The 55,107-nt window shown below is 58.3% G+C and carries 57 protein-coding genes and 4 tRNA genes; 24 read left to right on the top strand and 37 right to left on the bottom strand.

Annotated features, from left to right (window positions below):
• Window positions 1–15: 15 nt before the first annotated feature.
• Together GOX45_RS06960 and GOX45_RS06955 are read right to left on the bottom strand one after the other, a co-directional pair.
• Window positions 16–90 (bottom strand) — tRNA-Asn (locus GOX45_RS06960).
• Between the two features lie 74 nt (window positions 91–164).
• Window positions 165–1,079, bottom strand: a complete 915-nt coding sequence (locus tag GOX45_RS06955) for an MBL fold metallo-hydrolase (RefSeq protein ID WP_171099381.1) — start codon at window positions 1,077–1,079, stop codon at window positions 165–167.
• Window positions 1,080–1,124: 45 nt separating this feature from the next.
• Between GOX45_RS06955 and GOX45_RS06950 the strand changes: the two genes are divergently transcribed.
• Entirely contained in the window at window positions 1,125–2,444 is a 1,320-nt protein-coding gene (locus GOX45_RS06950) for an ATP-binding protein (RefSeq protein WP_171099380.1), read from the top strand.
• 22 nt (window positions 2,445–2,466) lie between these two features.
• Here GOX45_RS06950 and GOX45_RS06945 read toward each other — a convergent pair whose 3' ends face one another.
• Both GOX45_RS06945 and GOX45_RS06940 read right to left on the bottom strand, forming a co-directional pair.
• Window positions 2,467–3,117: a sulfotransferase family 2 domain-containing protein gene (locus GOX45_RS06945; RefSeq protein ID WP_171099379.1), complete on the bottom strand. Its 651-nt coding sequence runs from the start codon at window positions 3,115–3,117 to the stop codon at window positions 2,467–2,469.
• 159 nt (window positions 3,118–3,276) lie between these two features.
• Window positions 3,277–3,353 (bottom strand) — tRNA-Ile (locus tag GOX45_RS06940).
• A gap of 107 nt (window positions 3,354–3,460) precedes the next feature.
• Here GOX45_RS06940 and purM point away from each other — a divergent pair.
• The 3 genes from purM to rnd all read left to right on the top strand — a co-directional run bounded on the left by purM (window position 3,461) and on the right by rnd (window position 6,371).
• Window positions 3,461–4,507: a phosphoribosylformylglycinamidine cyclo-ligase gene (purM, locus tag GOX45_RS06935; RefSeq protein WP_171099377.1), complete on the top strand. Its 1,047-nt coding sequence runs from the start codon at window positions 3,461–3,463 to the stop codon at window positions 4,505–4,507.
• Window positions 4,504–5,100 carry a phosphoribosylglycinamide formyltransferase gene (gene purN / locus GOX45_RS06930; RefSeq protein WP_171099375.1) on the top strand — a complete coding sequence of 199 codons (597 nt, stop codon included), beginning with the start codon at window positions 4,504–4,506 and terminating at the stop codon, window positions 5,098–5,100. The genes purM and purN overlap by 4 nt, the downstream gene beginning before the upstream one ends.
• A 113-nt stretch (window positions 5,101–5,213) precedes the next feature.
• On the top strand, window positions 5,214–6,371 hold the full coding sequence (gene rnd / locus GOX45_RS06925) for a ribonuclease D (protein ID WP_171099373.1): 1,158 nt from the start codon (window positions 5,214–5,216) through the stop codon (window positions 6,369–6,371).
• A gap of 7 nt (window positions 6,372–6,378) precedes the next feature.
• Here the strand turns inward: rnd and GOX45_RS06920 are convergent, their stop codons facing one another.
• Entirely contained in the window at window positions 6,379–6,903 is a 525-nt protein-coding gene (locus GOX45_RS06920) for a hypothetical protein (protein WP_171099371.1), read from the bottom strand.
• 142 nt (window positions 6,904–7,045) lie between these two features.
• Between GOX45_RS06920 and GOX45_RS06915 the strand changes: the two genes are divergently transcribed.
• Complete coding sequence (locus GOX45_RS06915) at window positions 7,046–7,456, top strand: SufE family protein (protein WP_171099369.1); 411 nt, start codon at window positions 7,046–7,048, stop codon at window positions 7,454–7,456.
• Here GOX45_RS06915 and GOX45_RS06910 read toward each other — a convergent pair whose 3' ends face one another.
• The 3 genes from GOX45_RS06910 to GOX45_RS06900 all read right to left on the bottom strand — a co-directional run bounded on the left by GOX45_RS06910 (window position 7,457) and on the right by GOX45_RS06900 (window position 10,086).
• Window positions 7,457–8,128, bottom strand: a complete 672-nt coding sequence (locus GOX45_RS06910; RefSeq protein WP_171099368.1) for a DUF1638 domain-containing protein — start codon at window positions 8,126–8,128, stop codon at window positions 7,457–7,459.
• A gap of 79 nt (window positions 8,129–8,207) precedes the next feature.
• Complete coding sequence (locus GOX45_RS06905) at window positions 8,208–9,245, bottom strand: Hint domain-containing protein (protein ID WP_171099366.1); 1,038 nt, start codon at window positions 9,243–9,245, stop codon at window positions 8,208–8,210.
• Between the two features lie 142 nt (window positions 9,246–9,387).
• The gene (locus tag GOX45_RS06900) at window positions 9,388–10,086 is read right to left on the bottom strand and encodes a B12-binding domain-containing protein (protein WP_171099365.1); all 699 of its coding nucleotides are present in this window, start codon (window positions 10,084–10,086) and stop codon (window positions 9,388–9,390) included.
• Between the two features lie 277 nt (window positions 10,087–10,363).
• Between GOX45_RS06900 and GOX45_RS06895 the strand changes: the two genes are divergently transcribed.
• Entirely contained in the window at window positions 10,364–11,449 is a 1,086-nt protein-coding gene (locus GOX45_RS06895; RefSeq protein WP_171099363.1) for a PA0069 family radical SAM protein, read from the top strand.
• 3 nt (window positions 11,450–11,452) lie between these two features.
• Here GOX45_RS06895 and GOX45_RS06890 read toward each other — a convergent pair whose 3' ends face one another.
• The 3 genes from GOX45_RS06890 to gltX all read right to left on the bottom strand — a co-directional run bounded on the left by GOX45_RS06890 (window position 11,453) and on the right by gltX (window position 15,391).
• Window positions 11,453–12,394 (bottom strand): autotransporter domain-containing protein, encoded by a 942-nt coding sequence (locus GOX45_RS06890; protein WP_171099362.1) that lies wholly within the window; start codon window positions 12,392–12,394, stop codon window positions 11,453–11,455.
• Window positions 12,395–12,574: 180 nt separating this feature from the next.
• Window positions 12,575–13,870: a citrate synthase gene (gltA, locus tag GOX45_RS06885; protein WP_171099360.1), complete on the bottom strand. Its 1,296-nt coding sequence runs from the start codon at window positions 13,868–13,870 to the stop codon at window positions 12,575–12,577.
• 120 nt (window positions 13,871–13,990) lie between these two features.
• A complete protein-coding gene (gene gltX, locus GOX45_RS06880) occupies window positions 13,991–15,391 on the bottom strand; it encodes a glutamate--tRNA ligase (protein ID WP_171099358.1) in 1,401 nt (466 codons plus the stop codon).
• 78 nt (window positions 15,392–15,469) lie between these two features.
• On the opposite strand from gltX, the gene GOX45_RS06875 reads away from it, so the two are divergent.
• Entirely contained in the window at window positions 15,470–17,503 is a 2,034-nt protein-coding gene (locus GOX45_RS06875; protein ID WP_171099356.1) for a ComEC/Rec2 family competence protein, read from the top strand.
• Here GOX45_RS06875 and lexA read toward each other — a convergent pair.
• The 6 genes from lexA to GOX45_RS06845 all read right to left on the bottom strand — a co-directional run bounded on the left by lexA (window position 17,497) and on the right by GOX45_RS06845 (window position 22,325).
• Complete coding sequence (gene lexA, locus GOX45_RS06870; protein WP_171099354.1) at window positions 17,497–18,195, bottom strand: transcriptional repressor LexA; 699 nt, start codon at window positions 18,193–18,195, stop codon at window positions 17,497–17,499. The two genes, GOX45_RS06875 and lexA, sit on opposite strands and share 7 nt — an antisense overlap.
• Before the next feature lie 81 nt (window positions 18,196–18,276).
• Window positions 18,277–19,449, bottom strand: a complete 1,173-nt coding sequence (gene glp, locus GOX45_RS06865) for a gephyrin-like molybdotransferase Glp (protein ID WP_171099353.1) — start codon at window positions 19,447–19,449, stop codon at window positions 18,277–18,279.
• Complete coding sequence (gene moaC, locus GOX45_RS06860; RefSeq protein ID WP_171099352.1) at window positions 19,446–19,919, bottom strand: cyclic pyranopterin monophosphate synthase MoaC; 474 nt, start codon at window positions 19,917–19,919, stop codon at window positions 19,446–19,448. Before moaC ends, glp begins: the two co-directional genes overlap by 4 nt.
• Window positions 19,919–20,731: an indole-3-glycerol phosphate synthase TrpC gene (trpC, locus tag GOX45_RS06855; protein ID WP_171099350.1), complete on the bottom strand. Its 813-nt coding sequence runs from the start codon at window positions 20,729–20,731 to the stop codon at window positions 19,919–19,921. The genes moaC and trpC overlap by 1 nt, the downstream gene beginning before the upstream one ends.
• Window positions 20,728–21,747 (bottom strand): anthranilate phosphoribosyltransferase, encoded by a 1,020-nt coding sequence (gene trpD / locus GOX45_RS06850; protein ID WP_171099348.1) that lies wholly within the window; start codon window positions 21,745–21,747, stop codon window positions 20,728–20,730. The genes trpC and trpD overlap by 4 nt, the downstream gene beginning before the upstream one ends.
• Complete coding sequence (locus tag GOX45_RS06845) at window positions 21,744–22,325, bottom strand: aminodeoxychorismate/anthranilate synthase component II (RefSeq protein ID WP_171099347.1); 582 nt, start codon at window positions 22,323–22,325, stop codon at window positions 21,744–21,746. The genes trpD and GOX45_RS06845 overlap by 4 nt, the downstream gene beginning before the upstream one ends.
• Window positions 22,326–22,523: 198 nt before the next feature.
• On the opposite strand from GOX45_RS06845, the gene GOX45_RS06840 reads away from it, so the two are divergent.
• Window positions 22,524–24,140: a divergent polysaccharide deacetylase family protein gene (locus GOX45_RS06840; protein ID WP_171099346.1), complete on the top strand. Its 1,617-nt coding sequence runs from the start codon at window positions 22,524–22,526 to the stop codon at window positions 24,138–24,140.
• A gap of 62 nt (window positions 24,141–24,202) precedes the next feature.
• On the opposite strand, the gene trpE is transcribed toward GOX45_RS06840, so the two are convergent.
• The 5 genes from trpE to fabI all read right to left on the bottom strand — a co-directional run bounded on the left by trpE (window position 24,203) and on the right by fabI (window position 30,213).
• Window positions 24,203–25,714, bottom strand: a complete 1,512-nt coding sequence (trpE, locus tag GOX45_RS06835; RefSeq protein ID WP_171099344.1) for an anthranilate synthase component I — start codon at window positions 25,712–25,714, stop codon at window positions 24,203–24,205.
• Window positions 25,715–25,726: 12 nt separating this feature from the next.
• Window positions 25,727–27,568: a peptidyl-prolyl cis-trans isomerase gene (locus GOX45_RS06830; protein WP_171099342.1), complete on the bottom strand. Its 1,842-nt coding sequence runs from the start codon at window positions 27,566–27,568 to the stop codon at window positions 25,727–25,729.
• Between the two features lie 82 nt (window positions 27,569–27,650).
• Complete coding sequence (locus GOX45_RS06825; protein ID WP_171099340.1) at window positions 27,651–28,826, bottom strand: aminotransferase; 1,176 nt, start codon at window positions 28,824–28,826, stop codon at window positions 27,651–27,653.
• 65 nt (window positions 28,827–28,891) lie between these two features.
• On the bottom strand, window positions 28,892–29,401 hold the full coding sequence (gene gpt, locus GOX45_RS06820) for a xanthine phosphoribosyltransferase (protein ID WP_171099338.1): 510 nt from the start codon (window positions 29,399–29,401) through the stop codon (window positions 28,892–28,894).
• Between the two features lie 5 nt (window positions 29,402–29,406).
• Window positions 29,407–30,213 (bottom strand): enoyl-ACP reductase FabI, encoded by an 807-nt coding sequence (gene fabI, locus GOX45_RS06815; RefSeq protein ID WP_171099336.1) that lies wholly within the window; start codon window positions 30,211–30,213, stop codon window positions 29,407–29,409.
• 135 nt (window positions 30,214–30,348) lie between these two features.
• On the opposite strand from fabI, the gene pdxH reads away from it, so the two are divergent.
• The 4 genes from pdxH to GOX45_RS06795 all read left to right on the top strand — a co-directional run bounded on the left by pdxH (window position 30,349) and on the right by GOX45_RS06795 (window position 32,197).
• Complete coding sequence (pdxH, locus tag GOX45_RS06810; protein ID WP_171099334.1) at window positions 30,349–30,954, top strand: pyridoxamine 5'-phosphate oxidase; 606 nt, start codon at window positions 30,349–30,351, stop codon at window positions 30,952–30,954.
• Between the two features lie 120 nt (window positions 30,955–31,074).
• The gene (locus GOX45_RS06805; protein WP_171099332.1) at window positions 31,075–31,602 is read left to right on the top strand and encodes a cold shock domain-containing protein; all 528 of its coding nucleotides are present in this window, start codon (window positions 31,075–31,077) and stop codon (window positions 31,600–31,602) included.
• Window positions 31,603–31,609: 7 nt separating this feature from the next.
• On the top strand, window positions 31,610–32,077 hold the full coding sequence (locus GOX45_RS06800) for a DUF192 domain-containing protein (RefSeq protein ID WP_171099330.1): 468 nt from the start codon (window positions 31,610–31,612) through the stop codon (window positions 32,075–32,077).
• A gap of 43 nt (window positions 32,078–32,120) precedes the next feature.
• Window positions 32,121–32,197, top strand: a tRNA-Pro gene (locus GOX45_RS06795).
• 121 nt (window positions 32,198–32,318) lie between these two features.
• On the opposite strand, the gene GOX45_RS22295 is transcribed toward GOX45_RS06795, so the two are convergent.
• Both GOX45_RS22295 and GOX45_RS06785 read right to left on the bottom strand, forming a co-directional pair.
• Complete coding sequence (locus GOX45_RS22295) at window positions 32,319–32,456, bottom strand: CPCC family cysteine-rich protein (protein ID WP_171099328.1); 138 nt, start codon at window positions 32,454–32,456, stop codon at window positions 32,319–32,321.
• Window positions 32,457–32,699: 243 nt separating this feature from the next.
• Complete coding sequence (locus GOX45_RS06785; RefSeq protein WP_171099326.1) at window positions 32,700–33,137, bottom strand: hypothetical protein; 438 nt, start codon at window positions 33,135–33,137, stop codon at window positions 32,700–32,702.
• 539 nt (window positions 33,138–33,676) lie between these two features.
• Here GOX45_RS06785 and GOX45_RS06780 point away from each other — a divergent pair.
• Entirely contained in the window at window positions 33,677–37,294 is a 3,618-nt protein-coding gene (locus GOX45_RS06780; protein WP_171099324.1) for a vitamin B12-dependent ribonucleotide reductase, read from the top strand.
• Between the two features lie 548 nt (window positions 37,295–37,842).
• The gene (locus GOX45_RS06775) at window positions 37,843–38,088 is read left to right on the top strand and encodes a hypothetical protein (protein ID WP_171099321.1); all 246 of its coding nucleotides are present in this window, start codon (window positions 37,843–37,845) and stop codon (window positions 38,086–38,088) included.
• Window positions 38,089–38,142: 54 nt separating this feature from the next.
• On the opposite strand, the gene GOX45_RS06770 is transcribed toward GOX45_RS06775, so the two are convergent.
• The gene (locus tag GOX45_RS06770) at window positions 38,143–39,687 is read right to left on the bottom strand and encodes a trimethylamine methyltransferase family protein (protein WP_171099319.1); all 1,545 of its coding nucleotides are present in this window, start codon (window positions 39,685–39,687) and stop codon (window positions 38,143–38,145) included.
• Window positions 39,688–40,109: 422 nt separating this feature from the next.
• Between GOX45_RS06770 and GOX45_RS06765 the strand changes: the two genes are divergently transcribed.
• Entirely contained in the window at window positions 40,110–40,628 is a 519-nt protein-coding gene (locus GOX45_RS06765) for an outer membrane protein (protein ID WP_171099317.1), read from the top strand.
• Between the two features lie 4 nt (window positions 40,629–40,632).
• On the opposite strand, the gene GOX45_RS06760 is transcribed toward GOX45_RS06765, so the two are convergent.
• The 4 genes from GOX45_RS06760 to GOX45_RS22215 are packed head-to-tail and all read right to left on the bottom strand — an operon-like array spanning window position 40,633 to window position 42,866.
• Window positions 40,633–41,817, bottom strand: coding sequence for a pyridoxal phosphate-dependent aminotransferase (locus GOX45_RS06760; protein WP_171099315.1), 1,185 nt, complete (start codon window positions 41,815–41,817; stop codon window positions 40,633–40,635).
• 55 nt (window positions 41,818–41,872) lie between these two features.
• A complete protein-coding gene (locus GOX45_RS06755) occupies window positions 41,873–42,220 on the bottom strand; it encodes an MmcQ/YjbR family DNA-binding protein (RefSeq protein WP_171099313.1) in 348 nt (115 codons plus the stop codon).
• A gap of 1 nt (window position 42,221) precedes the next feature.
• A complete protein-coding gene (locus GOX45_RS06750) occupies window positions 42,222–42,704 on the bottom strand; it encodes a hypothetical protein (RefSeq protein ID WP_171099311.1) in 483 nt (160 codons plus the stop codon).
• Between the two features lie 33 nt (window positions 42,705–42,737).
• Window positions 42,738–42,866 (bottom strand): hypothetical protein, encoded by a 129-nt coding sequence (locus GOX45_RS22215; protein ID WP_256367842.1) that lies wholly within the window; start codon window positions 42,864–42,866, stop codon window positions 42,738–42,740.
• Between the two features lie 55 nt (window positions 42,867–42,921).
• Between GOX45_RS22215 and cysS the strand changes: the two genes are divergently transcribed.
• From cysS to GOX45_RS06735, 3 genes are read left to right on the top strand one after another with little or no spacing between them, the layout of a single operon-like run.
• Window positions 42,922–44,424, top strand: a complete 1,503-nt coding sequence (gene cysS, locus GOX45_RS06745) for a cysteine--tRNA ligase (protein WP_171099309.1) — start codon at window positions 42,922–42,924, stop codon at window positions 44,422–44,424.
• On the top strand, window positions 44,421–46,055 hold the full coding sequence (gene cimA, locus GOX45_RS06740; RefSeq protein ID WP_171099307.1) for a citramalate synthase: 1,635 nt from the start codon (window positions 44,421–44,423) through the stop codon (window positions 46,053–46,055). The genes cysS and cimA overlap by 4 nt, the downstream gene beginning before the upstream one ends.
• Window positions 46,052–46,834 (top strand): squalene/phytoene synthase family protein, encoded by a 783-nt coding sequence (locus GOX45_RS06735; RefSeq protein ID WP_171099305.1) that lies wholly within the window; start codon window positions 46,052–46,054, stop codon window positions 46,832–46,834. The genes cimA and GOX45_RS06735 overlap by 4 nt, the downstream gene beginning before the upstream one ends.
• 5 nt (window positions 46,835–46,839) lie before the next feature.
• Here the strand turns inward: GOX45_RS06735 and GOX45_RS06730 are convergent, their stop codons facing one another.
• Window positions 46,840–48,066, bottom strand: coding sequence for an MFS transporter (locus tag GOX45_RS06730; protein WP_171099303.1), 1,227 nt, complete (start codon window positions 48,064–48,066; stop codon window positions 46,840–46,842).
• A 99-nt stretch (window positions 48,067–48,165) separates the two neighbouring features.
• On the opposite strand from GOX45_RS06730, the gene GOX45_RS06725 reads away from it, so the two are divergent.
• Genes GOX45_RS06725 through GOX45_RS06710 form a run of 4 tightly spaced genes read left to right on the top strand, consistent with a single transcriptional unit; the run spans window position 48,166 to window position 50,263 of the window.
• Window positions 48,166–48,798 (top strand): DNA-3-methyladenine glycosylase, encoded by a 633-nt coding sequence (locus tag GOX45_RS06725; RefSeq protein ID WP_171099301.1) that lies wholly within the window; start codon window positions 48,166–48,168, stop codon window positions 48,796–48,798.
• Window positions 48,795–49,460, top strand: coding sequence for an alpha/beta hydrolase (locus tag GOX45_RS06720; protein WP_171099299.1), 666 nt, complete (start codon window positions 48,795–48,797; stop codon window positions 49,458–49,460). Before GOX45_RS06725 ends, GOX45_RS06720 begins: the two co-directional genes overlap by 4 nt.
• A 3-nt stretch (window positions 49,461–49,463) precedes the next feature.
• Window positions 49,464–49,967: a GNAT family N-acetyltransferase gene (locus GOX45_RS06715; protein WP_171099297.1), complete on the top strand. Its 504-nt coding sequence runs from the start codon at window positions 49,464–49,466 to the stop codon at window positions 49,965–49,967.
• A complete protein-coding gene (locus GOX45_RS06710; RefSeq protein ID WP_171099295.1) occupies window positions 49,961–50,263 on the top strand; it encodes a putative quinol monooxygenase in 303 nt (100 codons plus the stop codon). Before GOX45_RS06715 ends, GOX45_RS06710 begins: the two co-directional genes overlap by 7 nt.
• 5 nt (window positions 50,264–50,268) lie before the next feature.
• On the opposite strand, the gene GOX45_RS06705 is transcribed toward GOX45_RS06710, so the two are convergent.
• The gene (locus tag GOX45_RS06705; RefSeq protein WP_171099293.1) at window positions 50,269–50,694 is read right to left on the bottom strand and encodes a VOC family protein; all 426 of its coding nucleotides are present in this window, start codon (window positions 50,692–50,694) and stop codon (window positions 50,269–50,271) included.
• Between the two features lie 32 nt (window positions 50,695–50,726).
• Window positions 50,727–51,332 carry an rRNA large subunit pseudouridine synthase E gene (locus tag GOX45_RS06700; protein ID WP_171100130.1) on the bottom strand — a complete coding sequence of 202 codons (606 nt, stop codon included), beginning with the start codon at window positions 51,330–51,332 and terminating at the stop codon, window positions 50,727–50,729.
• Between the two features lie 213 nt (window positions 51,333–51,545).
• On the opposite strand from GOX45_RS06700, the gene GOX45_RS06695 reads away from it, so the two are divergent.
• The gene (locus tag GOX45_RS06695) at window positions 51,546–52,133 is read left to right on the top strand and encodes an HNH endonuclease (RefSeq protein ID WP_171099292.1); all 588 of its coding nucleotides are present in this window, start codon (window positions 51,546–51,548) and stop codon (window positions 52,131–52,133) included.
• A 3-nt stretch (window positions 52,134–52,136) separates the two neighbouring features.
• On the opposite strand, the gene GOX45_RS06690 is transcribed toward GOX45_RS06695, so the two are convergent.
• Together GOX45_RS06690 and GOX45_RS06685 are read right to left on the bottom strand one after the other, a co-directional pair.
• Entirely contained in the window at window positions 52,137–52,601 is a 465-nt protein-coding gene (locus tag GOX45_RS06690; protein WP_171099290.1) for a disulfide bond formation protein B, read from the bottom strand.
• Window positions 52,598–53,176 (bottom strand): YqaA family protein, encoded by a 579-nt coding sequence (locus GOX45_RS06685; protein ID WP_171099288.1) that lies wholly within the window; start codon window positions 53,174–53,176, stop codon window positions 52,598–52,600. The genes GOX45_RS06690 and GOX45_RS06685 overlap by 4 nt, the downstream gene beginning before the upstream one ends.
• Window positions 53,177–53,318: 142 nt before the next feature.
• On the opposite strand from GOX45_RS06685, the gene GOX45_RS06680 reads away from it, so the two are divergent.
• A tRNA-Leu gene (locus tag GOX45_RS06680) sits at window positions 53,319–53,404 on the top strand.
• 113 nt (window positions 53,405–53,517) lie between these two features.
• Here GOX45_RS06680 and GOX45_RS06675 read toward each other — a convergent pair.
• The 3 genes from GOX45_RS06675 to GOX45_RS22250 form a co-directional block, all read right to left on the bottom strand.
• Window positions 53,518–54,246: a tyrosine-type recombinase/integrase gene (locus GOX45_RS06675; RefSeq protein WP_171099285.1), complete on the bottom strand. Its 729-nt coding sequence runs from the start codon at window positions 54,244–54,246 to the stop codon at window positions 53,518–53,520.
• A 314-nt stretch (window positions 54,247–54,560) separates the two neighbouring features.
• Window positions 54,561–54,764 (bottom strand): hypothetical protein, encoded by a 204-nt coding sequence (locus tag GOX45_RS06670; protein ID WP_171099283.1) that lies wholly within the window; start codon window positions 54,762–54,764, stop codon window positions 54,561–54,563.
• Window positions 54,765–54,860: 96 nt separating this feature from the next.
• A partial coding sequence (locus GOX45_RS22250; protein WP_305851944.1) for a hypothetical protein occupies window positions 54,861–55,107 on the bottom strand: 247 nt, incomplete at its 5' end.

The following is a 55,107-nucleotide window of genomic DNA, read 5'->3' as shown; positions in this document are numbered from 1 at the left end:
GATGATGTTGGAAATTGGCTCCGGCGGTAGGGATCGAACCTACGACCAATTGATTAACAGTCAACTGCTCTACCGCTGAGCTACGCCGGAACTTTCAGCGCGTATAGCAACAGGGATTTTCGGCGTCCAGAGCATAAAACGCGATGGCGCTCAAAAACTTTGCATCAGCTCAGGCGCTTGAACCGCGCGTGCGCAGACAGAATGCCAACCGGCTCCACGGTGGATTTTCCAGTCAGATCAACAAGATGGGCCAGGACATTACGCTCGGCGGCTGGCAGAAGCGCCGAAGGCGTGTCGTTGTAGATGCGCCGCGCCAATTGGCCAACATCTGCTGGGCCATCCTCCAGTGCTGTCAGGATCTGGCGTTCCCGTTCCAGGCGATGGGCAATCAGCCAGTCCAAGCGGCCTGCAGGGTCAGTGATCGGTGCTCCGTGACCTGCATGAAACACCGCCCAGTCACGGGCGCGCAGCCGGTGGCAGGCTGCCATGAAGTCGGTCAGATCTCCGTCTGGTGGCGAGACCAGAGAACTGGCCCAGCCCATCACATGATCTGCGGTAAAACAGATATTGCCCCAGGCCAGTGCAATATGATTGCCCAGATGCCCGGGCGTGTGAATCACCTCAAGCGTGATCCCGTCGCCTTGGATTTTTGCACCATCGTCCAGTTCGATATCGGGGCGAAACGCATGGTCGATGCCCTCACCGCCACCGACCAAGCCGTTTTGAGCCAGTTCCGTCATCACCGCGCTGCGCCCGGATCCCGCTGCGCCAAAGGCCAGAATCGGAGCACCGGTCTCGGCCGCAAGCGGGGCGGCCAGAGGAGAATGATCCAGGTGGGTATGGGTGACAATGATTTGGCTGATGCGCTGATGCGGCTGTAACGCATCCAGAATGGCTTGCAAATGCGGCGCGCTCTGTGGGCCGGGATCGATGACAATCACGTCGCCGGTACCCAGCAAATACGTGTTGGTGCCCCGATAGGTCATGGGCGAGGGGTTGGGCGCCAGGATCCTTTGCAGCCCCGGCGACAGCGTCTCGGGCTGGCCCGGGACAGGGTTGAAATCATCGGGGGCCTGCATCGTCACCTCTTCCTCTTGTCCGGGTGGCTCGCTAGGGTTTAGCTCATGTGGACGCAATGGCTCAAACGTTATATGCCGCGCAGCCTTTACGCGCGTGCCGCCTTGATTTTGGTTCTGCCGGTGGTGGTTGTGCTGCTGGTGGTTTCGATCGCCTTTGTGCAGAAACATCTTGAGGATGTGACCGGGCAGATGACTGATAGCACCTCGCGTGAGATTGACCTTGTTCTCGATGCGATGGCCGATGTCGAAACCCAGCAGCAAGCGCTCGCTGCAGCGCGGGCTGATCTGGCCGCGTTGCAGATGAGCGCCCGTTTCCTGGGCCTGAATGAGGTGCCCGATCAGGGGCGGAGGCGTTGGTACGACTTTATCGCCCCGCAGGTCGATGCGGATTTGACGGCACGATACCCGCAGCTTGTTGCGCTGGCTTTGCCAAATGGCCGTGAGGCACATCTGTATTTCGAAACCTCATTGGGGATATTGGAACTCAGCTTTGACCGACGTCGCTTGTCCCCTGTGGCTCCACATCAGTTGATCGTGACGGTGGTTGCCTTTGGGATTCTAATGACCTCGATCTCGTTTCTCTACATGCGCAACCAACTGCGCCCAATTACCCGTTTGGCGGATGCGGCGCAGGCTTTTGGACGCGGCAGAACCGTTCCTTATGCGCCCAGTGGCGCGCTGGAGGTGCGCGCAGCGGGCAACGCTTTTCTGGACATGCGCGCGAGGATCGAACGGCAAATCGAACAGCGCACATTGATTCTGTCCGGCGTCAGCCATGATTTACGCACACCGTTGACGCGGTTGAAACTGGGGCTGTCGCTCTTGCCGGAAGACGAGGCCAAGCCGATGCTGAAAGACGTTGACGAGATGCAGTCGCTTCTGGATGCGTTTCTGGAGTTTTCGCGCGGGGCCTCGGAGGTCGCACCGCAAGAGGTTGATCCGGTCGAATGGTTGGGACAGATCATCGATGACGCCCAGCGGGCGGGTCACAAGGCAGAGCTTGTCTCGGTCGAAGGGCAGGGCAACGTGATGCTGCGCCCCACAGCGATGCGACGGGCGGTTGAGAACCTGATCGGCAATGCGGTTCGGTACGGAGATCGGGCCGAGATCAGCCTGACGGTGACCAACAAGTCCATGCGTATACGGGTCGAAGATGACGGGCCGGGCATTCCGTTGGAACAGCGCACCGAAGCGGTGAAACCATTCACCCGTCTAGACGCGTCACGCAACCAGAACCAAGGCAGCGGTGTTGGTTTGGGGTTGGCCATCGTGGCCGACATCGCCCGCGCGCATGGCGGCACCTTGCGCTTGGGGGCAAGCCAGAAACTGGGCGGGCTGTGTGCGGATATTGTGATTGCTCGGTAAAGTGCCGTAACGGTGCGCGAATCTAGAATTCCCAGCCGAAGGCTTTGATCTCACTGGCGTAAACCGTCGCAACCATATCGCGAAGCTCATCATCGTAGTAGTCACGATAGTGCAGCTTTTCCTTGTCGCGGAATTGGCCTTTCAGGCGGGGTAATTCTTCGGTTTGCAAGTCGAGTTTCTCGCAAAGTTGATTGAAATCATCCGTCAGTCTTTCATGGCGCAGGTACACGTCGGCGACCGGCGCGCCATCGATAAAATAGATGTGGGTATCGCGACCATTGCGATTCGAATTGCGCATGAAGTCTCGGAATTTGGCGATGATCTCGGCTTTCGGCAGGGACGAAACAGAGCGGTTGTTGAAGTGAAAGAAGGATACGGTTTTGTCCCAAGGGTTCCGAATATTGCAGATCTTGGTGTAGCCATCCCAGATCTCTGGAGAAACAAGTGTCTTGATTTCGGATGCTGTCATATGCGCAAACCAGGTATTGCGCGTTTCGGGATTGGGACCGCGACCGCCAACGACACCGGCGTCGGTGACAATCTGGTCAAAAGGATCGGGCGGAAAGCTGAAACCCTGCGGCACACAGTATTTTTGCAGCAACACCTCGACAGATGTACCGGCAGTCTTGGTCGTCTTGATGAAAATGAACTTCTTTGTGTGGGAAATCAGCATCCTAATGCTCGTTTCATTGGCGAAAAAACCTTTGGTTTGGGCGCCTTATAAGCCAAGTCGGCACCAGCTGCAGCCGAAATTTCGATCAGAACCACTGATGACGTATCAAAGCCATGCAGAGCATAGTCATCCCAATCTCAGTCACCGGCGGTGAGATCGTGGTAGGCCCGGAGGGACTCGAACCCCCAACCAAAGCGTTATGAGCGCTCTGCTCTAACCAATTGAGCTACAGGCCCGCCTGAGCGCCTTGGGTATCACGATCAGGCCCCGCGTCAAGCCTGACCGTTGCATGACGGCGCACAATCGACTAACCCGCGCGCAACACAGTCACAAGGGGTCGGCCATGACAGCGGGCAAGAACGGAATCACCTATGCGGATGCGGGTGTGGATATTGATGCGGGCAACGCTCTGGTCGACCGGATCAAGCCTGCGGCCAAACGCACCAACCGTCCGGGGGTGATGAGCGGCCTGGGAGGCTTTGGTGCGCTGTTTGACCTGAAAGCGGCCGGATATGACGACCCGATTCTTGTGGGCGCTACGGATGGTGTCGGCACCAAGCTGCGGATCGCAATCGATACCGGCGTGGTCGACGGTGTCGGCATCGATCTGGTGGCCATGTGCGTCAACGACCTGATCTGCCAAGGGGCCGAGCCGCTGTTTTTCCTCGACTATTTTGCCACCGGCAAACTGGATACGGACACAGCGGCACGCATCATCGAAGGTATCGCTGAAGGCTGTGCGCAATCCGGCTGCGCTTTGATCGGTGGAGAGACCGCCGAGATGCCGGGCATGTATCCCGATGGTGATTTCGATCTGGCCGGTTTCTCGGTCGGCGCGATGGAGCGTGGGGCCGCATTGCCCGACGGCGTGAAATCGGGTGACGTTCTGCTGGGGCTGGCCTCGAACGGAGTGCATTCGAACGGGTATTCTCTGGTGCGCAAATTGGTCGAGCTTTCGGGGTTGGGCTGGGGTGCCGCATCTCCGTTTGGCGAAGGCTCTCTGGGTGCCGCGCTGCTGACGCCTACGCGGCTTTATGTAAAACCGGCCTTGGCGGCGATCCGGGCCGGGGGTGTACACGCGCTGGCCCATATCACCGGTGGTGGGCTGACCGAGAACCTGCCGCGGGTCTTGCCTGAGGTGCTGGGCGCAAAGATCGATCTGGACAGCTGGGATCTGCCTGCCGTCTTTGGCTGGATGGCGCAGGTGGGCGGGATTGCCGAAGTCGAGATGCTCAAGACTTTCAATTGCGGGATCGGGATGATCGTCGTCTGTGAAGCGGACCAGGCAGACGCCCTGACCACCTTGCTGACCGAGGCCGGCGAGACCGTCGCCCGGATTGGTGCGGTGACGGATGTGCCCGGCGTGACCTATGCGGGTAAGCTCTTGTGAGCCAAAAACGCGTCGCCATTCTGCTCTCGGGCAGTGGGTCGAACATGGTGTCGCTGGTCGACAGCATGGTTGGAGATCATCCGGCGCGGCCGTGTCTGGTGCTGTCGAATGATGCCAATGCCGGAGGCCTGAAGAAAGCCGCAGACAGGGGCATCCCCACGGCAGCGGTGGATCACCGACCTTATAAGGGTGATCGTCCCGCCTTTGAGGCGGAGTTGATCAAGCCGCTGCTGGCCGCCCGACCCGATATCATCTGTCTGGCTGGGTTCATGCGGGTGCTGACCGGCGATTTCGTCTCACAGTTTCAGGGGCGGATGCTGAACACTCACCCCTCACTGCTGCCGAAATACAAGGGACTGCACACCCATGCCCGGGCGATCGAGGCAGGCGATGCTGAGCATGGCTGTACCGTCCATGAGGTCACAGCGGCGCTGGACGACGGCCCCATCCTGGGACAGGCGCGGGTTGAGATTGCACCAGACGATACGCCAGAAAGCTTGGCGGCCCGTGTTTTGACCTGGGAACACAAGCTCTATCCGGCGGTGCTGCGCCGCTTTGCCGTTGCGGACAGGACACCCGTTCTTCTGCCTTGATCCTTGGGTGATTTACACCCGCCCGATATTCGGCTTATGGTCGCCCTCAGCGCTCGGGATGAGGATGGACAATCGGGCAGTTATCTAAAGCAAAACCAAGACTAGCACGGCGTATGAAAACCCTGACAACCACGCAAGAGCTGGCCGATTTCTGTGAAACGGCGGCACAATACCCTTACGTTACCGTAGACACCGAGTTCCTGCGTGAACGGACTTATTATTCCAAGCTGTGTTTGGTGCAATTGGCCTATCCCTCGGACGACCCAGACAGTGCGGTTCTTGTTGACCCGCTGGCCGACGGCATCTCACTCGACCCGCTGTACCAGCTGTTTCAGAACGACACGGTGGTCAAAGTGTTCCACGCAGCCCGCCAGGACCTTGAGATATTCTGGGTTGAGGCCGGTATCTTTCCCACACCGATGTTTGACACACAGGTCGCGGCCATGGTCTGTGGGTTTGGTGAGCAGGTTGGCTATGAAACGCTTGTGCGCAAGATCTGCAAGGAAGGTGTCGACAAGACCTCGCGCTTTACCGACTGGTCACGCAGGCCGCTGACTGACGCGCAGAAAACCTATGCACTGGCCGACGTGACGCATCTGCGCAAGATCTATGAACATCTGGCAACACAGTTGGACAAGTCACGGCGCAGCCATTGGGTGGCGGAAGAGTTGCGGATCCTGACCAACCCGGCGACCTACGATATTCGTCCCGAGGATGCTTGGCGCCGTGTCAAGACACGCACGAACTCAGCAAAGTTTCTGGCAGTGGTGCGCGAGTTGGCCCATTTCCGAGAGGCCCACGCGCAGCAAAACAACGTTCCACGCAGCCGCGTCTTCAAGGACGACGCTTTGATCGAGATGGCATCGACCAAACCGAAATCCATGGGTGATTTGGGACGGTCGCGCCTGTTGCTTCGCGAGGCCCGTAAAGGGGTGATCGCCGATGGTATTCTGGCCGCAGTCAAACGGGGTATGGATTGCCCACCGGATCAAATGCCTAAACCTGACAACAGCCGCGAAAACCTGAAAGTGAACCCGGCGCTGGCGGATTTGCTGCGCGTCTTGCTGAAATCCAAAACCGAAAGCGCTGGCGTTGCGGCCAAGCTGATTGCCTCAAGTGCTGAATTGGATCAGATCGCGGCAGGAGAGCGCGACGTGCCCGCGATGACCGGATGGCGGTTCGAAGTGTTTGGCGAAGACGCTTTGAAGCTGTGCGAAGGTAAGATCGCCCTCGCGGCCAAAGGCTCGGCCGTCGAGGTTGTCAGCTTATAGATTGCGGCTAGCGCCTGCGTGATTCCAGCGCGTTTTGTTGCCCGACCACTCGGATCAGCCGAATACCCTGCAAGTCCTGCGTGCTGAGATTTGCCGCATCCGACACCGTGCGGGATTGTACGCTGCCTTGGCGGGTTGCGAAGTCGGGATAGTTCACGCGGAAAGAATACTCGATGATACCGTTTGCGGTGTTCTCTTCCGAGACGACGCGCCGCAACTCGGCGTCAAATGCACCTTGGCGGATCGCGGTTCCCGACGCATAGATGATTGCGCCATGTGGGGTCGGGTCGATCCGAAGCTCATCAATGATCGCAATCGGAACGGTGGTGTCTTCCGCCTCAGGCCGTGAAAACAATCCGAGACTGTCCGAGTCTTGCGGGATCAGGGCGTTGGCATCGTCAGGCGAGACCTTGACCGGGGCAGGGTCGCTGCGTCCGAACCAATTCGAGGGGTTCGCCCGAGAGTTGCCCCAATTTCCACAGGCTGAAAGCAAAACCGTGGCAACGAGCAGAGCGGACAGATTTTTGTACATGGGCCCCAACATTTAGCACTAATTCACCCGCACCGGATTAGCCTAATTCCGCAGCTTTGAAAACCCGCGCAAGGGGTGGACAGTCGGCAAAGGCGGGCCTAGGTCTCAGTTGTGAACACGAACCGCTAGAAAGAGCCGCACCATGGCAACGCCCGCCTTTGAAGAGATCGTTGAAGATTTTGAGTTTCTGGACGATTGGGAAGATCGTTATCGCCATGTGATCGATCAGGGCAAAGCGATGCAGCCATTGGATGACGCGCTTAAGGTTCCGGCAACAAAGGTTGATGGCTGCGCGAGCCAGGTCTGGCTTCATCCCGTTGTTGAAGGGGGCGTTTTCCGGTTTGATGGCGATAGTGATGCTTTGATTGTGCGCGGGCTTATCGCGGTTCTGCGTTGTCTTTATAACGGGTTGCCGGTTGCCGAGGTGCCTGGTGTCGATGCTGCCGCCGAGCTGGCGCGGCTTGGCCTGAACGATCACCTGTCGGCGCAGCGTTCGAACGGGCTGCGCGCGATGATCGAACGCATTCGCGAGGTTGCACAGGCAACCGCCTGATCACTCACTCTGGGACAACGGCCTGGCGGCCCAGTCGGACAAGGTGGTTTCCAGATCACCATAGCCAGTCCGGCGACGCTCGAACGCCAGTCCAATGCGCTGTGCGCAGTCCTGCGCGCGCCGTGTCAGTTCCGGGTCGTCTGTCTGAGCCTGATAGACAAGCTTGGTGTAATTGCCGAAATACATGTCGCGCAGTTCGGGATGCCGATCCAGGCCCAACGGTTTCCAGACAAAGGCGTCAAACTGACGGGCCAGAAAATCTGTCAGGTAGAATGCCGTGGTCTCATCCTCACCATGGGCCGCGAAGGTGTCATTGCCTTCGAAGAAGGAATAACAATGTGGCCCCTGGATCATCTCGACATTCAGCTTTTCGCAAGCCTTCTGCAACATCCCGCCGGTGCCACAATCTGCATAGACCACGTAGACCTGTTCATAGCTGTCGCGGTGTTTGGCAATGGCGTCCTCAACCGCTTGCGTGATCTTTTCGGGATGCACGTGCAAAATCGCGGGCAGGCAGGTCAGCGCGATGTGATCCCAGCCGTTGCGGTTTTTCAGATCAAGGATCTCGCGCGCAAGTGCTCCGCAAGCGATCAGCAGGATCCGACCACCGGTGTTGGTGGAAAACGTGTTGTTGGTCAGTTGGGTCGGGTCGGGCAGGGTGTCGTTGGGCATTTTGGGGGGCTTTCAGCTGCGCTTGGGCCACAGAACGACGATTGGGGCACCAAGGCAAGCCTTGCACCGACATCTTTTTCTAGCCCACCGACGCCTGTGTTTCGCTGCGGGCCAGCAAAGGCCGTGCTGTGGGGCCATAGGCGGCAAGCCCTTCCGTCTGCAACTCGGGGAACAAGCTTAGGATTTCAGAGCGCGCCTTTCGATCCAGACTGTTCCAGCCCTGAGCACCGGGATGAAAGCTTTCGGTCAAACATCCCTCGGACCAGATCAATTCATGCTGGTCGAACATCAGGTGGACATAGGTGACCATTCCGCCATCTATCAGCATAATATCATCGCCATTCACCAGATGTTTGGCCGGAGCCAGCGCTTCGGCATATCCGCTGCAAAGCTCGACCCTGAAGTCGTTCAGCAAAACCCGATGTTGCTGCGATACCCGTAAATCGCGTGTATTTCCCAAGGCGTGAGCCTTGAACAGAACCGGAGCAAAAGCGCCTTCGGCTGGTACTGTGCGCTGCCCAATCCATCGAACGGGTTGAAACCCATGATCCAAAGTCCGAACCCCGTCGCCCACGCGGATGGTTTCGATCGCCCTGATACCCGTTTCGGTTTCGATCCGTGTGCCCGTGGTAAAGCAGGTCACCAGATCCCAGTCTTCACGCACAGAACCCAGCCCGCTGAACCGGTTGCCAGCAAGCCCGTCAAGCGAAATGGATTGGATCGGCTTCGCCTCAAGCGCGGCTTGATCCGCATTGTCCGAGAGTTCGGGTGCGAGATAGGTGTTTCCGGTAGTGTCCTGAACGATAACGGCCGAAAACGTATCTGTTGAGCCATCGGAATAGGTCAGAGTTGCCTGATAGACCGCTGTGCCATCAACGGTCTGCGGCGGGCCGCCATCGATTGAGAACTGATCATTCGAAATGGCGTTGTTCATGTTGTAAACGCCCCTCGGATTGCCAACCGGTGACCAGGTCACCGCGTTGTTGAACAAGGCGTTCCCCGGGCCGCCAAAGCTTTGCCCCACCAGCGCGGCGGCGTTTTCGGCGGTTGTGTTTCCTTCAAACGTGTCAATGTCTGACAGGTTACCCAACGAAATTACGGTGAATGTGGTTGGCACGGGACCCTCAAAGCTGCCTCCGCTCTTGTGTAACGGCAGGCCGGTTTAAAAGATGTTAAGCGCGAGGCGACGCAAGGCATCTCGTGGCCAAAAAAAAAGCCGTCCGAAACCGGACGGCCCATTGCAGAAATTGTGAGGGGTTTTAGCCAGCCAATTGATTGTGGCGGCGAGATACGAATTCCTTGGCCGTCTCAACCGCCACGGCGGCGTCGCGGCAATAGGCATCGGCCCCAATAGCCTTGCCGAACTCTTCGTTCAGGGGCGCACCACCCACCAGAACGATGTAATCATCGCGCAGGCCTTGTTCGACCATCGTGTCGATCACGACCTTCATGTAAGGCATTGTGGTTGTTAGCAGTGCGGACATTCCCAGAATATCAGGCTTCTCGGTCTCAAGCGCTTCCAGATAGTTTTCGACCGGATTGTTGATGCCCAGATCGACCACTTCAAAGCCTGCGCCTTCCATCATCATCGACACCAGGTTCTTGCCGATGTCGTGGATGTCGCCCTTGACGGTACCAATCACCATCTTGCCCACACGAGGGGCCCCGGTTTCGGCCAGAAGCGGCTTGAGGATGGCCATGCCGCCCTTCATCGCATTGGCGGCCAACAGAACTTCGGGCACAAACAGAATACCGTCCCGGAAATCATGGCCCACGATGGTCATCCCGCCGACCAGAGCCTTGGTCAGGATGTCATAAGGCATCCACCCGCGCTCGAGCAGGATGTTGGTGCCTTCTTCGATCTCTTCCTTCAGACCGTCATAGAGGTCGTCGAACATCTGTTCGACAAGCTCTTCGTCGTTCAGTTCGGACAGGACGATATCTTCTTCGTCGGACATGGAGCGTATTCCCGAGCTTTGGGGCCAAGCGGCCCACAGTGGCTATATTTTCCGTTTTTGGCCATTTCGTCGCAGAAACACTGTGTCGATTGCGACCATGGCCGTTCTCAGACCGACCTTTATGACAGTTAAGCTGATGTTGCAGTAGAATAGTTTACAAGATGATCTAGCGGAAATTTCATCTTAGGTCGGGGCTTTGCCGGGTTTTCACCGCGCGGGGAGGGCACGCGGTCAAGGCTTGTCAGGCCTTTTGGTGTCGCGTAGAACAGAAGTTGAAATGAGAACAAAAAGCGAACATATTGGGTCGGCGATACCGATCGGGCGGGGCGCTGGGTCGAACACCACAGGTCGGTTCGAACCCCTGTCGGTCACGCCAGTCTCAGATGATTGGGACCTGCCGGAAGACCTGCCGCCTTTGCGCACCGAGGTCAGCGACGAGGTTGCGCGCAGCTTGATAAGCTATAACCGATCTCCGGATCTGCCCTTTGACCGGTCGATCAACCCTTACCGCGGATGCGAACATGGCTGTGTCTATTGTTTCGCACGGCCCAGCCATGCCTATCTGGGGTTGTCGCCCGGGTTGGATTTCGAGACGCGCTTAATTGCCCGACCGAATGCCGCCAAGGTCTTGCGGCGCGAGCTGTCGGCGAAATCTTACAAGGTGGCGACGCTGGCGCTTGGAACCAATACAGACCCGTATCAGCCCATCGAGAAAAAGCGCGAGATAACAAGGGAATGCCTGCAGGTTTTAAGCGCGTTCAAGCACCCGCTGGGGATCGTGACCAAAGGGTCGCTGATCGAACGAGATATCGACATTCTGGCCCCTATGGCCGCACAAGGTCTGGTGCGTGTCGGCATCTCTCTGACCACGCTTGATGCCGGTCTCAGCCGCCGGATGGAGCCTCGGGCGCCCTCGCCAAAGCGCCGGTTACGGATGATCGAACGGCTGAGCCAGGCGGGTATTCCGGTGCGGGTGATGACGTCTCCGGTGGTTCCCGGACTAACCGATCATGAGTTGGAAAGCCTTTTGGAGGCCGGTCAACAGGCAGGCGCGGACGCGGCCAGTTGGATCATGCTGCGTCTTCCGCGTGAGGTGTCACAGCTCTGGCAGGAGTGGCTGGCCGAACATGAGCCGGGCCGGGCCGAAAAGGTCATGGCGCGCCTGCGTGAGATGCATGGAGGGCGGGATTACGACCCGCGTTGGGGTCATCGGATGCGCGGAGAAGGGATCTATGCCCAGATGATTGCCCAACGGTTCAAGGCGGCAGTCAAACGCCTGGGGTTAAGAACAAAATCACCCCCATTGCGCTGTGATCTGTTCGCAAGACCGGCACAGGCGGGGGACCAGTTGTCGCTGTTCTAATGCTTAAAAACTGATGCCGATTCCGGCACTGAACCCGTTGACCGTATCGCTTCCGTAATAGCGGACCATAATCCGTGTGGTGCTCACCCACGGCACCCATGTGTCCGAAAGATCCACCTCGATGCCGCCACCAATCCGGGCCAACCAATCGGTGCCCAGCACAAGCGACTGATCTCCGACCAGGTATGACAGTGACAGATCACCGACCCAGCGTATCGGGCGCCCGAACATCCGCTTGCCTGTTGGAAAGCGGTATCTGCTCCACAACACCGCATTTGCCGCCGTGGACCGGATCAGCAGATCTTCGTCATCGCCAATGGGCCGGTATTCAATATGGGTATAGCGCAGGCTGGCTTCGAACTCGCGATCGTTGGACAAGGGGCGTTCGTAGGCAACCGTCATCGATCCGCCCGCGCCACCAGCCCAGAGCCCGCCGCTTTCAAGATAATCGCGATCCAGGCCGAGGCGGTCCGCGATTACCTGCGCGCCGATCGAAGCGTCAGATTGCGTCCGCCCGATCGAGATATGAGCCATTGGCGTGACCGTCCACGCCTCGCCGATATCGAACTGATAGCCGATCCCGCCGGTCACGGCAGCACTGGTCCATTTCAAGGGTACGCTGTTGGTCGCGCCGGTCCCACTGAAAAACAGAACCGGGTCGTATCGGGCATATCCGATGTAACCTTCCAGATAGAGCGGAAACCTTTCGGCAACGCGAAAGCCACCGCCCAATTGGGCGGACCGAAAGTCGTAATCGCGATCACCGGTATTGGATTCCAAAAATATCGTACTGGCAGAGTTATCTGGAATGCCGGCCAGACCCAGGATCGCCAAAGAACCGGCTGCGTTTTCCCGTTGCAGATTCTCGAAAGCTCTTTCCAGAAGTGTTTGGCCCGTGGCCGGGGTGGCGATCAGAAAAGACAGAAAAACTGCGATACGTCGCATGATCTTGGCACTTACCCACACTCAGACAGCAGGCAGCCTAATTCTACCTTTATTGTAGGGAAAGTTCTGACAGTCCAATGGTATGGCTTCGCAGTACAAGGTTTCATTTTGGTAACACATGACCCCAGCAAAAAACCCCGCGGCGACGCGGGGTTTTGTCTTGGCGTTCGAAACCACAGATCAGCGGTTTTCGATATCCACGTAGTTGCGTTCGGTCTCGCCCAGGTACAGCTGACGCGGACGCCCGATCTTGTTCTGAGGATCGGCGATCATCTCTTTCCACTGGCTGACCCAGCCAACCGTACGCGACAGGGCAAAGATCGGCGTGAACATCGAAGTCGGGAAACCCATCGCTTCGAGGATGATACCGGAATAGAAGTCCACATTCGGGAACAGCTTCTTCTCGGCGAAATACGGATCTTCCAGAGCCTCGCGTTCCAGCTCTTTGGCGACCTGCAGTTTCGGGTTGTCTTCGACGCCAAGCAGATCCAGCACTTCATCAGCCGATTGCTTCATCACTTTGGCGCGCGGGTCGAAATTCTTATAGACCCGGTGGCCAAAGCCCATCAGGCGGAACGGGTCGTTCTTGTCTTTGGCGCGAGCGATATATTCGGGGATACGATCCACCGACCCGATCTCTTCCAGCATCTCAAGGCAGGCTTGGTTCGCACCACCATGTGCAGGCCCCCAAAGGCAGGCGATACCGGCAGCGATACAGGCAAACGGGTTCGCGCCCGAAGATGACGCCAGACGCACGGTCGAGGTCGAGGCGTTCTGCTCGTGATCGGCATGCAGGGTAAAGATGCGGTCCATTGCGCGGCTGAGGATCGGGTTGACCTCATACTCTTCGGCCGGAACGCTGAAACACATGCGCAGGAAGTTCGACGCATAGTCCAGATCGTTGCGCGGATACACGAAGGGCTGACCTGTGTGGTATTTATAGGCCCAGGCCGCGATGGTCGGCATCTTGGCGATCAGGCGGTGCGAGGCGACCTCACGCTGATGCGGGTCCGAGATATCGGTCGAATCGTGATAGAAGGCTGACATTGCGCCCACCACGCCGACCATGATGGCCATCGGGTGCGCATCGCGACGGAAGCCGCGATAGAAATACTGCATTTGCTCGTGCAGCATCGTATGGCGTGTGATCGTTGTTTCGAACTTTTCCAACACCGGAGCCGTCGGCAGCTCTCCGTAGAGCAGCAGATAGCAAACTTCGAGGAAGTGCGATTTGCTGGCCAGCTGATCAATCGGGTACCCGCGGTGCAACAGTTCACCCTTTTCCCCGTCGATATAGGTGATGGTGCTGTCACAGCTGGCAGTCGATGTGAAACCCGGATCATAGGTGAATACACCGGCCTGTCCGTACAGCTTGCGAATGTCGATTACATCGGGTCCTGCCGTGGGCGAGTGAACCGGCAACTCGTAGGTTTCGCCATGAACTGTAAGGGTGGCTGATTTGTTGCTGTCGGTCATATTTTCCCTTCCTCATTCTTCGCATATCGGCGCCGAAACCGGGCCTGCGGGCAACGGCTGCGCAAGGACGCGCAGTCCGGGTGTTAGCGCAGCTGCGTTACCCGAATGTGAAGGTCGGGATTAAGTCACTGCATCTGAAAGCCGCGCCAGGGTTTCTTCACGTCCCAGCACCAGCATCATGTCGAAGACCGAAGGTGTTACAGCGCGTCCGGCCAGAACCGCGCGTAACGGACCCGCCAGTTTGCCGAACTTGACCCCTTTGGCTTCCACGTAGGAATTCAGGGTCTCCTCCAGTTCGTTCCGCGTCCAGCTAACACTTTGCAACTGCGGCGTCAATTCATCCAGTATACCATCGGATACAGAAGCCAGCGCTTTTGCTGCTTTTTCATCGGGTTGGATTGGGCGTGACGTCAGGGCAAAGTGCGCTTTTTCAAGGAGTTCTGGGAAAGTTCGGGCGCGTTCTTTCAGGCAATACATGGCGCGTTCCAGATCACCAGATTGTGTCTCGCTCAGCGCCGGAAGACCGGCCGCGACCAGGTAATCCTCGGCTTCTTGCCGCAGCGCGGCATCGTCCGAGACCGCGATATGCTGACCGCATAGGTTTTCCAGTTTCTTCAGATCAAACCGCGCCGGGCTTTTGCCAATGCCATCCAGATCGAACCATTCTCGGGCTTGCTCATCGGTAAAGAATTCATCGTCACCATGGCTCCAACCCAGACGCGCCAGGTAGTTGCGCATGCCGGCAGCGGGATATCCCATCGCCTGGTATTCCTGCGCCCCCAAAGCGCCATGGCGTTTCGACAGTTTCTTGCCATCGGGCCCATGAATCAGCGGGATATGCGCCCAGACAGGGACGTCCCAGCCCATCGCTTCATAGATCATCATCTGACGCGCAGCATTGTTGAGGTGATCATCGCCCCGGATCACATGGGTCACACCCATATCGTGGTCGTCGACAACCACAGCCAGCATATAGACCGGAGTGCCGTCCGAGCGCAGAAGGATCATGTCGTCCAACTGATCATTGCGGATGGTGACATCGCCTTGCACCTGATCGCGGATCACGGTCACGCCATCCTGTGGTGCCTTGATGCGGATCGCAAAAGGCGCGTCCGGGTGGGTTGACGGATCAGCGTCGCGCCACGGACTGCGGAACAAGGTCGATCTTCCCTCGGCCCGGGCCTGTTCACGGAACGCGGTGATCTCGTCCTGTGTCGAAAAGCACTTATACGCTTTGCCTTCTGCCAAAAGCTGATGCGCAACCTCTGCATGGCGGGCAGCACCCTCGAACTGGCTGATCACATCGCCATCGTGGTCCAGCCCCAGCCAGGACATCCCTTGCAGAATCGCGGCTGTCGCCTCGGGGGTTGAACGTTCGCGATCCGTGTCCTCGATCCGCAGCAGAAACTTGCCGCTACGTCCGCGCGCAAAAAGCCAGTTGAACAGCGCAGTGCGCGCACCACCGATATGCAGAAAGCCAGTGGGCGAGGGGGCGAAACGGGTGACGACCTGTTCGGACATGGTGGGGATTAACCTTTTGGTAACCGGAGCGGGCTTAGTTTGGCGACTGTCTAACGAGCCCGAAGGACGGGGGCAACCATGCGTGTTCTGACGGGGATCGAGACGGCTCTGCTGAACCAGAGGGGTTATTGGTTTCCGTGGTCGCCAGTATGCCTGGCGATTGGTATTGGGATCTATTTTGGGCTGCGGTTTGAACCCGGCCCTCAGAATTACGGTTGGGTTCTCCTCCTGACCGGCGGTACCTGGGTATGGGGACGCAGCCTCTCTGCGGCCTGGGCACCGCTCTTGTTTGGCCTGACCCTTGTTGGCTGCGGTTTTCTGCTGGCCGGGGCGCGGGCCCATATGGTTGCAGAGCCGGTTCTGGATTGGCGTTTCTACGGCCCGGTCGAGGGGCGGGTCGTGGCGCTGGACCGCTCTGCGTCGGACGCGCTGCGGGTGACATTGGATCGGGTGCGACTTGGGGATGTAAGCGCCGATCAACGCCCAACGCGCGTCCGGCTTTCCATTCATGGCGACACGGTTGATCTGTCCCCCGGACAACGGATCATGACCACAGCGCTTCTGTCGCCACCGCAGGGCCCTATCGAATCCGGAGGGTTCGATTTTCGCCGCCATGCCTGGTTCCAAGGACTGGGTGCGGTTGGTTATACCCGGTCGCCGGTGTTGACGATTGCCGGGCCGCAGGACGGGTTGGACGGCGTCAGGATCACGGCCTGGCGCATCGCGATTTCTCATCATGTTCGCAAGATCTTACCCGGTGAAGTGGGCGGTTTTGCAGCCGCCGTCACCACCGGCGATCGCAGCGGCATAAGCCAACAGAGTCTTGAGGCATTACGGGCCTCTAACCTGGCGCATCTGTTGGCGATTTCCGGTCTGCATATGGGATTGCTGACGGGGTTTGTCTTTCTCTCCTGCCGCATTGGGTTTTCGGCTATCCCGACGCTGGCCTTGCGTTGGCCGGTGCGCAAGCTGGCCGCGATCTGTGCGCTTGTTGCCGCGGTCATCTACCTGTTGTTATCCGGTGGCAACGTCGCGACCGAGCGCGCCTTTGTGATGGTCACTGTGCTTTTGGGGGCAGTACTGATCGACCGCCGCGCCATATCCTTGCGCGCAGTTGCTGTGGCCGCGCTGATTGTCTTGATACTGCGACCCGAGTCGCTGTTTAGCCCCGGATTTCAGATGTCCTTTGCGGCCACCACCGCCTTGGTCGCCATCTTTGGCGTATGGCGGCAAAACCAACTGCCGGGGCCCAAATGGTTGCGACCCGTTCTAGGGGTCTTGATGTCTTCGGGCATTGCGGGCCTGGCGACAGCGCCCATCGGCGCCGCGCATTTCAACACCATGTCGCATTACGGCCTTGTGGCCAATCTCTTGTCGGTTCCGGTCATGGGTACTGTTGTGGTCCCGGCAGCGGTGGTCGCCGCCTTGCTGGCGCCCTTGGGGCTGGAGTGGATGCCAATGGCGGTGATGGGCCTTGGCCTGGGCTGGATTCTGGACGTGGCAGAGTTTGTTTCAGGACTAAACGGCGCTCAGGGCTTTGTTGCCAGCCCACCTGACTTGGTTCTGCCCGTGCTGACCTTGGGCCTATTGTGGGTGATCCTTTGGCAGGGGCGCGCGCGATGGCTGGGTCTTGCGCCTGCGCTGTTTGCGATGGCGTTCTGGGGGCAGGGGCACCGGCCCGAGATTCTGGTGGCCGATACCGGCGGGCTGATCGGCGTGATGACGGATGAGGGCAGGGCTTTGAGCAAGGCCAAAGGCAGCGGCTTTATCGCCACCGTCTGGCTTGAAAATGACGGCGACGGGGCGGACCAACCGCTTGCGGCGGGGCGCTGGCCGCATGAGCCTGCGAGTATTCAGAGATATCTACTGGGCGGTAAGGAACTTGTGCATCTGACCGGCAAACGTGCCGCCGGGCAGTTCAGCGAATGCCTGGGACATCAAATCGTTGTCGCCCCGGTGGCGCTGCACCTTGATGGCGCATGCCAGATCATCGATCCTCATATGCTGCGCCAGACCGGCAGCCTGGCCATCACAGATGGCAAGATCACCACCACCAGCGCGGTCACGGGGTTCCGGCTGTGGTCACCGCAGCCCCGCAAACGGGATCAATAGCTGCGGATCAGGCCGACCAACCGCCCTTGAACCTTAACCTTTTCCTGCGGCAGAACGCGCGTCTCATAGGCCGGGTTTGCAGCCTCAAGCGCGATGGCCTGACCGCGGCGGAAGAACCGTTTCAGAGTGGCTTCCTGATCCTCGACCAGAGCCACCACGATGTCGCCATTGTCTGCAACGTTGGTTTCACGGATCACCACCACGTCACCGTCATTGATCCCCGCCTCGATCATCGAATCGCCGCGCACTTCCAGCGCGTAGTGCTCACCCTGACCCGACACCATGCTGCCGGGAACAGCGACGCGGTGTGAGACATGGCTGATCGCCTCAATCGGCACACCAGCGGCAATGCGGCCCATGACCGGCAGTTCCATCGCGTCCACGGTAACCGGTTCAAAATTTGCAGGCCGTGGGCCCGAGGGCCGGTCGCCTTCGATCACACGCGGGTTGAAACCGGCGGTGGGCTCTCCGCCCAGGCTTTCGGGCAGCTTCACGATCTCGATCGCGCGGGCGCGGTGCGCCAAACGGCGGATAAAGCCGCGCTCCTCCAACGCTGTGATCAATCGGTGAATGCCGGATTTGGATCTCAGGTCCAAAGCCGCCTTCATTTCATCAAAGCTAGGGGGAACACCATCCGCTTGCACGCGTTTATGGATGAATTCCAGCAAATCCAACTGTTTCTTGGTCAACATCGCTCGCACCTCGTGGCTTATGCGTTTTCTTTTGTTCTACGCATGTTCACGTTTTGTGTCAACGGATAGAGCGGTGTTCTGTCAGATCGGCAGGTATTCGACCTCTTCGCCAGTGGCGCGGGCAGGATCATTGGGGGCGCGGACCAGCAAGGCATTCGCCTCGGCCAGAACACTCAGCAGTGAGCTGTCCTGATCGGCGCATGCCCGGATACCGTCCGGGCCAATAACTGCGCGCATATAGTGTTCGCGCGGGCCGTTCGGGGTCAGCGGTTCCGCCAGCTTGGCGGTCTGGAACGGTGGCACTGTTTGCGCGACCCCAAGCATCTTACGGATCATCGGGGCCAAGAAAAGATAGCCGCAGACCATGGCGCTGACCGGATTGCCCGGCAGGCCAACCATGGCCGCATCGCCCATCCGGCCCGCCATCAGGGGTTTTCCAGGCCGCATACGGATTTTGTAGAAAGACCGCTCCATCCCAAGGCTGTGCGATACGTCTGCCACCAGATCATAATCACCAACCGAAGCACCACCGATGGTCACGACAAGATCGGCGCCTTTGGCCAGCTCAAACGCCATTTCAAGCGACGACACCGTATCGCGCGCAATGGGTAGCATCCGCACCTCTGCTCCAAGACCTTCCAGCAAGGCTTTAAGGCCAAAGGTATTTGACGCGATGATCTGGTCTGGGCCCGGGGTTTCGCCGGGCATAACCAATTCATCACCGGTTGAGATCAGCGCTACCGTGGGGCGGCGGGTCACAGGTGCGTCGGCGATATTCATCGCCGCCATCAGCGCCACATCTTCGGGTCGCAAAAGACGCGGGGCAGAGATCACCGTACCTGCGGTAAAATCCACCCCCGCAGGCCGCACATTTGTTTTGGTTCCCGGATCGTCCGAGATTGTGATCAGATCTCCGCGCCGGTCGATGTCTTCCTGAATGACCACAAAATCGGTGCCATCTGGCATCGGCGCGCCGGTAAAGATGCGAACGGCCTGTCCTGCGCTGACCGACCCATCGAAACGGTTCCCAGCAGCGGATTCGCCGATAACCTTGAACATGGCGTGCAGCTCAACCTCGGTCGAGTTGACTGCATAGCCATCCATGGAAGATGCCGCAAACGGGGGTTGATCACGCATTGCTGTCACGTATTTGGCCAGCACACGTCCGGCGGAGTGCGCCAGCGGCACAGTCTCACAAGGCAACTGCGAGACCAGATCGAAAAGCAGGGCGCGCGCCTCTTTGACGGTGATCATGTCGCCTTGTAACGGCCTGATTTGCCGCCGTCTTTCAGCAATACGCGGATGCCGCCGATCTCCATCGCCTTGTCCACGGCTTTGGTCATGTCATAGACGGTCAACGCGGCAGTCGAGACCGCCGTCAGCGCCTCCATCTCAACCCCGGTCTGGCCGGAGGTTTTGACGGTCGCCTCGATCTGAACACCGGGCAAATCCGGGTCGAGCGTCAGTTCCACAGCGACTTTGGTGACCGGCAGAGGGTGACACAATGGGATCAGGTCAGGTGTTTTCTTGGCACCCATGATCCCAGCCAGCCGGGCCACGCCCAGCACGTCGCCCTTTTTCGCTCGCCCTTCGGTGATCAGGTCATAGGTGGCCTGCGCCATGCGAATATGACCCGCCGCAACGGCCACGCGGTCTGTGACGGCTTTGTCCGAGACATCGACCATGTGGGCCTGACCTTGCGCGTCGAAATGGGTGAGTGCCATCACATCACCCCGGGAACCAGAGGGTTCGCCAGCAGATCACGCGTTGCTTGTTCCACGTCATCCTGCCGCATCAGGCTTTCGCCGATCAGGAAACACCGCGCGCCATAGCGCGCGATATCGGCCAGATCCTCGCGCGTGCTGAGCCCGCTCTCGCACACAATCGTCCGGTCCACCGGAACCAGTTTGGATAATTGCCGTGTCGTATCAAGAGTGGTCTCGAAGGTCTTGAGATTGCGGTTGTTTATGCCCAATAGGGGGCTTTTCAGATCGGTCGCGCGTTCCAGTTCTTCGGCGTCATGCACTTCGATCAGAACATCCATGCCCCAGTCAAAAGCGGTCTGCTCAAGCTCAGCCGCTTGCGCGTCGCTGACCGAGGCCATGATGATCAGAATGCAATCCGCCCCGAGCGCGCGCGCCTCGACCACTTGATAGGGGTCATACATGAAATCCTTGCGCAGCGCGGGCAGAGAAGTTGCTTCGCGTGCGGCCACCAGGAACTCTTTGGCACCCTGGAAACTGGGCGTATCGGTCAGCACCGACAGACAGACCGCGCCACCCGCCTCATAGGCTTGGGCCAGCGAAGGCGGATCAAAATCGGCGCGGATCAGACCTTTGGAGGGGCTGGCTTTCTTGACCTCGGCGATCAGGCCATAGCCTGTGCGAGTGGCCTTGTTCAACGCTTTGGCAAAGCCACGCGGTTCCGAGGCTTCGTGCGCCTCGGATTCCAAAACCTCAAGGGATTTCTGCGCCTTATCCGCCGCAACTTCCTCAAGCTTATAGGCTTTGATCCTGTCCAGAACGGTCTCGGTCATGCGGCTTCCTGTGTGATACGGGCCAGGGTGGCGATCTTGTCTTTTGCGGCCCCGCTGTCGATGCTTTCGGCGGCCTTGGCAACACCTTCGCGCAGATCCGTGACAGCATCCGCCACCACAAGCGCAGCGGCTGCGTTCAACAGCACCGCGTCGCGATAGGCCGAAGGTTCGCCCTCCAGCAAAGCGCGGAAGGCCTTGCCGTTATCTTCGGGTGTACCACCCAGAATGGCCTCGAACGGATGCACGGGCAGGCCTGCATCTTCGGGGTGCAGTTCAGCCTCTTTGATCTGGCCATCTTCGACAGAGGCAACCCAGCTGATGCCGGTGATGGTCAGCTCATCCGTACCGTCCGAGCCGTGGACCAACCAGGCGTGATCCGAGCCCAAAAGGCGCAGGGTTTCGGCCATGGGGCGGATCAGGTCACGGCTGAATGCCCCGGTGAGCTGGCGTTTGACGCCTGCGGGGTTGGTCAGCGGTCCCAGGATGTTGAAAATCGTCCGGGTCCCAAGCTCTTGCCGGGAGGGCATGACATGGGCGATGGCCGGGTGGTGCATCGGCGCCATCATGAAACCGATCCCGGCCTCTTTTAGCGCTTTCTCAACGGTTTCCGCGCCGACCATCACGTCGATGCCCATCTGTCCCAGCGCGTCAGCGGCGCCTGATTTTGAGCTGAGATTGCGGTTGCCGTGCTTGGCCACGGTGACACCTGCGCCCGCCACGACAAAGGCAGTTGCGGTCGAGATGTTCAGCGTACCCTTGCCATCGCCACCCGTCCCTACGATGTCCATCGCGCCCGCGGGGGCCTGAACCGCGTTGCACTTGGCGCGCATCACGGCGGCGGCTGCGGCATATTCATCAACCGTTTCGCCCCGGGTGCGCATGGCCATCAACAACCCGCCAATCTGGCTGGGCGTCGCTGCACCGTCGAACAGGATCTCAAAGGCTTTTTCAGCCTCGGCACGGGTCAGGGGCCGATCAGCCGCAGCACCGATCAGCGGTTTAAGAGCGTCGCTCATGCGGGGACTTTCATCTCTTTCAGGAAGTTTTTGAGCAGGGCATGACCATGCTCTGAAGCGATGGATTCCGGGTGGAACTGAACGCCATGGATCGGAAGCTCGCGGTGCTGAAGCCCCATGATCGTGCCGTCTTCAAGCTCTGCCGTGATCTCAAGGCACTCGGGCAGAGTTTCGCGTTCCACGATCAGGGAATGATAGCGTGTCGCTTCGAACGGAGATGGCAGGCCGGCAAAAAGGCCTTTGCCACCATGGGACATCGTGCCCATCTTGCCGTGCACGATCTCGTGGCAGCGCACCACCTTGCCGCCAAAGGCCTGCCCAATGGTCTGATGCCCCAGACAGACGCCCATCAGCGGCGTCCGCGTCTCGGCGGCGGCTTCGGTCAGGGCCAGGCAGATACCCGCCTGATCGGGGTCACAGGGGCCGGGGCTGAGAAGGATGGCGGCAGGGTTCATTGCCATCGCTTCTTGCACATCCAGCGCATCATTGCGGCGCACGACCATTTCGGCCCCAAGCTCGCCCAAATAATGAACCAGGTTGTAGGTAAACGAATCGTAGTTGTCGATCAGCAGCAGCATTTGGGTACTTATCTTGTCTTTGGCATTTCGGGCTGGCGATGCAGGCCCGAGCCACGGTATAATGTCGCGACATACATGCTCAGGCTTGTGCGGCAGCGTCAAGAGGACATTCCCCTTGAGGCCACCGGGCGGGCAAGTGCCGCAGCAGATGGCGCATGGGCGAGTGAGGCAGAAAACAACGCGAAAGGCGAGAGTTCGATGAGCGGTTTTTTCGGTGGAGTGATCATAGGGGCATTGACTGTCCTGATCCTGGGCGTGGTGCTGTCGGTGACATCACCATTGGCGCGCAAGCCTGAGGTGGCCGAGCAGGCACCGCAAGAGGTAGTGGTTCCCGATGTGCAAGAGGTCGCCTCCGTGGCTGCGGCTGATGCTGGCGCCGATCTTCTTGATCTGCCACCGGTTGGCCCGGAAAGCCCGTCGGCAGAAGCTGATAGCTTGGTCAATCTGGACGGGCTCGAGGTTGAGGCCGACACCCAACCCGTGACCGAGGCAAACTCTGCGCATCAGGGCTTAGGTACTCCGGGCATTGGAAATTCTGCGCCCGTTGTGGTGGCCTCGGCGACTCCGGTGGCGCTGCAGGCCCCAGGTGTTGTTCCGCAATCGCCCACTCAAGATTCGCAACCCGAAGTGGTGACGACGGCTCCGCCGGCACCAGAGCCAGTGGTTGAAGAAGAAGCCGCCCCACTGCCCGCACCCGAGGTCGTTGCCGAGACCCCGTCGCAGCCCGTCGAAGATATCGCGGACGAAATTGCAACTGCCCCAGAGCCGAAGAACGAGGAAGAATTTGAGGTCGCGATTGTGCAACCAGAGCCTAAACCCGATCCCCAAAAAGTGCCCGCAGCGATCCCACGTCAGGAAGACATTCCGCTGCAGCCAAGCGAACCCCAGGCTCAAAAGCCCCAGTTGATCGAGTTCGATACACCCGATCTGCCTCAGGTCAACGCCACTCCGGTTGAGGCTGAAGAAAAGCCAGCCGAGCAGAAATCACCTCGTATCGCGACTCTGCCGCAAATCGGGGGAAATCAGACCGCTCCCGCTCCGACGCAGGTTGGCAAGCGTGTGGTACCGCTGCCTGAGCGGGAAACCGCGCAGGACAAAGAAGCATCTGCGGCTGAGGATGCGGCGACAGATCCGAAAACGGGCAAGCCGATTCAGGATTATGCCGCCAAGTTTGAAAACCCCGAGGCCAAGCCGCTGATGTCGATCATTCTGATCGATGATGAAGGCGCGTTTGGGGCCGAGGCGTTGCAGGATTTTCCCTATCCGCTCAGCTTTGCTGTCAGCCCGGAGGACCCGGATGCAGCAGCCAAGATGGAGCGCTATCGCGCCGCCGGATTTGAAGTGCTGGCCCTGGCCGATCTGCCCGTTGGCGCCAGCGCGCAGGATGCCGAAGTGTCGTTCTCGGTCTGGCTGGACCAACTGCCCGAGACGGTGGGCATACTGGAAGGCGTGAACACCGGTATTCAGGGCAACCGCAAACTGGCTGACCAAGTGGCGGTGATTGCCGGGGACACAGGCCGTGGCCTGGTCACGCAGGGCAAGGGTCTTAACACCGTGCAAAAGCTGGCTGCGCGCAATGGCGTTCCGTCCAGCGTTGTCTTCCGCGACTTCGACGGTGCACGGCAGGATCCAAATGTTATGCGGAGGTTCCTGGACCAAGCGGCCTTCCGCGCCGGGCAAGAGGGCGCGGTTGTGATGCTGGGCCGTTTGCGCCCCGAAACGATCTCGGCCCTTTTGCTATGGGGGCTGGAAGATCGCAGCAGCCGGGTGGCGATGGCTCCGATCTCTGCTGTGATGCTGCACGAAATCCAGTAATGTGCAAAGGCGGCAGAATGCTCTCTGCCGCCTGTCAAAGGTCAGCCCCTATTGGGATAAGCCTATGAATTCCCGTTTCCGGTAAACCGGGCCGCATCCGCAGCTGCCCGACGGATCGCGTTCGATTTGTGAACGGTTTCCATGAACTCCGCTTCGGGGTCGCTGTCATAAACAACGCCGCCACCGGCCTGGATATAAAGCTTCTGGTCTTTCACGATGGCTGTGCGCAAGGCGATGCACATGTCCATATCGCCACCGGCGCTGAAATAACCAACCCCACCGCCATAGACGCCGCGTTTTTCAGGCTCCAACTCATCAATGATTTCCATTGCGCGCACCTTGGGTGCGCCCGAGACGGTCCCTGCAGGCATCCCAGCAAAGAACGCGTCCAGCGCGTCTTTGTCTTCGGCCAGCTCGCCCACCACGTTCGATACAATATGCATCACATGGCTATAGCGCTCGATGATGAACTCTTCGGTCGGGCGCACAGTGCCGATCTTGGACACACGGCCCGTATCGTTGCGGCCCAGATCCAAAAGCATCAGATGCTCGGCGAGCTCTTTCTTGTCCGCAAGCAAATCCAATTCGTTTGCCTTGTCCTCTTCCGGCGTGGCACCGCGCGGGCGAGTGCCCGCGATGGGGCGGATGGTAACCTCGCTGCCGAAGACCCGCACAAGGATCTCGGGGCTGGCCCCTACGACCTGAAAGCCGCCGAAGTTGAAATAGAACATGAAAGGCGACGGGTTGGTGCGCCGCAGCGAGCGATAGAGCGCAAAAGGAGGTTGCGGGAAATCCTGGGTCCAGCGCTGCGCCGGAACGACCTGAAAGATGTCACCGGCGCGGATGTATTCCTTGGCCTTCTCGACCGCCTCCATATATCCGGATTTGGTAAAGTTCGAGACAGGCGGGCCGGCCTCAAGCGCTTCGCCCAGATCGCGTGTCTCGCTTGGCATCGCGCGTTCCAGATCGCGAACCGCATCCATCACACGTTCTGCAGCTTGCGCGTAAGCTGCCTTTGCCGACTGTCCGTCACTGACCCAGGCCGGAGACACCACGGTCACCTCGCCTTTGACACCGTCCAGCACGGCAATCACAGACGGGCGCAACATGATCGCATCGGGCAGGCCCAAAGGATCTGGGTTCACATCTGGTAGATGTTCAACCAGACGCACCATGTCATACCCCAGATACCCGAACAGCCCGGCCGCCGCTTGCGGCAGGTCATCCGGCAGTTCAATACGGCTTTCAGCCAGCAGCGCGCGCAGGTTGTCCATCGGGTTGCCGTCCTGCGGAACAAAGGCCTCGGCATCATAGCGGGCCGAGCGGTTCAGGGCCGAGCCTTCGCCGTGACAGCGCCACACCAGATCGGGTTTCATACCGATGATCGAATACCGGCCCCTGACTTCACCACCGGTGACCGATTCCAGCATGAACGCATCTTTCTGCGCACCGGTCAGTTTGAGCATCAGCGAAACCGGCGTATCCAGATCCGCTGCAAGGCGCGTATACACGACTTGGTTTTCGCCCGCTTCATAGGCGCGCGCGAAACTGTCGTACTCGGGTGTCAGGGACATGTCAGGTCTCGTTCAATAGGCGGCTTGCACGGCGTTCAGCGCTTGCTGATCCACAACCGGTCGGGCTCGTGTCTGCGCGTCACGGACATAGATTTCAAAGATGTTCTGGGCCAGCTCCTGATTCATCTGTGCGGCCAGCGCCTCTTGCATACGGCGTTGCTCATCGGTTTCTGCCGGGGGCAATTCCTCATCCAGACGCACGATATAGGCCGCACCGGGCCCCGAAATGACGCGCATTTCACCGGTGTCCATCTCAAAGACCTGAGACATGAAATCAGCGGGCACGTCATCCAGGAACGCAGTGCGCGTCAGCGCATTTTCCACGCGGAAAGGCAGACCGGTGGCGGTAAAGTCACCATCTGTGGCCAGTTGTGTCAGCACGGTGTTGGCTTGCTCTTGCAGAGCCTTCGCGATTTCCTGCTGAACCCAGGCTCCAGCCACGCGCTCGCGCGCGCTGTCCAAGGGTTCGGGACGGGGTGCCAGTTCTTCTTCGAGCCGCAGTGCAAAGATCGAGCCGTCCTCAAGGAAATCGATCTCGGGGAAATCACCCTCTTGCACGGCCTGCGCCGCTGCCCGGAATTCGTTATAGGCGGCTATGCCTTCGCCACCCTCGCTGGTCCAGTCGATTGTGCCCAGTTCCAAGTCGGATTCACTGGCCAGTTCTTCCAGCGTCGCGCCCCCGGCCAATAGGTCATTGAGATCTTCGGCTTGCGCCTCGATCTGGCGGCGCGCACGGTCTGCGGCTAGTTCTTCGCGCAATTCCGGCTGTGCGTCCTCAAAGCTGACATTGCTTTCGGCAAGTACACCGTTCACGCGAAACAGGGCTGGGCCAAAGACAGAAGGCAGTGGCCCCACAACGTCATCGATCTCGGCGCCAAATACGGCATCTGCAGCGTCACCGAGATCTTCGCGGGTCACATCACCGAGATCAACATCGCTCAGTTCCAGATCGCGGGCACGAACCAATTGTTCGAACGTCGCCCCACCGACCTCGAACTGGGCCAAGGCTTCGGTTGCCGCGGCCTCGTCAGAAAAGACGAGACGTTCGACAAGGCGCCGCTCGGGCTGTTGGTACTGGCTGGCGCGGTCTTCATAGAGCTTGCGCATCGCGTCTTCATCCACCTCGATCGAGTCCAGCAGGCTGTCGGGTGAAAGAACCACATAAGTCAGTCTTTTGGTGCGGGGCAGGGTGAATTGGTCAGTATTGTCATCGTAATACGCCTGGATTTGAGCATCGGTAGGGGCAGGGACCTCAGACTCCAGTGCGGATTCGTCCAAAGTTGCAACTGTGAAGCTGCGCCGGGCCAGCACATAATTTGCCAAGGCTTCGGTAAAGATTGCGGGCATCTGAACACCACTGGTGACCGCACCCTGCACAAGCGTGCGCGCAGAATCCTTGCGCAGATCTTCCTCGAACTCAGATTCGCTCAACCCGGCCTGTTCCAGTTGAAACCGATAGGCTTCACGGTCGAACGTGCCGTTCACGCCTTGAAACGCTTCGATCTGCACGATCTCGTTTTGCAGGTTTTCATCGCCCACCGACACGCCAAGCTGGGCCGCTTCATTGTCCAATGCCGCCTGCGCGACAAGACGCGACAGGGCAAGTTGATCCAGACCCAGTTGATAGGCCTGCGAAATCTGCATCGGCTGACGCGTCTGCGCCTCGATCGCACGGATTTCGTTCTGAAGCTCGCGCACATAGGTATCAACCGAAATGCTTTCGTCGCCGACCTGCGCCACGGTCCGGACGGTCCCCGTCAGGCTGGTGGCGCCGAACCCGGCCAGACCCAGCATCAGCAGGCCCATGAGGATCCATACAAATGTCTTTGATAGGTTTTTCATGCCTGCGGCCATGGTGCCCTCTTGTTCAGTGTTTGCGGGTTTGAACCCGAGTGGGTGCGGCTTTGAATACGACGCCGACTGCCGGGGGGCAAGCTTAGAAGGTCAGAGCCTGCAACCGGTCAAACAATTGCGTGATACCGGCGCGGTCAAGATTGGCAAAAGCCACGCGCAACTGTTGTTTTCCAGCTGGATCATGGTCGGGCATGAACATTGTACCAGGCAGCAGCAAAATGCCTGCATCCTTCACCAACTGGCGCGCCAGATCGTCAGACGCGATGTCGAACGGGTGTTCGAGATAGGCAAAATACGCGCCCAGCCCCAAGAGCTTCCATCCTTTGGCTTCGAGTGCAGGCATGCCCTCGGCAATGGCGGCGCGGCGATCCAGGATTTCATCCCGTTCCCCGGCCACCCATTGTGACAGGTTCTGCATCCCCCAAAGGGCCGCGAACTGGCCCAACTGGCCGGGGCAAATGGCGACGGTATCCAGAAATTTCTCGATCTCGGACAGCAGCGCGGGGCTGGTGGCCAGCGCGCCGACGCGATGCCCGGTCAGGCGATAGGCTTTGGAAAAGGAATAGAGATGCACAAGGGTCTGATCCCAGCCCGGTTGCTGGAACAGATCGTGCGGCGGGCCGGACCGGCTGTCGAAATCGCGATAGGTCTCGTCGACCAGAAGATGGATACCAGTCTCTTGCGCCAGTTCAAAAAACGCGAGCATCAGTTCGGCGGGGTATTCAACGCCGCCGGGGTTGTTGGGGGTCACCAGCGCAATTGCGCGCGTTTTGTCGGTGATGAGTGCACGTGCCTGTTCCGGGTCGGGCAACAGGTCGTCCCCCGTTGGCAGATCGACCGCGCGCACGCCCGCCATGTCGAGCCACATTTTATGGTTGAAATACCACGGGGTCGGCAGGATGACCTCATCCCCTTGATCGGTAAGCGCCGAGATCGCCGCAGAAAACGCCTGGTTGCAGCCTGAGGTGATGGCCACCTGATCGGCTTCGACCTTGGCGGCGTAATGGGTGCTGATCTGCTGGGCCAATTCAGCGCGCAGATCCGGGTTGCCCAGCACCGGCCCATAAAGATGGGCGCTGTCTTGTGAGAGCGTAAACTCGGCCATGGCCTGTCGCAGCGCCAAGGGCGGCGGATCCACCGGCGCGGCCTGGCTGACATTGATCAATGGTGTGTCGTCGCTGAAGGTTACACCGTCAAGCCAGCGGCGCGCCTCCATCACCGGAGGGGGGAACGTGGCGCTGGTGCGTGTATGAGCCATGGCAGGACCGATATTTTTGGGCGAGGCTCTGCCTCGCGCTCCGAGGTATTTTTGAACAGAAGAAGTCAGTCGGTGCCGCGATAGGGCTCGACATATTGCAGGGCCATGTCCCAGGGGAAGAAGATCCAGGTGTCCTGGCTGACCTCGGTGATGAAAGTGTCGACCATCGGGCGGCCTTTGGGTTTGGCGTAAACCGTGGCGAAATGGGCCTTGGGGTACATCTCGCGCACCAGCTCCAGGGTTTTGCCGCTGTCAACAAGGTCGTCCACGATCAGGATACCGGTTCCGTCGCCCATCAGGTCGGCATCGGGCGCTTTGAGCACTTCGGCTTCGCCCTGTTCCTGATGATGGTAGGACCGCACACTGATTGTATCGACCGTGCGAATGTCCAACTCGCGGCTAACAATCATCGCAGGCGCCATGCCGCCACGGGTGATCGCCACCACGGCGCGCCAATTGCCGTCATCGGGCCCTTGCCCATCCAGCCGCCATGCCAGAGCACGGGAATCGCGGTGGATCTGATCCCAGCTGATGTGAAAGCCTTTTTCGTGCGGCAGACGATCTTTGGCGCTCATGATCCTTATCCTTTTTCGATGTCGGGCGCGTCGACGGCTTTCATGCCGACAATATGATAACCTGAGTCAACATGCAGGTTTTCGCCGGTGACACCGCTGGACAGATCTGAGAGCAGATACAGCGCCGATTTGCCGACATCGTCGATGGTCACGTTGCGACGCAGGGGCGAGTTATATTCGTTCCACTTCATGATGTAGCGGAAATCGCCGATACCACTGGCGGCCAATGTCTTGATCGGACCTGCCGAGATCGCGTTGACGCGGATACCGTCCTTGCCCAGATCCTCGGCCAGGTATTTGACCGACGCCTCAAGCGCGGCTTTGGCCACGCCCATCACATTATAATGGGGCATGACTTGCTCGGCACCGTAATAGGTCAGCGTGATGGCGCTGCCGCCTTCGCCCATCATCTTCTCCGCCCGCTGCATCACCGCGGTGAAGGAGTATACGGAAACGTCCATCGTCAGATTGAAATTGGCGCGGCTGGTTTCGACGTAACGACCGCGCAATTCGTTCTTGTCCGAGAAGCCGATGGCATGGACAACGAAATCCAGCTTGCCCCATTTCTCCTGAAGTGCGGTAAAGAGGGCATCAATCGAGGCCTCGTCGCTGACATCGCATGGCAGGACGATGTCGCTGCCCAATTGCTCGGCCAGCGGATCAACGCGTTTTTTCAGCGCATCCCCTTGGTATGAAAAAGCCAGCTCTGCCCCGGCATCGGACAAGGCGCGGGCGATTCCCCATGCAATTGACTTGTCATTGGCCAGCCCCATGATGAGGCCACGTTTGCCGGCCATCAACTGATTTGACATGTTCGGATCTCCGCCTGTCGTCGCGTTACGTTCGGTTGGTTTATGCCATTGAAAGCGCTGCATCAAGGCCGTGCGCTCTTGCCGTAGGGCGGTTCTCGGCCTAGGGTCGTGCCTAATACTTTCCGAGGGATGGAAATGGACGAACGCAGCGGCATATTTGCTGGGACTAATCCGTTTGAAATTGCGCAGCGCTGGCTGAACGAGGCCGAAGCAAGCGAGCCAAATGACCCCAATGCGATTGCCCTGGCAACCGTAGATAATGATGGTTTGCCCAATGCCCGTATGGTATTGTTGAAAGAGATCGAGTCCGATGGGTTTGTTTTCTATACAAACTATCAAAGCGCTAAAGCTGCAGAATTGGACTCCGCCGGCAAAGCAGCCTTTGTGATGCACTGGAAATCACTGCGTCGGCAGATTCGGGTGCGCGGGGAAATTTCGAAGGAAAACGGCGCGCAGGCAGATGAATATTATGCGTCGCGTTCCCTCAAAAGCAGATTGGGGGCTTGGGCCTCGCGCCAGTCACAGCCCCTGGAAAGCCGTGCGTCGCTGATGGCCGAGGTCGCAAAGGTCACTGCAAAGCTCGGGACTAACCCACCCAGGCCAGAGTTTTGGGGAGGATATAGACTAAGGCCGCTAGAGATCGAATTTTGGGCAGATGGGGCGTTTCGCCTGCATGACAGGTTCCGGTGGAGGCGGGACTCAGGCGATAAGAGCTGGGTGGTGACCCGCCTAAATCCGTGACTTTCACGTCACGTGAAATGCAAGATGTTGTAAACGCAAGGGATTTTCGGCTTGAATTTGTGTGTTAATCTCATAGAACCGAAGACTCCAAAACGTTAATGTTTTCATGAAGAGAAGACAGTGCCAGAAGATCTGAACAGCATGTACCGCGTCCGCGGACACGTAAAGTGGTTCGACCCTGCCAAAGGGTACGGATTTGTCGTGTCTGATGAAGGTGGTCCTGACATTCTGTTGCACGTCAATGTGCTGCGCAATTTCGGGCAAAGCTCGATTGCGGATGGCGCTGGTATCGAGATCATGACACATCGCACGGATCGCGGTGTTCAGGCCGTTGAAGTGGTGAGCATCGATCCGCCCGAACGTGGCGATATGATGATGTTGGCCGATTTTGCCGAGATGGATCCTACGGCCATTTCGACAGCTCCGCTTGAGGCCGCGCGTGTCAAATGGTTCGACAAGGGCAAAGGCTTTGGTTTCGCCAATGTGTTTGGCAGCAGTGAAGATGTGTTCCTGCATATAGAAGTCTTGCGCCGTTCGGGCCTGGCTGATTTGCAGCCCGGTGAGGCGCTTGCCATGCGGGTGATCGACGGCAAGCGTGGCCGGATGGCTGCACAGGTGCTGGCTTGGGAGGCCGCTCTGAACGGATGAGGACCCCATGATCAGGTTCTTCTGGGTTCTCGCCTTTATGACATTGGCGCTAAGTTCTGTTGCTTCGGCCGAGTGCCGCGCAGATCGGGTTGCGTTGCGAAATGATGCAACGGAAGTCCGTTTCGACATCGAACTGGCCGTGACGCCGCAAGAAAGATCGCGCGGGCTGATGTTCCGCGAAGAAATGCCGCTCAGATCTGGTATGCTGTTCGTTTTCGATCCGCCGCAACGCGTTGCGTTCTGGATGAAAAACACCTTGATCCCATTGGATATGATCTTTGTCGATCGGCGAGGCACAGTGACACATGTGCATGAAGGCGCGGTTCCCGGTGATCTGACCCCGATTGAGGGTGGAGATTCGGTCTATGCGGTGCTGGAAATCAATGCTGGTTTGTCATCGCGCTATGGGATTGTGCCGGGCACCGAGATGCAGCACGAAATTTTTTCTCAAGGTCCTGCAATTTGGCCCTGTTAGGGCTTTTCAAATCAGATCAGCGCGTTTAGGAAGGCGCACGGTCCGGGGCGTGGCGCAGTCTGGTAGCGCACCTGTTTTGGGTACAGGGGGTCGTAGGTTCGAATCCTGCCGCCCCGACCACTTTTTCTTGAAACGGCAGCGAATGCATTGATCGGGTCCAAAAACTACCTGTTGGTTGGTTTGCTTGCCCGGTCCAAAAGAAACTCGAGTTTTTCGAGATCAATTTGCGGGCATGGATCCGTCATGGTTCCGATGTAAGCCAACAGTTCTTGTCTTGCCCGTTATCTTCCCACCAGCACACCATACAGATTTCATAATTTCCGCGTTCTCTCAGGGTTGGTAGCCGACAGCAAGGACAAATTTTTTGATCCGTTTCCATAAAAGACACCTCAAAAGCTCGGCTTGCCAGAGAAAAAGCGGTTGTGTCGCGCGCTTTGCTCAGTCATTCGAAATGCGGAAAGGCGTAGGCCTTGTTTTGCATCGACCTTTCGTTTCGACCTTTGTCGAGTTGCGCGTCCTATACCAACAATGTTTGCGCTCGCTTCGACCACCCCCCAAACAATCCCGCAGTTTTCGGCGATGGTGGAAACTACGCGGTTTTGTGTGATCCCGACTGCCCAAGCTAGACCGGTTCTCCCCCGAAACCGAGGTAGATTTGTGAAAAGGTTCGATCCAATGCGGTGCCTTCGACCGGGACGCGCAGCGCATCGCCATTCTGTTGCGGGACCAGGAAGTAGAGATCCGCGTCAACGCGGTACCCGTCCGAATTCTTGGATGATTCCAGCCGTGTGACGATTTTTGGCAGGTCTTGCGGGTAACCACCGAAACGAAGAATCAAAAACGCGGTTGCTTCGGGTGGTAGCACTTCGTGGCATTCCGCACTGTTGCGGCCGTTTTTGTAAAAGTCTTCTCCGGGTCCGGCGCAGTCAGTCTCGAAACTGCTGAACAGGTTTTCAGGATAGCTTGGAAATTGTGCGCTGCGCGACCCGATTGGCACATCTTGTGGTGTGCAGGCCACGATTGCCAACACAGCGAGCAGCGCAGGAATGTGTCTGAACATGTTCTGGCGTCTCCTTTTGGTCGGCTCGCAAGAGGCAGTATGACATGCGCAAACCCGTTGCTGCGATGATTCTCTGTTATCTATGTTAATGGGAAGCCGGATGATGATTTTCCAATAACTTTGCCGGGAAAAACAAGAATTTCGATTTGAGCACTGCGTCATTTGCCTGCGCGATTTGGGGATAAAGATGTGGAGGAATCAGGCAAGCGCCCGATGGGCAGGACAGAGCTTTCGGCGTCAACAAAAAAGATTTCAAAAAAGTTGGAAAAGCACGTTGACTGGATATGGCTAGATACGCCAAATTGTATGAGCCGGAAGGATTGCTACTAAATCTGGTATAGAAAACCAGAGAGTGGGCAACGGGCGAGGGTCGGAAAGCACTTTATTCATACGTGCAACCGTTGGATCGGGAAGCGCGCTGCCTCTGGCGGCGACCGATTGCCCTGTGTCTGGATTCCGGTGGGTAATGGGCGGCACCGAGCACCACAATATCAGGTGTCTGGAACCGGAAGTTGGGCTGTAAATAATAAGGCGCGGACATGAAGATTGAGAGAAAATTCACCAAACCAGGGCAGGACGCATATTCAGAGCTGGATTTCGTGTCCGCCACGTCGGAAATCCGCAACCCCGATGGCACCATTGTTTTCCGGCTGGACGACATCGAGGTGCCGTCGAGTTGGTCGCAAGTGGCCAGCGATGTGATCGCGCAGAAATACTTCCGCAAGGCGGGCGTCCCCTCCAAGCTGAAGAAAGTCAAAGAAAAAGACGTGCCCGAATTCCTGTGGCGTTCGGTGCCTGCCGACGACGCGGAAATGGGTGGTGAAATCTCGTCCAAGCAGGTGTTTGACCGTTTGGCCGGTGCCTGGGCTTATTGGGGCTGGAAAGGCGGCTATTTCTCGACCGAGGAAGACGCGCGCGCCTATTTCGACGAAATGCGCTATATGCTGGCGACGCAGCGCGCCGCACCAAACTCGCCGCAATGGTTCAACACTGGTCTGCATTGGGCCTATGGTATCGATGGTCCGGCGCAGGGGCACCACTATGTCGATTACAAGACCGGCAAACTGATCAAATCAAAATCCGCCTATGAGCATCCGCAGCCGCATGCATGCTTTATCCAGTCGGTCGATGATGACCTGGTGAATGAAGGCGGCATCATGGATCTGTGGGTGCGTGAGGCGCGGCTGTTCAAATACGGCTCGGGCACTGGGACCAACTTCAGCCATCTGCGCGCCGAAGGTGAGGCGCTGTCAGGTGGCGGCAAATCCTCGGGCCTGATGGGCTTTCTCAAAATCGGTGATCGCGCGGCTGGCGCGATCAAATCAGGCGGGACAACCCGTCGAGCAGCGAAGATGGTGATTGTCGATGCGGATCACCCCGACATCGAACAATTCATCGAATGGAAGGTAATCGAAGAACAGAAGGTGGCCTCGATCGTTGCCGGATCGAAGATGCACGAAAAGATGCTGAACGGTATTTTCGAGGCCATCCGCTCTTGGGACGGCGCGGCAGATGACGCCTATGATCCCAACAAGAATGACAGCCTGAAAAAGGCGGTGCGCGAGGCCAAAAAGGTCGCGATCCCAGAGACTTACATCAAGCGCGTGCTGGACTATGCGCGGCAGGGTCACGACAGCATCGAATTCCCCACATATGACACCGACTGGGATTCCGAGGCCTACAGCTCAGTCTCGGGCCAGAACTCGAACAACTCGATCCGTGTGACCAACGCGTTCCTGACAGCCGTTGAAAAAGACGCGGATTGGGAGTTGATCAACCGCACCGATGGCAAGGTTGCCAAGACAGTCAAAGCGCGGGATTTGTGGGAGAAAGTCGGCCACGCGGCCTGGGCTTGTGCCGATCCGGGCATCCAGTTCCACGACACCGTGAATGAGTGGCACACTTGCCCGGAAGACGGCGAGATCCGCGGCTCGAACCCGTGCTCGGAATATATGTTCCTGGATGACACGGCCTGTAACCTGGCCTCGATGAATCTGCTGACCTTCCTCAAGGATGGTGAGTTCCAGGCAGCAGACTACATGCATGCCTCGCGGTTGTGGACTCTGACGCTGGAAATCTCGGTGACCATGGCGCAATTCCCGTCCAAGGAAATTGCCAAACTGTCCTACGATTTCCGAACCCTCGGTCTGGGCTATGCCAATATTGGCGGTCTGCTGATGAATATGGGCTATAGCTACGACTCGGATGAGGGGCGTTCGATCTGTGGTGCGCTGACTGCGATCATGACCGGTGTGGCCTATGCCACCTCGGCCGAGATTGCCGGAGAACTGGGCGCTTTCAAAGGGTACGCGCGCAATGCCGACCATATGCTGCGCGTCATTCGCAACCACCGTCGTGCAGCGCAGGGGGTGACTGAGGGCTACGAGAAACTCGCGGTGAAACCGGTGCCTTTGGACCACGGCAACTGCCCCGATAAGCGTCTGATCGATCTGGCCATGTCGGCTTGGGATGAGGCGTTGAGCCTGGGTGAGAAACACGGCTATCGCAACGCTCAGGCGACCGTGATTGCGCCCACAGGCACCATTGGTCTGGTGATGGATTGCGACACCACCGGGATCGAGCCCGACTTTGCTCTGGTCAAGTTCAAGAAGCTGGCAGGCGGCGGATACTTCAAGATCATCAACCGTTCGGTGCCGTCGGCGCTGGAAAAGCTGGGCTATTCTTCGGCTCAGATCGAAGAGATCGTTGGCTACGCGGTTGGTCACGGCACCATCGGCAACGCGCCGGGGATCAACCACACCTCGCTGACCGGTCATGGCTTTGGCCCCAATGAGCTGGCCAAGGTGGATGCCGCACTGGAAAGCGCCTTCGACATCCGGTTCGTGTTTAACCAGTGGACCTTGGGCGAGGATTTCTGCACTGGCGTATTGGGTATCCCAGCGGCCAAGCTGAATGACCCAACCTTCGATCTGCTGCGTCATCTGGGCTTTACCAAAGCAGATATCGACGCGGCCAACGACCATGTCTGCGGGACCATGACGTTGGAAGGTGCGCCGCATCTGAAGGAAGAGCACTACGCCATCTTCGACTGCGCCAACCCTTGCGGCAAGAAGGGCAAGCGGTTCCTGGGCGTAGACAGCCACATCACCATGATGGCGGCAGCGCAAAGCTTCATCTCGGGCGCGATCAGCAAGACGATCAATATGCCCAATGACGCGACCATCGAGGATTGCCAAAAAGCCTATGAGCTCAGCTGGTCGCTGGGTGTGAAGGCCAACGCGCTTTATCGTGATGGCTCGAAACTGTCGCAACCGCTGGCCGCCGCGCTGGTCGAAGATGATGATGAAGCGGCAGAGGTGCTGGAAAGCGGCTCACTCGCTGAAAAGGCCGCCGTTCTGGCCGAAAAAGTCATCGAGAAGGTGGTGGTCAAGGAACTGGTCCGTTCGCATCGGGAAAGAATGCCCGAGCGGCGCAAAGGCTATACCCAAAAGGCCATCGTGGGTGGACACAAGGTGTACTTGCGGACCGGCGAATACTCGGACGGGTCGCTGGGCGAGATCTTCATCGACATGCACAAAGAAGGCGCGGGCTTCCGGGCGATGATGAACAACTTTGCCATCGCCGTGTCGGTCGGTCTGCAATATGGCGTGCCGCTGGAAGAGTTCGTCGACGCCTTTACCTTCACCAAGTTTGAACCGGCTGGGATGGTGCAGGGCAACGACTCGATCAAGAACGCGACGTCGATCCTGGATTACATCTTCCGCGAACTGGCTGTGTCTTATCTGGATCGCACCGATCTGGCCCATGTCAAACCCGAAGGCGCCTCGTTCGACGATATCGGACGCGGGGAAGAGGAAGGCGTTTCAAACGTCTCGGAAATCAGCGACAGCGCCGCGTCCAAGTCCCTGGAAGTGCTGAAACAAATCAGCTCGACCGGGTATCTGCGCAAACGCCTGCCGCAAGACCTTGTGGTGTTCAACGGAGGTCAGGCCGAGGTGACCGGCATGGCCGAACCCGCCGCCAGCTTTGAGGCCCCGGCTGAAACTGCTGTCGCAACAAGCATGGACGCCCGTACCAAAGCCAAGATGCAAGGCTACGAGGGCGATCCTTGTGGCGAATGCGGAAACTACACTCTGGTGCGCAACGGCACCTGCATGAAATGCAACACCTGCGGCGCGACAAGCGGGTGTAGCTAGGAAAGACCGCCCCGGCAATGGGGCGTAGGGGCCAGGATTTCCCTCGGAATTCCGGCCCCGCCGAAATACGGAACAGGACACAGCCCAAGACTTACCCATGGCGTCCTGTTCCACTCGGCCGACATGCCCGTGTTGGCCGGGAACAGGGTGGGGCGGAATATTGCTCTTTCCCACTCTTTCACGGGGCGGGTGCGCTCGCCCCATGCGCAGTCCAGGCCGCAGGCAAAAAAACACCGGGCGGTCAACGATATGAGCCTGGAAGGCGAAACTCAAAAGGGGGCTTCGGCCCCCTTTCTTTCTTTCAAGGCCTCGCTGGCATCTTAGGCAGGTGCCCGCCGGATGTGCTGGCCGCCATCGGGCAAATTTCGCCGAAACACGGATATCGCGTTTCACCCAGCGGTTGCTTGCAGATGCGACTCGGACAATCCAGCAGAGAATGGCGCGAATTCACGCGACGCGGCAGGTTGGGGTGGCGCGATGCCTCGATCCCGTATGTCTTGCGGCTGTCCGGACTCACATATCAAAGCAACCAATCAAGAGGCACCACAATGAAACTGCAAAATCTTACACTTATCTCTGCCATCGCGATCGGGCTGCCAACCCTTGGGCTGGCGCTAAGCGCGGCGGATACCAATGGCGATGGTGTTCTGACCATCGAAGAAGTGCAGGCCATCTTGCCCGATATTGACGCCGACAGCTTTGCGTTGATGGACGCAAACGGCGATGGCGCGCTGGATGTGGATGAGATCGCAATCGCACAAGAGGCTGGTTTGCTTCCCCCAAGCAACGGCTAACCTGCTGATTGTGTTGGCGGTCCGAGCCCTCTCGGGCCGCCTGTTATCAACGGGTTACTGCGGCAAATGAATGTTGAACCTGGTTCGTAATTCGGCATCCAGCTCTGGGGTGAATCTTGCCGGTGACGGTGTCGACAGAATCTCAAGCTTGCGGGCTGTGGCCTTCTCGACCAGATCGGGCTTGTCCAACTCGGCCCATTCCTTGGGTGACGTTCGGTCTCCCAAAGTGGGATAGACATAGTCGGATTGCATACGGCTGAGCGTTGCGTCCGTGCCCAGATAATGGCCGGGCCCACCCATGCACACCTGCGCAATCTGATCCAGAGCCAACGTATCCTCAGATACATCAATGCCGCGCACGCAGCGCAGTGCTTGTCCAATCAGATCATCGCTGAGGATCAGCGACTCGTGGCAGAACCCCAGCAGCGACGAATGCATCCCGGCGGCCTCATAGACCATGTTAAGGCCCGACAGCCCGGCCATGACATTCGAACACATCTGCTCCCATCCGGCCTGCATGTCTGGCAGCTTGGCATCGCTGGCCCCGGCGGCAGCCCCACCGGGTAGGTCATAGAATCGATGCATCTGAGCGCAGCCCGCTGACAACAAGGCCTGTTCCCCCGATCCCACCGACATCGCGCCTGTGCGCAGGTCCAGACCAAAGGGCCAGGTGCCAAAGACCGCAGGCGCACCGGGTTTGACCGCGTTCACGTAAACCAATCCGGCCAGACATTCTGCGGTGGCCTGAACAATGGCGCCCGCGATGGTTGACGGCGCGGTAGCCCCGGCCATTCCGGCAGACAACAGCAGGATGGGCATACCCGCCTTGATGCATTCCTCCATCACCAGGCAGCTTTCGGTGGCGAACTTCATCGGCGGCACCACAAAACAGTTGGTATTCGACACAAACGGACGTGCGCGCCAATTGTCCTCACCGCCTGCAATCATGTGCAGCATCTCCATCGCCGGGGCGACATAGTTTGGGTCGGTGAACGACGTGCCTACGTGTTTGTAGGTGCCGGAACAACAGGCATAGATCGTGTTCAGATCCATCTCGCGGTTGTCTTCGATATCGCGACAGACCATGGGGCGTTGAACAAAGTGGATATTTTCCAAATGCTCGCAAATCCGCGCGGCATCATGCAGATCCTGAACCGTCGAGTCGCGGTATTCCCGGCCGTCGACATCAACCATGTGCACCGCAGCACCGGCGGTGCCATAATGTACCCGCGTGCCGCTGAGATCGAGGTCGAATTTTCCGTCCCGGCTGTGCAATGTGACGGCGCGATTGGCACGGGCAAGGGTATCTTCGACCAGCGCGGGCGGAAAGCGCAGGCGTCCATCATCGCCCAAAGTGCAGCCCGCATCGGTCAAATAGTCGATCCCACTTTGCGGTGCATCAGCGAGGCCAATGGTTTCCAGCGCTTTGAGCGCAGTTTGGTGAATACGCTCAAGGTCGTGCTGCGCCAGCGGTTGATAAACGCCGCCTTGCAGTCCTGGACGAACGGGGCGCAAGTGATCGGGCAAGGCCGAGGCACGCGCAGCGCGTCGGGCGGCGCGACCGCCGCTGCGAGTGGTTGAGCGGGATTGGTCATTCATGGGTGTATTCCAGAGTCAGATCGAATGTCGTGGTGGAAAGAAATTCGTCAGCTCATGGTCTTCCACGTGCCGCACGCCCGCGATCCGCACCAATCGTGCGGCTTATCAGGCAAATCTTCCAGTTTTCATTTGGCATCGGCACCTCGTGGCAGTGGCCTTATTGGTGCAGATTGAGGCGACACAGTCTGTTCTGTTTGCGACGTTTGTTCCGCATGGGTAAACGGGTGTGTGAAAGGCGCATCGAATCCGATGCAATCACAATTCAAACACTAGGATGTGAGAATAGTTTTACGCTGCAGCTTCGAAATCTGTTAACCTGACCTTAGGTTATTGGTGAAATGAGTTGATCATAGGGAATTGAGGCCATTTTCCCCGCGTTTGGGGTGAAGAGGGCAAACCTCGTTCCGTTTTCGGAGTTGCTGTTGAAACTGATCCAGGCAATATCGTTCTCTGCAATAGCGGCTTTTGCCAGTCCGACTTTGGCCGAGGATTGGACGGGAGCCTATGCTGGATTCAGTTTCGGTTATGCGGATGTCGATGGGCCCGCAGGTAGCGGGGGCAGTACCGGTATTTTCGGGCCACATGTCGGTTTCGACTATGATTTCGGCAATATCGTTCTGGGCGGCGAGCTTGAGTACAACCGATTTAACTTGGACCTTGGCCAATCTGAGGGCAGCCTGGACAGCATGTCTCGCTTAAAGCTGCGCGGCGGGTATGATTTCGGCTCGGCGTTGGGATATGTGGTCGTTGGGACCGCACGCGCTGAAACCTCAGGCGATAGCGATACGGCTGCGGTTTATGGAATCGGTGTTGCCTATCCGATCAACGACCGTTTCATTATCAGCGGTGAGGCGTTGCGGCAGGATTTTGACGGGCTGCCCGAGTCAGGTGGAGGACTTGACGCCAACGTGTTCAACCTGCGCACAACCTTTCGCTTCTGACCTTCTACGCCGCTCCGGATTTCTGCGCCAGACCAGCTGCGAAATCACATAGAATTCCGAGGGATGCGGCGAATTTCTCATCCTCAACCGTCATCGCAACGCGAATGTGGCCAGCAGCAGATCTGCCAAAGCTTTCGCCGGGCATGACGGCGATGGCGTGGGTGTCCAAAAGCGCATTTGCAAAGGCCTCACCGCTCAGACCAGTGGCACGAATATCCAGCATCAGATACATGGCCCCTTGCGCCGGAACCAGATGGATCACGTGCTGGCGCGACAGGATGTCGATGGCAATGGCACGGCGGCGGATGAACGGCGCCGAGATTTTGTCTTCAAGGGCAGTACCGGCATTCAAGGCAAACTCTGCCGCGTCCTGAATAAATCCGGGCACACCATAGGTGGTATGGGTCGCAAGGTTGATCAGATGTTCAATTGCGGTTTCAGGCCCGACAATCCAACCGCAGCGCGATCCTGTCATGGCATGAGACTTGGACATTGAGCCGACAACCAGCGTTTGCTGGTCCATGCCAGGAAGAGAACGCGGTGAGATATGCGAACCTTCCCAGACCTGTGTGTCGTAAACCTCATCCGAGATCAGCCAGAAATTTCGGCGCTGACACAAGCCGGCAATATCGCTCAGCGTCTGCGCGGAATAGACCACCCCGGTCGGGTTATTAGGGGAGTTGATCAGCAATGAAACCGCCCCGGCGGCCTGCTCTTCGATCAGTCCGGCACGCGGTTGAAAGGAATCTTCGGCTCGGGTCTGAATGGCCCGCGCCTGCGCACCTGCCGCCCGAATCGTGCCGGGATAGGTGGCGTAATAGGGATCCATAAACAGCCCCACGTCACCGGGGTCACACGCAGCTGTATGGGCCGCAAACAGGGCCGCCTGACCGCCGGGCGTGATCAGAACGTTGTCGCGCGTGGTCGGTACGCCGGTGCGCGCCTGCACGCGGGCTGCCACTGTGTCACGCAGTGAATCAGTGCCGGGGACCATGGCGTATCCGGTGTGCCCACCGCGCGCGGAGACGTCCATCGCGGCCAGGATCGACAGATCTGTTCGAATGTCATGTTCACCGATGGTCAATTCGGTGACCTCGTGCCCGTCCCGGATCATTCGCCGCGCGCGATAGAATACATCCCAACCGTCGCTGTCTCCGGTCAAATGGGTGATGTGATGCGACAATTTCATGGGCTGCTCCGGGACGAGTGTGTCGCCGAACTTGGGGCAGAGCGCGCGCGAAATGTCAATCGTCGCGTGGCGGTAGCGTGGCTTGTAATTTTTTGGTCAGAGATGCACGTACCAGATCGTAGGAACTCAGCAAGCGGTGGCGCATCTCGGTCGGTTCTGCATCAAGCGGGAGCCGGATCCAGCTGCGGTGGAAATAGGGGGCTTTGACGCCGACTCCGGCGTCGATCAACATCTGTGCCGTTTCGATATCACGGGTCTTGACCGATACGCCGTCCTGAACCGCGCCGATACAGGCGAACATTTTGCCACCGACTTTCCAGGCGTCGTGGCCGCCGCCCCAGGGATCGGACAGCTCGGCGCCCGGCAGCTTTTGACAGATATTGTTGACCGCGGCGCGCGACATCTCAGAGTTTCTTCGTTTCAGAGCGGTAATATTTGTTCATCAAAATGATGATCTGAATAATGCGCAAGATCACCACAAAGGGGCTGTTGGGGCTGGAACTGACATGGGTTTCTTTGCTTTTCGAGATTTTCCCAAGCGTCTGAGCCTTTTTGAAAGCTGCATCCATATAGCGCTTTTCGAAGGTTCGCACTTGCCCTCGGAAATTGTCCGCAGCGGTCTTTCGTTCGGCACGCGACAGCATTTTGATATTCTTCGAGGCTAGCGCCAGAATGCTGCGCAGCTCTTTGTCGACATCGACCATGGTTTTAAGGGCGGCGGTGGCCTCACGTGACAGGGTGCTGGCGTCCAAAACGGGCAGGCCTGACATCTTGATCATCAAATCCAACTGCTTCAGCACGGGCGTCATCTTGCGTTCCAGCAGCCGGATCCGTTTGCTGGTTTGACTTAGAAAAAACAGGTTCTTGGCATCGGATTTTTTCAACATAACGGCCACCACAAATAAGAAACACGGGCCATTTTACCATTTCAACGGCTTGGCGCAAAGAATGTCACCTGCTATGGTCCCGGCATGAACCGGATGACCTGCATCATTATCTGCTGCATTTCCTGCTGATTTTTCCAGCGGGCCGGTTTCTTTCGTTTTCATCTCTGAGACAAGTTGCTAAGCCCGCGCCAACGCGCAAGCCCAGGAGCATGGCCTGATGACGACGATCAAACTGCACAATACGCGGACGCGGACAAAAGAAGATTTTGTTCCGATCGACCCTGAAAACGTGCGGATGTATGTCTGTGGACCCACCGTCTATGACCGCGCCCATCTGGGCAACGCGCGCCCCGTCGTGGTGTTTGATGTGCTCTACCGTCTGCTGCGCCATGTCTATGGTACGGAGCAGGTGACTTACGTGCGCAATTTCACCGACGTGGATGACAAGATCAACGCCACGGCCTTGGCCCGCAAAGAGGCCGGGGCCGAGGGGTCGCTGGAGCACTTGGTGCAAGAGCGGTCGGATGAGACCATCGGCTGGTATCTGCACGATATGGGGGCGCTTGGGGCGTTGGAGCCCAACGCGATGCCGCGGGCGACGCAATATATTCGCCAGATGGTCGAAATGATCGAAGATCTGATTGCCAAGGGTCATGCCTATGTGGCTGAAGGCGATGTGCTGTTTGCTGTGGACAGTTGGAAGGAAGGCTATGGCAAGCTCTCGGGGCGGTCAGTGGATGACATGATCGCCGGGGCGCGGGTCGAAGTGGCGCCTTACAAGAGAAACCCGATGGATTTTGTCCTGTGGAAGCCATCGAGTGATGACTTGCCGGGATGGGACAGCCCCTGGGGGCGGGGACGTCCGGGCTGGCATATCGAATGCTCGGCCATGGCCTATGAGTTGCTGGGCGCGAGTTTCGATATCCATGGTGGCGGCAATGACTTGATGTTCCCGCATCATGAGAACGAGATAGCGCAAAGCTGCTGCGCCCACCCAGAGGGCGAGTTTGCGCGGGTTTGGCTGCACAATGAGATGTTGCAGGTCGAAGGTAAGAAGATGTCCAAGTCGCTGGGCAATTTCTTCACCGTGCATGACTTGTTGGAACAGGGTGTTCCGGGCGAAGTGATCCGCTTTGTCTTCTTGCAGACGCACTATCGCAAGCCGATGGACTGGACTGCTGAAAAGGTTAACGAAGCCAGGGAAACACTTCGTAAATGGGCGCAGGTTTCCGTCGCCTCTGGGAGCGACAAAATTGATGATGATTTCTTGTGGGACCTCTCAGATGACTTGAACACCTGGGGTGCGATTGATCGCCTAAACGAACTTTACAGTGAAGATAATCGAGAATCTCTAACTGCTTCTGCTAAGCTTCTAGGGTTCGATCTATTAAGTATTGCAAAGTCTTCGTGGGCAAAGCCGTTCACAATTGAAACTATCGACGGATCCTACTTGGTTGAGGGTGTGGACTATCAACCTACGGTTGGCGTTGTTGGCTGGGGCGATGTTTCAGAGGAACTATCCGACGCAGCACTTTCGATAGTTCGAAAGTGGTTGAGGTACCGCCGCGAAAAGAATTGGGCAGATGCTGATGCTTTAAAGTCGGCCGCAATGAGGTTGGGTGTCGAATTGCGGGCAACACGTTCTTCCTCGGGTGTAAATGGAGGATTGGCTAGTCTGCGTGGTAACCCCATTGCGTCTGACTTGGAGTCTTTGCGATGACCAAAGAACGGCTCTACCTTTATGACACCACCCTTCGCGATGGGCAGCAGACGCAGGGCGTGCAGTTCTCGACCGCTGAGAAAGTACAGATCGCACAGGCGCTGGATGCGTTGGGCGTGGACTATATCGAAGGCGGCTGGCCCGGGGCGAACCCCACCGACAGTGCGTTTTTTGAGGCCGCGCCCAAGACGTCTGCCCGTTTGACCGCCTTTGGCATGACCAAGCGGTCAGGGCGTTCGGCTGAGAATGATGACGTTCTGGCCGCCGTGATGAATGCAGGCACGCAGGCGGTTTGTCTGGTGGGTAAGTCGCATGATTATCATGTCTCTCACGCGCTGGGGGTTACGCTGGAAGAGAATGTCGAAAACGTCCAAGCCTCGGTTGCGCATATCGTGGCGCACGGGCGTGAGGCCCTGTTTGATGCCGAGCATTTCTTTGATGGCTATAAGGACAACCCGGGATATGCAGTTGAGGTCTGTCGTGCCGCGTTAGAGGCGGGTGCGCGCTGGGTGGTGCTGTGTGACACCAATGGTGGCGCTTTGCCGGGCGAGGTAGGGCGGATCGTGTCCGAGGTGATTGCAGCAGGCATTCCCGGTGACCATTTGGGCATTCACACCCATAACGACACTGAAAACGCGGTGGCTTGTTCGCTGGCGGCTGTGGACGCGGGCGCTCGGCAGGTTCAGGGCACGTTGAACGGGTTGGGGGAGCGTTGCGGCAATGCCAACCTGACTGCCCTGATCCCGACTTTGCTGTTGAAAGAGCCTTATGCGTCGCGCTTTGAGATCGGCGTGGATGCCGAGGCTCTGGCGGGTCTGACCCGGATCAGCCGTATGTTGGATGATATTCTGAACCGGGTGCCCAGCAAACAATCGGCCTATGTGGGCGCATCGGCCTTTGCCCATAAGGCGGGGCTGCATGCCAGCGCGATCCTCAAGGATCCGTCGACCTATGAACATATTGATCCCGCGCAGGTGGGCAATGCGCGTATCATTCCGATGTCGAACCAGGCCGGGCAATCGAACCTGCGCAAGCGTCTGACCGAAGCGGGGCTTGCTGTTGAAGCGGGTGACCCGGCTTTGGGGCGGATCCTGGATCTGATCAAGATGCGCGAGGCCGAGGGCTATTCCTATGACACCGCGCAGGCCAGTTTCGAGTTGTTGGCACGGGCCGAACTGGGGCAACTACCGGATTTCTTCGAGGTAAAGCGATATAAGGTCACGGTTGAGCGGCGCAAAAACAAGTACAACAAGATGGTCAGCCTCTCTGAGGCGGTTGTTGTGGTGAAGGTGGACGGTGAAAAGAAGCTTTCGGTCAGTGAATCGCTTGATGACGCAGGCAGCGACCGGGGGCCGGTGAACGCGCTGGCGCGCGCCTTGGCCAAGGATCTGGGGCAGTATTCCCCGATTCTGGACGATATGCATCTGGTGGATTTCAAAGTGCGCATAACCCAGGGCGGAACCGAGGCGGTCACGCGCGTTATCATCGACAGCGAAGACGGTCAGGGGCGACGTTGGTCGACCGTGGGGGTGAGTGCGAACATCGTTGATGCCTCGTTCGAGGCCTTGCTGGACGCGATCCAGTGGAAGCTGGTCCGCGATTGCGGGGCGCAACCGGCGGCGGCGGAATGACGACTGGTTTCAGCGAAGACGTTAAGGCCTGCGCTGCGCTTGTGCATCGCGCGGATCCCGATCGGTTCATGGCGGCGATGGCCGCACCGATTGATGCGCGTGCCGTACTGTTTCCGATCTACGCGTTGAATGTCGAGGTCGCGCGCGCGCCTTGGGTCACGCAAGAGCCGATGATCGCCGAGATGCGTTTGCAATGGTGGCGGGATGCGTTGCAAGAGATTGCCGAAGGTCCCGAGGTGCGGCGGCACGAGGTGGTAACGCCGTTGTCGGCTGTTCTGTCCTCACACCTGGCTGCTATGCTGGATGAATATGTCGCTGTAAGGCGTTGGGATATATATAAAGACCCGTTCGAAGACGAGGCGCATTTTGACGCCTATATCAATCACAGCGCTGGCAGTCTGATGGTGGCGGCTGCGCAGGCCCTTGGCCCGGCGGACGAAGAGGTCCTGCGTGATTTCGGTTATGCGGTGGGCGTTGCCAACTGGTTCCGCGCAATCCCGGAACTGGAAAGCCGGGGGCGTATTCCTTTGTTGGATGGTACAGCCGAGGGTGTGCAAGCTTTGGCTGAAAAGGCCTTGGCCCGGCTTGAGCGCGCGCAATCTCAACGCTCCAAGGTGCCGCCTTCTTCGCGACCTGCACTCTTTGCCGGGTGGCAAGCGGGGTGGGTGTTGCGCAAAGCAATGGCGCAGCCGCAACGCGTGGCCAATGGGCAGTTGTCGCAGGGTGAGTTGAGACGCAGATTGTCCCTGATGCGGGTGGCGAGCACCGGGCGTTGGTAGAGGCCTCAGGCCGTTTCGGGATCGGCCGGGCGCAGAACCAACCAAAGCAAAGCGCCGCCCGCCAGCGTCAGCAACGGGATCATCGCCAGGTTCACAGCGGTCCAGCCTTCGATTGCCGACCCCCCGGAACAGTTCATCAGCCCGCCAGACGCCACCGAAGCAAAGGTGACACCACCAAAGACCAGCAGGTCATTAAGGCCCTGCATCCGGCCGCGTTCCGCCTCGGTATGGCTTTCAGCCAGCATCGCCGTTGCGCCGATAAAACCAAAGTTCCAGCCGATACCCAGAAGGAAGAGGGCAAGATAGAAATTGCCAAGTTCAACCCCTTGCAAGGCAACAACTCCGGCAGCGGCCAGGATCATCAGGCCAATCGCCACAATCTTTTCAACGCCGAAGCGCGCGATCAGATGGCCGGTGAAAAAGCTGGGAATGAACATGGCCAGCACATGGCCGGTGACAATATCGGCGGCATCGCCCTCGGTATAGCCACAGCCGACCACGGCCAAAGGGGTCGAGGTCATCACAAGGTTCATCAGCGCGTAAGAGACCATGCCACAGATCACCGCCACCGCGATGCGGGGGGTTCTGAGCAGTTCCAACCGGCTGCGGCCTTTGGGATGGGTTTCATCCGGGCGTTCGGGTGTTGGGATATCAAGCGCAAAGAACAAGAGCGCTCCAAAGAGGTTCAGCGCAATGACCGCCAGATAGGTGCCCAGAAAGGGGATCACATAGGCCTGTGAGGTCAGTTTGACGATCTGCGGCCCGATGATCGCGGCAGCAAGACCGCCTGCCATGACGTAAGAGATCGCCTTGGGTTTGAAGTCGTCCGACGCCGTGTCGGCAGCTGCAAAGCGATAAAATCCGTGGGCGCTCATATAGACACCGGTCAGCAGGCTGCCGGCCAGAAATACAGGAAACGAGCCCAGAAACAGGCCATAGGCACCGATCAAGGCGCCCAATGCGCCAGCGGTGGCGCCGATCAGAAACCCTGCGCGTCGGCCCCAGCGTTGCATGATCGCCGAAATGGGTGTGGCCGACAGCATCGACCCCAGAACAATCAAAGAAATGGGCAGTGTCGCCAGACAGGGATTCGAAGCCAGTGACTGCCCGGCCAGCCCACCGACGATGAACATCATCGGCATCTGTGCACCCAGGATGGCCTGAGCTGCGACCAGCACGGCAACATTGCGTTTGGCCAGTGAATTGTCCGGGGTGGCGGTCGACATTGTCATGGGCCTATGCGTATCGGTGAAACTTCGACGGCACAAGCGGGTTGCATCTGCGGCACATGCGCCTAACGTGCGCGGGACAGCCAGACTGAAGGGGGGCGCATGTCCGTTGGCCGTATCATCGAAACGCCGGACTGCGTGACCGAAGGGGCCGACTGGCTGGCCAGCGCGTGCCCTCGAATGGCCTATGCGATGGAGCAAACAGGGCCGCTGCCTCTGCGCCGCAAGCCTGACGGGTTCGCGCAATTGCTAAGCGCGATTGTCAGCCAGCAGGTCAGCGTGGCCTCGGCCAATGCGATTTGGAAACGCCTACAAGATGCCAAGCTGACCGGTCCGCGCAAGATCATGTGGGCCAGCGATGACGACCTGCGGGCAGCGGGACTGAGCCGCCAGAAAATCCGCTATGCCCGCGCGCTGTCCGAGGCGCGGATCGACTTTAGGGCGCTGCGCGACACCCCGGACAACGAAGTTATCGCCATCCTGACCGAAGTGCCGGGGATCGGTGTCTGGACAGCCGAGATCTATGCCATGTTCTCGCTGGGCCGCGCGGATGTCATCGCGCCGGGTGATCTGGCCCTGCAAGAGGCTGCGCGAGTTCTTTACGAACTGCCCAAACGCCCCACGGACAAGGAACTGCGCCAGATGGCCGAGGCCTGGTCGCCCTGGCGTTCGGTTGCGGCGCGGGTTTTGTGGGCCTATTACCGGGTGGCAAAGCAAAGAGAAGGGATCAGATGACTCGGGTTTTGAATGCGCTTCGGAAAGAGCCTGTTTCGGGCGACACGCGCTCGGTCGTGGTGTTCGTGCATGGCTATGGCGCGAATGGGGCCGACCTGCTGGGGCTGGCCGATCCGCTGGGCGAACATTTGCCCGATACGCTGTTTGTGGCCCCTGACGCGCCCGAACAGATCCCCGGCATGCCCAACGGATTTCAGTGGTTCCCGATCCCCTGGATTGATGGGTCATCCGAAGAAGAGGCCCGACGCGGGATGGAAATGGCGGTTGAGGATTTCAACGCTTTTCTCGATGCCCTGATGGTAGACGAAGATGTTCTGCCCGAGCAGGTGGTTCTGTTTGGTTTCAGCCAGGGCACGATGATGAGCCTGCATGTGGCGCCGCGCCGAGAAGATCCGGTGGCGGGCATCGTGGCCTTTTCCGGTCGGCTGCTGGAGCCGGACCTGCTGCCGGATGAAACCGTCAGCCGGATGCCCATTCTGCTGGTGCACGGAGATGCGGATGATGTTGTACCGCCCCAATCGCTGCCCGAGGCCGCCGAAGCGCTCCAAGCGGCAGATTTCAAAGAAGTTTACGCCCATGTCATGAAAGGCACCGGCCACGGCATAGCACCCGATGGGCTGAGCGTGGCGCTGGCCTTCATGCGCGACAAGTTGAGTTTCTGACCCATGATCCCAGTCCGCCCGATGATGCGCGAAGATGTGTCGGCTGCATGTCGTATCTTGAACGATATCATCGCGGCGGGCGGTACCACTGCCTTTGAGATCCCGTTTTCCGAGGTCTTGTTTGCGCAAAGCTATCTAGAGGGCTCGGATCTGGTGTGCTGCCACGTGGCGCTGGATGACACGGGCGAAGTTGCGGGGTTTCAATGGCTTGGCGTGCACGAGGCGCTGCCCGAAGACTGCGCCGATATCGCCACCTTCACCCGCCGCAACCCGGTTTTGCGCGGGGCTGGTCGGGCGTTGTTCGCCGAGACAACAACACGGGCCAAAGCGCTTGGGTTCAACACTCTGAACGCGACCATTCGGGCGGATAACGTTCTTGGGTTAAGCTATTACGACAAGATGGGGTTCGTTGACTACTCGGTGCGATACGGCGTCAAGCTGCGCGATGGCACGCCGGTCAACAGGATCTCGAAACGGTTTGACCTGAGAAAGGAAGGCCCATGCTGATCGTTACCGGAACTGTCGAGGTGTCTGCCGACAACGTCGAAACTGCGACCCAAGCGGCGCAGACCATGGTTGCGGAAACGGTGAAAGAGCCGGGATTCCTGATCTGTGAATTCAGCCAGGTTCTGGGCCATGCCAACCTGTTTCGGGTCTATGAAGAATGGGAAGATCAGGCCGCGCTTGAGGCGCATTTTGCAACCCCTCATATGGCAGAGTTTGGTCGGGTGCTTGGCGAAATCGGTGTTGTTTCCAGCGAAATCTACCGGGTGGTTGGTGGAGAAAAGCAGCCGCTACGCTGATCAGACTAAGACCACAGATGCGGTTCGGCGAACTCGACCGAGTTTCCTGCAGGGTCTCGCACATACAAAGATCGCGCGCCATTTGGCCAGTCAAACTCGGCATCCACGGGGATGTTCCAGTCCAAAAGGTGTTTACGCATGACGGCGATTTCGTCTCGGGTCAGTACTAAACAGACGTGACCGGGGCCGCGCGCGCCATGTGGCGGCACAGGCAGGTCGGGGTTGAGCGGTGGGTGTTCGGTTTGCGCGGGGTTGAACACTAACAAAACCGATCCACCGACCCGGTAAAACACGTGCCGGTCCTTGACCCGCTGGATCTGTTCCAGTCCCAGAACCTCTCCATAAAACCGTTCGGCAGCATCCAGATCCGATGCATAGAGCGCTGCTTCCAAGATCGCCGATGGGGTGGGTATGTCCGGTGACACTTTCATGGCTCAAGCCTAGCAGACAAGGCCCGCGATTGTCACCGACGCGCGCGGCGGTCGCGTTTGCGCGGGGGGGGCGCGTTCAGCGACGGCATCGGCAGGCTTTCCCACGACCCGGGTGCGAGGTCGTCCAATGTCCAGTCGCCGATGCGATACCGGATCAGGCGCAGGGTAGGCAGGCCGACAGCGGCCGTCATCCGACGCACCTGTCGATTCTTGCCCTCACGGAGGGTCAATTCGATCCAGCTGTCGGGCACGGTTTTGCGTTCTCGGATCGGTGGAGTGCGCGGCCAAATCTCTTCGGGTTCGTCAATCTGACGCACTTTGGCCGGGCGAGTCACGCCATCCTTCAACTCGATCCCGTCGCGCAACGCCTTCAGGGCCGCCGGATCAGGGAGGCCTTCGACTTGCACCCAATAGGTTTTGGCCATCTTGTGCTTGGGGTCTGAGATCTGCGCTTGCAGCCTGCCATTGTCCGTCAGCAGCATCAGCCCCTCACTGTCGCGATCCAGCCGTCCCGCCGGATAGACACCCGGTACATCGATATAGTCCGACAACGTGCTGCGCGGGCTATCCGCGTTGGCCCGGTCGGTAAACTGGGGCAAAACGTCAAAGGGTTTGTTAAAGCGAATGAACCACGACATGCGCTTGGCAATAGCTTGCAAGCCAGCGCCACGCAACCTGTGGATAACTGTCATCAGCCTGTTACCGATTCGGCTTAACCAGTCTGCGACATATTGTGGAAAATCAGGACTTGTCAGAGTTTTAACACGATATATAGTCATCATAAGACCGGAGCGGGTGCTCTCCGCTCTGGCGTCACAAACGGGCAGCTGAGAGCGAGGAGCGATTCTGTGATGGACGGAGATTTCAGGACCGAATTTGTCAGAGAGCCGGGGATGCTCAAACAGCATCCGGCGCTGGTGCTGAATGCCGATTATCGCCCTTTGTCTTACTACCCGCTGTCGCTCTGGCCCTGGCAAGAGGCCATCAAAGCCGCCTGGCTGGACAGGGTGGATATCGTGGCCGAGTATGACGAGGTTGTCCGCAGTCCCAGTACCGAGATCCGAATACCCTCGGTTGTTGTTTTGAAGGACTATGTGAAACCCAGAAAGCGCGTGGCCTTCACGCGCTTTAATTTATTCCTGCGTGACGAATTCAAATGCCAGTATTGCGGCAGCCGGGACAATCTGACCTTTGACCATGTGGTGCCGCGCGCGGCCGGTGGCGTGACCAGTTGGCAAAACGTTGTTGCCGCCTGCAGCCCCTGTAACCTGCGCAAAGGATCGAAGTCGCTGCGCCAGGCCGGGATGTCGCTGACCAAACCTCCGCGTCAACCGGACGCCGAGGCGCTGCGCAATATCGGGCGCAAATTCCCTCCGAACCATCTGCACGACAGCTGGATCGACTTTCTCTATTGGGATGCGGAACTGGACGAGCAGTAAAGCTCAGCGCAACCGCCAGGCGGCAAGCCACAGCAGGACCAGCCCGGCGGATAGAAGCGCGTTCCATCCGGCCATCGACAGGCCCAGCATCTCCCACGCGATTTCATCGCAGCGGACGACGGGCGCATTCATGATCTGATCCAGCAGTTCCTCGGGCGAAAGTCCCGAGATGCTGCCAGAAGTGCAGGTGGAGGGGCCTTCCCACAGGCCCTTTTCAACACCAGCGTGAAAGATCCCGATCCCGGCGGTTGTGGCAGCGGCCAGTGCGCCCAGCAAGGGCAGGGGGCGGATCCCTGGAAAAACAAAGGCCAGAACACCGATCAGAATCGCTGCACCATGCGGGAACCGTTGCCAGATGCACATCTTGCACGGGGCAAGACTACCCAGATACTGAAAGCCCAATGCTCCCAACAGCAACGCCGCTGATCCGGCTGTCGCGAGTGCGATCAGGGTCTTGCGCGCGGTCATAGCAGTTTCACCGCCGCAAACCCGCCGATCAGCAGCAAGATGAACAGGGTGAACATCAGACCCAGACGTTTTTCAATGAAATCCCGGATCGGTTCCCCGTATTTCCAAAGCAGCCCGGCGACGATGAAAAACCGCAAGGCGCGCGCCAGGATCGAGGTGGCGATGAACGTGCCCAGAGGCATCCCGGTCCATCCCGACATGATCGTGATCACCTTGTACGGGAAAGGCGTGACGCCCGCAGTCAGAACCGCCCAAAAGCCGAAATCGTTGAACCGCGTATTGAACTCGGCCATGGCATCCGCTTTGCCCATCGCTTCAAGAATAGGCTGTCCGATGCTGTCGTAGAAAAACGCACCGATCGCATAGCCCAACAAGCCACCCAGTACCGAGGCGACCAGCGCCACGGTGGCGATCAGCCAGGCCCGAGACGGGCGCGCCAGGATCATCGGGATCATCAGGACATCGGGCGGAATGGGAAAGAAAGAGCTTTCGATAAAGGCAACAATCGCCAGCGCCCACAAGGCGTGCGGGTGGTCGGCCAATCGAATGGTCCAGTCATAAAGTGATTTCAGCATCCGCGCCAAATCCCATTTCAAATCCGGGAAAGCCAAATCACGAGGCCACGCAGGCGTCAACCATTGGTTGGCTCAAGATTTTGATTTGAGCGCTTTTTGCCTCTGGACCTTCCTGATCCTTGGCGCTAATCCACTGTGAGTGGCCCAAGTGGCGGAATGGTAGACGCAGGGGATTCAAAATCCCCCGGTAGTGATACCGTGCCGGTTCGAGTCCGGCCTTGGGTACCATAGTAAAAACAGTGGGTTAGGGAATCCGGCCTGCTGTTTTTTCTTTTGAAGAACTACCTTTACTCACACAGCTTACTCACACTTTCACGTTCTGGTCTTGTTCTGTTCTCGCATCAGATTCGACGGGTGTGAGCGGCTTTTGACAACCTGCGGCGATCAGCCTTTTTACGGTAGTACGCGACCATTTCGGCGCTCTGATTGGTGACGGCCTGAATTTGGGCGTCTGAACAACCTGCTTCGGCCAACCGGACGATCGCCAGTTTTCTTAATCCGTGTAGCACGTAAGGCTTAGCCTCTGGGCCTAGATCCTTGCGCCAGGCACGGAACGCCTTTTCAACGGCGTCGTATCCCAAGGGCTCGTTCAGGTTCTTTGCCAGCACGTGTTTGCCTGCCCTTGGCAGAGTCGCAATGTAGTCGCGCAGATCCTCAGGACAAAACACCTCCAATCGCTCGTCTGACTTTTCGTCCAGGACGTCCATCCATTCACCGCGAAATTGATCCCGCTCCATTTTGATAGCTGCGTTGGGGCGTTGCCCGGTGCCAAGGATCAATTCGGCAGCGGTCTTAACGGTTGCCGGCGCATCGGCTAGTTTGTTGACCATCCATTCCGGCCATGGTTCGAACTCGCGCTGTTTACCAAAATGGTCGATGCCAACAGAAGGGTTCGAGCCGAGCGGCCAATCAAGTTTATTGACGGCGTAGTTCCACAATAAGCTTACAGTCTGGAGACGCTTGTCGGCTTTTCTCGGGGTGTCTGCCAACGCATCGTGTACTTTCCGTAGTCCTTGCTTAGTGGTGCGCCTAACGTCCTTGCCGAAGTTATTCTCAAGCAGATCGTCCATTGCGCGGCGGTAAGACCGTTTCGTGCCGTCACTAAGCTTCGATTGTATGCGTGGGTCTTTGCGCCAGGTTTCGACCAGTGTTTGCCAAGTGTACTTCTCCGGTCTTTTCTGCTTCTCGTGGCACCCGGATTGACAGGCCCAATATAGCGCATCCAGTTCTTGTGGATCACCCAACCATTTTAGGAGAATTGTTCGCTGTCTCGATTTGCCGCCTTCGGTCCATGTGATGCGGTAGTATGGTTCCCACGCTTGCTTCGACCTGTTCCACTTCCAGACGAGACGAGGTTTTACAATCCGAGGCTTTGGTGGGCGCATTATACCTCCATGTCATCTTGGGGCCTGGCGGCGTCTCCGTTCAAGATCGCGCGCAAGTCTCTAACGTTCCAGCGCTCAATATCTCCAGCCAGCTTCATCGGCGGTGGCAGGGCTCCAGCATTAACTAGGCTGCGGAATTCTTTGGCAGTCATGTCCAGCAGATTAGCTGCAGTTCGTTCTTTGGCAAGCAATGGCAAACTCATTGCCGATCTCCGAGGTTGCGAAGAAGTGCGTTTCCACTAGGCAAGCAAGAAAAAACTTTGAATAGGGATCGTGACCGTTGCATTCAGCGCCCCCTTTCAATTGATGTACTTGGGTGGCGGTAAGTGTGCGTATACCGGCGGAGCTGGGCGCAAATAACTAAACAGCCGATTGAAGTCCACTAGCCCGCGTGTTTGCATCAAGTAGAAGTTGTGCAAAGTATTTTGGAAGAAATGTGTAATGGCCAGCGCGTCAATGTAGTTGCCTTGGCTAGTCGGCGCGCCATGCCCCAATTGTGCGGCAGGCATGGCGCAATGACGGGAACAGGTGTTCGTTGAGGCATTC

The sequence above is a fragment of the Ruegeria sp. HKCCD7255 genome (genome assembly GCF_013031565.1).
Lineage (GTDB): Bacteria > Pseudomonadota > Alphaproteobacteria > Rhodobacterales > Rhodobacteraceae > Ruegeria.
The sequence above is the reverse complement of the archived record's forward strand: the minus strand, read 5'-3'. Positions and strand labels throughout refer to the sequence as shown.

Coding starts and splice junctions, on each gene's coding strand:
- GOX45_RS06875 (WP_171099356.1), top strand. CDS start 15,470: ATGCGTGTTCTGACGGGGATCGAGACGGCTCTGCTGAACCAGAGGGGT.
- GOX45_RS06785 (WP_171099326.1), bottom strand. CDS start 33,137: ATGTTCAGACACATTCCTGCGCTGCTCGCTGTGTTGGCAATCGTGGCC.
- lexA (WP_171099354.1), bottom strand. CDS start 18,195: ATGTTGACCAAGAAACAGTTGGATTTGCTGGAATTCATCCATAAACGC.
- purM (WP_171099377.1), top strand. CDS start 3,461: ATGACAGCGGGCAAGAACGGAATCACCTATGCGGATGCGGGTGTGGAT.
- GOX45_RS06670 (WP_171099283.1), bottom strand. CDS start 54,764: ATGAGTTTGCCATTGCTTGCCAAAGAACGAACTGCAGCTAATCTGCTG.
- GOX45_RS06755 (WP_171099313.1), bottom strand. CDS start 42,220: ATGTCGCGCGCCGCGGTCAACAATATCTGTCAAAAGCTGCCGGGCGCC.
- trpD (WP_171099348.1), bottom strand. CDS start 21,747: ATGAGCGACGCTCTTAAACCGCTGATCGGTGCTGCGGCTGATCGGCCC.
- GOX45_RS06720 (WP_171099299.1), top strand. CDS start 48,795: ATGACTCGGGTTTTGAATGCGCTTCGGAAAGAGCCTGTTTCGGGCGAC.
- GOX45_RS06715 (WP_171099297.1), top strand. CDS start 49,464: ATGATCCCAGTCCGCCCGATGATGCGCGAAGATGTGTCGGCTGCATGT.
- GOX45_RS06900 (WP_171099365.1), bottom strand. CDS start 10,086: ATGTCCGACGAAGAAGATATCGTCCTGTCCGAACTGAACGACGAAGAG.
- gltA (WP_171099360.1), bottom strand. CDS start 13,870: ATGACCGACAGCAACAAATCAGCCACCCTTACAGTTCATGGCGAAACC.
- GOX45_RS06910 (WP_171099368.1), bottom strand. CDS start 8,128: ATGCCCAACGACACCCTGCCCGACCCGACCCAACTGACCAACAACACG.
- GOX45_RS06730 (WP_171099303.1), bottom strand. CDS start 48,066: ATGACAATGTCGACCGCCACCCCGGACAATTCACTGGCCAAACGCAAT.
- GOX45_RS06750 (WP_171099311.1), bottom strand. CDS start 42,704: ATGTTGAAAAAATCCGATGCCAAGAACCTGTTTTTTCTAAGTCAAACC.
- GOX45_RS06695 (WP_171099292.1), top strand. CDS start 51,546: ATGGACGGAGATTTCAGGACCGAATTTGTCAGAGAGCCGGGGATGCTC.
- GOX45_RS06830 (WP_171099342.1), bottom strand. CDS start 27,568: ATGGCCGCAGGCATGAAAAACCTATCAAAGACATTTGTATGGATCCTC.
- GOX45_RS06760 (WP_171099315.1), bottom strand. CDS start 41,817: ATGAAATTGTCGCATCACATCACCCATTTGACCGGAGACAGCGACGGT.
- GOX45_RS06725 (WP_171099301.1), top strand. CDS start 48,166: ATGTCCGTTGGCCGTATCATCGAAACGCCGGACTGCGTGACCGAAGGG.
- GOX45_RS22215 (WP_256367842.1), bottom strand. CDS start 42,866: ATGAAAACGAAAGAAACCGGCCCGCTGGAAAAATCAGCAGGAAATGCA.
- gpt (WP_171099338.1), bottom strand. CDS start 29,401: ATGAGCGCCAAAGATCGTCTGCCGCACGAAAAAGGCTTTCACATCAGC.
- GOX45_RS06890 (WP_171099362.1), bottom strand. CDS start 12,394: ATGCGACGTATCGCAGTTTTTCTGTCTTTTCTGATCGCCACCCCGGCC.
- pdxH (WP_171099334.1), top strand. CDS start 30,349: ATGGACGAACGCAGCGGCATATTTGCTGGGACTAATCCGTTTGAAATT.
- GOX45_RS06920 (WP_171099371.1), bottom strand. CDS start 6,903: ATGTACAAAAATCTGTCCGCTCTGCTCGTTGCCACGGTTTTGCTTTCA.
- moaC (WP_171099352.1), bottom strand. CDS start 19,919: ATGGCACTCACCCATTTCGACGCGCAAGGTCAGGCCCACATGGTCGAT.
- cysS (WP_171099309.1), top strand. CDS start 42,922: ATGACGACGATCAAACTGCACAATACGCGGACGCGGACAAAAGAAGAT.
- GOX45_RS06735 (WP_171099305.1), top strand. CDS start 46,052: ATGACGACTGGTTTCAGCGAAGACGTTAAGGCCTGCGCTGCGCTTGTG.
- trpE (WP_171099344.1), bottom strand. CDS start 25,714: ATGTCCCTGACACCCGAGTACGACAGTTTCGCGCGCGCCTATGAAGCG.
- GOX45_RS06825 (WP_171099340.1), bottom strand. CDS start 28,826: ATGGCTCATACACGCACCAGCGCCACGTTCCCCCCTCCGGTGATGGAG.
- cimA (WP_171099307.1), top strand. CDS start 44,421: ATGACCAAAGAACGGCTCTACCTTTATGACACCACCCTTCGCGATGGG.
- GOX45_RS06945 (WP_171099379.1), bottom strand. CDS start 3,117: ATGCTGATTTCCCACACAAAGAAGTTCATTTTCATCAAGACGACCAAG.
- GOX45_RS06915 (WP_171099369.1), top strand. CDS start 7,046: ATGGCAACGCCCGCCTTTGAAGAGATCGTTGAAGATTTTGAGTTTCTG.
- trpC (WP_171099350.1), bottom strand. CDS start 20,731: ATGACCGAGACCGTTCTGGACAGGATCAAAGCCTATAAGCTTGAGGAA.
- GOX45_RS06700 (WP_171100130.1), bottom strand. CDS start 51,332: ATGTCGTGGTTCATTCGCTTTAACAAACCCTTTGACGTTTTGCCCCAG.
- GOX45_RS06800 (WP_171099330.1), top strand. CDS start 31,610: ATGATCAGGTTCTTCTGGGTTCTCGCCTTTATGACATTGGCGCTAAGT.
- GOX45_RS06675 (WP_171099285.1), bottom strand. CDS start 54,246: ATGGACGATCTGCTTGAGAATAACTTCGGCAAGGACGTTAGGCGCACC.
- fabI (WP_171099336.1), bottom strand. CDS start 30,213: ATGTCAAATCAGTTGATGGCCGGCAAACGTGGCCTCATCATGGGGCTG.
- GOX45_RS06840 (WP_171099346.1), top strand. CDS start 22,524: ATGAGCGGTTTTTTCGGTGGAGTGATCATAGGGGCATTGACTGTCCTG.
- GOX45_RS06685 (WP_171099288.1), bottom strand. CDS start 53,176: ATGCTGAAATCACTTTATGACTGGACCATTCGATTGGCCGACCACCCG.
- GOX45_RS06950 (WP_171099380.1), top strand. CDS start 1,125: ATGTGGACGCAATGGCTCAAACGTTATATGCCGCGCAGCCTTTACGCG.
- GOX45_RS06705 (WP_171099293.1), bottom strand. CDS start 50,694: ATGAAAGTGTCACCGGACATACCCACCCCATCGGCGATCTTGGAAGCA.
- GOX45_RS06845 (WP_171099347.1), bottom strand. CDS start 22,325: ATGCTGCTGCTGATCGACAACTACGATTCGTTTACCTACAACCTGGTT.
- GOX45_RS06690 (WP_171099290.1), bottom strand. CDS start 52,601: ATGACCGCGCGCAAGACCCTGATCGCACTCGCGACAGCCGGATCAGCG.
- gltX (WP_171099358.1), bottom strand. CDS start 15,391: ATGTCCGAACAGGTCGTCACCCGTTTCGCCCCCTCGCCCACTGGCTTT.
- rnd (WP_171099373.1), top strand. CDS start 5,214: ATGAAAACCCTGACAACCACGCAAGAGCTGGCCGATTTCTGTGAAACG.
- GOX45_RS06710 (WP_171099295.1), top strand. CDS start 49,961: ATGCTGATCGTTACCGGAACTGTCGAGGTGTCTGCCGACAACGTCGAA.
- GOX45_RS06780 (WP_171099324.1), top strand. CDS start 33,677: ATGAAGATTGAGAGAAAATTCACCAAACCAGGGCAGGACGCATATTCA.
- GOX45_RS06955 (WP_171099381.1), bottom strand. CDS start 1,079: ATGCAGGCCCCCGATGATTTCAACCCTGTCCCGGGCCAGCCCGAGACG.
- glp (WP_171099353.1), bottom strand. CDS start 19,449: ATGATCACCGTCAAAGAGGCGCGCGCCCTGCTTTTCGATCTGGTCTCG.
- GOX45_RS06895 (WP_171099363.1), top strand. CDS start 10,364: ATGAGAACAAAAAGCGAACATATTGGGTCGGCGATACCGATCGGGCGG.
- GOX45_RS06770 (WP_171099319.1), bottom strand. CDS start 39,687: ATGAATGACCAATCCCGCTCAACCACTCGCAGCGGCGGTCGCGCCGCC.
- GOX45_RS06775 (WP_171099321.1), top strand. CDS start 37,843: ATGAAACTGCAAAATCTTACACTTATCTCTGCCATCGCGATCGGGCTG.
- GOX45_RS22295 (WP_171099328.1), bottom strand. CDS start 32,456: ATGGAAACGGATCAAAAAATTTGTCCTTGCTGTCGGCTACCAACCCTG.